Annotated in this window: 44 protein-coding genes; 17 read left to right on the top strand and 27 right to left on the bottom strand. The window is 66.0% G+C overall.

The window, feature by feature from the left end:
* Positions 1-156 precede the first annotated feature (156 nt).
* Together AC1RWL_RS31285 and AC1RWL_RS31280 are read left to right on the top strand one after the other, a co-directional pair.
* Positions 157-3,525 carry a hybrid sensor histidine kinase/response regulator gene (locus AC1RWL_RS31285; RefSeq protein ID WP_493097367.1) on the top strand — a complete coding sequence of 1,123 codons (3,369 nt, stop codon included), beginning with the start codon at positions 157-159 and terminating at the stop codon, positions 3,523-3,525.
* Positions 3,518-4,429, top strand: coding sequence for a response regulator (locus tag AC1RWL_RS31280; protein WP_439617178.1), 912 nt, complete (start codon positions 3,518-3,520; stop codon positions 4,427-4,429). Before AC1RWL_RS31285 ends, AC1RWL_RS31280 begins: the two co-directional genes overlap by 8 nt.
* A gap of 6 nt (positions 4,430-4,435) precedes the next feature.
* Here the strand turns inward: AC1RWL_RS31280 and AC1RWL_RS31275 are convergent, their stop codons facing one another.
* Entirely contained in the window at positions 4,436-5,533 is a 1,098-nt protein-coding gene (locus AC1RWL_RS31275; protein ID WP_256120391.1) for a LacI family DNA-binding transcriptional regulator, read from the bottom strand.
* Positions 5,534-5,708: 175 nt separating this feature from the next.
* On the opposite strand from AC1RWL_RS31275, the gene AC1RWL_RS31270 reads away from it, so the two are divergent.
* From AC1RWL_RS31270 to AC1RWL_RS31255, 4 genes are all read left to right on the top strand, one after another.
* Positions 5,709-6,689: an ABC transporter substrate-binding protein gene (locus AC1RWL_RS31270; protein ID WP_493097368.1), complete on the top strand. Its 981-nt coding sequence runs from the start codon at positions 5,709-5,711 to the stop codon at positions 6,687-6,689.
* Positions 6,690-6,821: 132 nt separating this feature from the next.
* The gene (locus AC1RWL_RS31265) at positions 6,822-8,312 is read left to right on the top strand and encodes a sugar ABC transporter ATP-binding protein (protein WP_493097369.1); all 1,491 of its coding nucleotides are present in this window, start codon (positions 6,822-6,824) and stop codon (positions 8,310-8,312) included.
* 1 nt (position 8,313) lies between these two features.
* Positions 8,314-9,324 carry an ABC transporter permease gene (locus AC1RWL_RS31260; protein ID WP_439617174.1) on the top strand — a complete coding sequence of 337 codons (1,011 nt, stop codon included), beginning with the start codon at positions 8,314-8,316 and terminating at the stop codon, positions 9,322-9,324.
* 11 nt (positions 9,325-9,335) lie between these two features.
* Positions 9,336-10,310 carry an ABC transporter permease gene (locus tag AC1RWL_RS31255; RefSeq protein WP_493097370.1) on the top strand — a complete coding sequence of 325 codons (975 nt, stop codon included), beginning with the start codon at positions 9,336-9,338 and terminating at the stop codon, positions 10,308-10,310.
* A 3-nt stretch (positions 10,311-10,313) separates the two neighbouring features.
* Here the strand turns inward: AC1RWL_RS31255 and AC1RWL_RS31250 are convergent, their stop codons facing one another.
* From AC1RWL_RS31250 to AC1RWL_RS31235, 4 genes are all read right to left on the bottom strand, one after another.
* The gene (locus tag AC1RWL_RS31250) at positions 10,314-10,745 is read right to left on the bottom strand and encodes a DUF1810 domain-containing protein (RefSeq protein ID WP_493097371.1); all 432 of its coding nucleotides are present in this window, start codon (positions 10,743-10,745) and stop codon (positions 10,314-10,316) included.
* 4 nt (positions 10,746-10,749) lie between these two features.
* The gene (locus tag AC1RWL_RS31245; protein ID WP_256120385.1) at positions 10,750-11,007 is read right to left on the bottom strand and encodes a DUF982 domain-containing protein; all 258 of its coding nucleotides are present in this window, start codon (positions 11,005-11,007) and stop codon (positions 10,750-10,752) included.
* A gap of 72 nt (positions 11,008-11,079) precedes the next feature.
* Positions 11,080-11,805: a 3-keto-5-aminohexanoate cleavage protein gene (locus AC1RWL_RS31240; RefSeq protein ID WP_493097372.1), complete on the bottom strand. Its 726-nt coding sequence runs from the start codon at positions 11,803-11,805 to the stop codon at positions 11,080-11,082.
* Between the two features lie 64 nt (positions 11,806-11,869).
* Positions 11,870-13,201 carry an NAD(P)/FAD-dependent oxidoreductase gene (locus AC1RWL_RS31235; RefSeq protein WP_493097373.1) on the bottom strand — a complete coding sequence of 444 codons (1,332 nt, stop codon included), beginning with the start codon at positions 13,199-13,201 and terminating at the stop codon, positions 11,870-11,872.
* A 136-nt stretch (positions 13,202-13,337) separates the two neighbouring features.
* Here AC1RWL_RS31235 and AC1RWL_RS31230 point away from each other — a divergent pair, with 136 nt between their 5' ends.
* Genes AC1RWL_RS31230 through AC1RWL_RS31210 form a run of 5 tightly spaced genes read left to right on the top strand, consistent with a single transcriptional unit; the run spans position 13,338 to position 17,045 of the window.
* Positions 13,338-13,973, top strand: coding sequence for a sigma-70 family RNA polymerase sigma factor (locus tag AC1RWL_RS31230; RefSeq protein WP_256120382.1), 636 nt, complete (start codon positions 13,338-13,340; stop codon positions 13,971-13,973).
* Positions 13,970-14,623, top strand: a complete 654-nt coding sequence (locus AC1RWL_RS31225; RefSeq protein WP_493097374.1) for a ChrR family anti-sigma-E factor — start codon at positions 13,970-13,972, stop codon at positions 14,621-14,623. The genes AC1RWL_RS31230 and AC1RWL_RS31225 overlap by 4 nt, the downstream gene beginning before the upstream one ends.
* Before the next feature lie 3 nt (positions 14,624-14,626).
* Positions 14,627-15,442, top strand: coding sequence for a DUF1295 domain-containing protein (locus tag AC1RWL_RS31220; RefSeq protein ID WP_493097375.1), 816 nt, complete (start codon positions 14,627-14,629; stop codon positions 15,440-15,442).
* On the top strand, positions 15,439-16,467 hold the full coding sequence (locus AC1RWL_RS31215) for an SAM-dependent methyltransferase (RefSeq protein ID WP_493097376.1): 1,029 nt from the start codon (positions 15,439-15,441) through the stop codon (positions 16,465-16,467). Before AC1RWL_RS31220 ends, AC1RWL_RS31215 begins: the two co-directional genes overlap by 4 nt.
* Positions 16,464-17,045: a hypothetical protein gene (locus tag AC1RWL_RS31210; protein ID WP_493097377.1), complete on the top strand. Its 582-nt coding sequence runs from the start codon at positions 16,464-16,466 to the stop codon at positions 17,043-17,045. The genes AC1RWL_RS31215 and AC1RWL_RS31210 overlap by 4 nt, the downstream gene beginning before the upstream one ends.
* Here the strand turns inward: AC1RWL_RS31210 and AC1RWL_RS31205 are convergent.
* Positions 17,010-17,411 carry a DUF2177 family protein gene (locus AC1RWL_RS31205; protein WP_439629160.1) on the bottom strand — a complete coding sequence of 134 codons (402 nt, stop codon included), beginning with the start codon at positions 17,409-17,411 and terminating at the stop codon, positions 17,010-17,012. The genes AC1RWL_RS31210 and AC1RWL_RS31205 overlap by 36 nt on opposite strands.
* 122 nt (positions 17,412-17,533) lie before the next feature.
* On the opposite strand from AC1RWL_RS31205, the gene AC1RWL_RS31200 reads away from it, so the two are divergent.
* Positions 17,534-17,914: a DUF2147 domain-containing protein gene (locus AC1RWL_RS31200; RefSeq protein ID WP_493097378.1), complete on the top strand. Its 381-nt coding sequence runs from the start codon at positions 17,534-17,536 to the stop codon at positions 17,912-17,914.
* The gene (locus AC1RWL_RS31195) at positions 17,911-18,735 is read left to right on the top strand and encodes a DUF1365 domain-containing protein (protein WP_493097379.1); all 825 of its coding nucleotides are present in this window, start codon (positions 17,911-17,913) and stop codon (positions 18,733-18,735) included. Before AC1RWL_RS31200 ends, AC1RWL_RS31195 begins: the two co-directional genes overlap by 4 nt.
* 12 nt (positions 18,736-18,747) lie before the next feature.
* On the opposite strand, the gene AC1RWL_RS31190 is transcribed toward AC1RWL_RS31195, so the two are convergent.
* Genes AC1RWL_RS31190 through AC1RWL_RS31165 form a run of 6 tightly spaced genes read right to left on the bottom strand, consistent with a single transcriptional unit; the run spans position 18,748 to position 24,407 of the window.
* Complete coding sequence (locus AC1RWL_RS31190; protein ID WP_493097380.1) at positions 18,748-19,686, bottom strand: electron transfer flavoprotein subunit alpha/FixB family protein; 939 nt, start codon at positions 19,684-19,686, stop codon at positions 18,748-18,750.
* Positions 19,687-19,709: 23 nt separating this feature from the next.
* The gene (locus AC1RWL_RS31185) at positions 19,710-20,459 is read right to left on the bottom strand and encodes an electron transfer flavoprotein subunit beta/FixA family protein (RefSeq protein WP_493097381.1); all 750 of its coding nucleotides are present in this window, start codon (positions 20,457-20,459) and stop codon (positions 19,710-19,712) included.
* Between the two features lie 18 nt (positions 20,460-20,477).
* Positions 20,478-21,335, bottom strand: a complete 858-nt coding sequence (locus AC1RWL_RS31180) for a sugar phosphate isomerase/epimerase family protein (protein ID WP_493097382.1) — start codon at positions 21,333-21,335, stop codon at positions 20,478-20,480.
* 3 nt (positions 21,336-21,338) lie between these two features.
* A complete protein-coding gene (locus AC1RWL_RS31175) occupies positions 21,339-22,487 on the bottom strand; it encodes a dihydrodipicolinate synthase family protein (RefSeq protein WP_493097383.1) in 1,149 nt (382 codons plus the stop codon).
* 10 nt (positions 22,488-22,497) lie between these two features.
* Entirely contained in the window at positions 22,498-23,268 is a 771-nt protein-coding gene (locus AC1RWL_RS31170; protein ID WP_493097384.1) for a 3-ketoacyl-ACP reductase, read from the bottom strand.
* On the bottom strand, positions 23,265-24,407 hold the full coding sequence (locus tag AC1RWL_RS31165) for an acyl-CoA dehydrogenase family protein (protein ID WP_256120369.1): 1,143 nt from the start codon (positions 24,405-24,407) through the stop codon (positions 23,265-23,267). The genes AC1RWL_RS31170 and AC1RWL_RS31165 overlap by 4 nt, the downstream gene beginning before the upstream one ends.
* A gap of 155 nt (positions 24,408-24,562) precedes the next feature.
* Between AC1RWL_RS31165 and AC1RWL_RS31160 the strand changes: the two genes are divergently transcribed.
* Positions 24,563-25,579: an aldo/keto reductase gene (locus AC1RWL_RS31160; protein ID WP_493097385.1), complete on the top strand. Its 1,017-nt coding sequence runs from the start codon at positions 24,563-24,565 to the stop codon at positions 25,577-25,579.
* A gap of 95 nt (positions 25,580-25,674) precedes the next feature.
* Here the strand turns inward: AC1RWL_RS31160 and AC1RWL_RS31155 are convergent, their stop codons facing one another.
* Complete coding sequence (locus AC1RWL_RS31155; RefSeq protein WP_493097386.1) at positions 25,675-26,448, bottom strand: enoyl-CoA hydratase/isomerase family protein; 774 nt, start codon at positions 26,446-26,448, stop codon at positions 25,675-25,677.
* Positions 26,445-28,016 carry an acyl CoA:acetate/3-ketoacid CoA transferase gene (locus AC1RWL_RS31150; protein ID WP_493097387.1) on the bottom strand — a complete coding sequence of 524 codons (1,572 nt, stop codon included), beginning with the start codon at positions 28,014-28,016 and terminating at the stop codon, positions 26,445-26,447. Before AC1RWL_RS31150 ends, AC1RWL_RS31155 begins: the two co-directional genes overlap by 4 nt.
* Before the next feature lie 128 nt (positions 28,017-28,144).
* Here AC1RWL_RS31150 and AC1RWL_RS31145 point away from each other — a divergent pair, with 128 nt between their 5' ends.
* Positions 28,145-28,963: an aldo/keto reductase gene (locus AC1RWL_RS31145; protein ID WP_493097388.1), complete on the top strand. Its 819-nt coding sequence runs from the start codon at positions 28,145-28,147 to the stop codon at positions 28,961-28,963.
* Positions 28,964-29,385: 422 nt separating this feature from the next.
* Here AC1RWL_RS31145 and AC1RWL_RS31140 read toward each other — a convergent pair whose 3' ends face one another.
* The 7 genes from AC1RWL_RS31140 to AC1RWL_RS31110 form a co-directional block, all read right to left on the bottom strand.
* Positions 29,386-30,981 carry a GMC family oxidoreductase gene (locus AC1RWL_RS31140; RefSeq protein WP_493097389.1) on the bottom strand — a complete coding sequence of 532 codons (1,596 nt, stop codon included), beginning with the start codon at positions 30,979-30,981 and terminating at the stop codon, positions 29,386-29,388.
* Positions 30,981-32,477: an aldehyde dehydrogenase family protein gene (locus AC1RWL_RS31135; RefSeq protein ID WP_493097390.1), complete on the bottom strand. Its 1,497-nt coding sequence runs from the start codon at positions 32,475-32,477 to the stop codon at positions 30,981-30,983. The genes AC1RWL_RS31140 and AC1RWL_RS31135 overlap by 1 nt, the downstream gene beginning before the upstream one ends.
* 21 nt (positions 32,478-32,498) lie before the next feature.
* Complete coding sequence (locus AC1RWL_RS31130; RefSeq protein WP_493097391.1) at positions 32,499-33,533, bottom strand: zinc-dependent alcohol dehydrogenase; 1,035 nt, start codon at positions 33,531-33,533, stop codon at positions 32,499-32,501.
* 10 nt (positions 33,534-33,543) lie between these two features.
* A complete protein-coding gene (locus AC1RWL_RS31125) occupies positions 33,544-34,485 on the bottom strand; it encodes an ABC transporter permease (protein WP_435268077.1) in 942 nt (313 codons plus the stop codon).
* Between the two features lie 7 nt (positions 34,486-34,492).
* A complete protein-coding gene (locus AC1RWL_RS31120; protein WP_493097392.1) occupies positions 34,493-35,998 on the bottom strand; it encodes a sugar ABC transporter ATP-binding protein in 1,506 nt (501 codons plus the stop codon).
* Between the two features lie 10 nt (positions 35,999-36,008).
* Positions 36,009-36,974, bottom strand: coding sequence for an ABC transporter permease (locus AC1RWL_RS31115; RefSeq protein ID WP_435268075.1), 966 nt, complete (start codon positions 36,972-36,974; stop codon positions 36,009-36,011).
* A 75-nt stretch (positions 36,975-37,049) separates the two neighbouring features.
* Positions 37,050-38,165 (bottom strand): sugar ABC transporter substrate-binding protein, encoded by a 1,116-nt coding sequence (locus tag AC1RWL_RS31110; protein WP_439617148.1) that lies wholly within the window; start codon positions 38,163-38,165, stop codon positions 37,050-37,052.
* Positions 38,166-38,439: 274 nt separating this feature from the next.
* Between AC1RWL_RS31110 and AC1RWL_RS31105 the strand changes: the two genes are divergently transcribed.
* The gene (locus tag AC1RWL_RS31105) at positions 38,440-39,093 is read left to right on the top strand and encodes a TetR/AcrR family transcriptional regulator (RefSeq protein WP_492650667.1); all 654 of its coding nucleotides are present in this window, start codon (positions 38,440-38,442) and stop codon (positions 39,091-39,093) included.
* 47 nt (positions 39,094-39,140) lie between these two features.
* On the opposite strand, the gene AC1RWL_RS31100 is transcribed toward AC1RWL_RS31105, so the two are convergent.
* On the bottom strand, positions 39,141-40,298 hold the full coding sequence (locus AC1RWL_RS31100) for a nuclear transport factor 2 family protein (protein WP_493097393.1): 1,158 nt from the start codon (positions 40,296-40,298) through the stop codon (positions 39,141-39,143).
* 30 nt (positions 40,299-40,328) lie between these two features.
* Positions 40,329-41,054 (bottom strand): alpha/beta fold hydrolase, encoded by a 726-nt coding sequence (locus AC1RWL_RS31095; RefSeq protein ID WP_493097394.1) that lies wholly within the window; start codon positions 41,052-41,054, stop codon positions 40,329-40,331.
* Between the two features lie 234 nt (positions 41,055-41,288).
* Here AC1RWL_RS31095 and hisD point away from each other — a divergent pair, with 234 nt between their 5' ends.
* A complete protein-coding gene (gene hisD / locus AC1RWL_RS31090) occupies positions 41,289-42,578 on the top strand; it encodes a histidinol dehydrogenase (RefSeq protein ID WP_435268071.1) in 1,290 nt (429 codons plus the stop codon).
* 287 nt (positions 42,579-42,865) lie between these two features.
* Here the strand turns inward: hisD and AC1RWL_RS31085 are convergent, their stop codons facing one another.
* The 4 genes from AC1RWL_RS31085 to AC1RWL_RS31070 all read right to left on the bottom strand — a co-directional run.
* Positions 42,866-44,221: an amidase gene (locus AC1RWL_RS31085; protein WP_493097395.1), complete on the bottom strand. Its 1,356-nt coding sequence runs from the start codon at positions 44,219-44,221 to the stop codon at positions 42,866-42,868.
* Positions 44,221-44,391, bottom strand: coding sequence for a hypothetical protein (locus AC1RWL_RS31080; RefSeq protein ID WP_493097396.1), 171 nt, complete (start codon positions 44,389-44,391; stop codon positions 44,221-44,223). Before AC1RWL_RS31080 ends, AC1RWL_RS31085 begins: the two co-directional genes overlap by 1 nt.
* 11 nt (positions 44,392-44,402) lie before the next feature.
* Positions 44,403-45,098: an RraA family protein gene (locus tag AC1RWL_RS31075; RefSeq protein ID WP_493097397.1), complete on the bottom strand. Its 696-nt coding sequence runs from the start codon at positions 45,096-45,098 to the stop codon at positions 44,403-44,405.
* 323 nt (positions 45,099-45,421) lie between these two features.
* A partial coding sequence (locus tag AC1RWL_RS31070) for a cupin domain-containing protein (protein ID WP_493097398.1) occupies positions 45,422-46,039 on the bottom strand: 618 nt, incomplete at its 5' end.

Here is a 46,039-nt window from a genome sequence, read left to right as displayed (position 1 = left end):
AGACCTGGGATGACAATGGTACGCTGCCCACCGCTGCATCTTACCAAATCATGCGGCTGCCACAGATAAGGATGACGTGGAGGGTGGGGGTAGGTCATGCTTCAACGCCCGCAAAAAAACGGCCGGGTAAACGGGCCAGGGGAACAGCAGGAAAAGATGGCCGCACGCCAGCGCATCATACCGATCCGCCGCGAGTATAACCGTTGGGTCGCCAACCAGACGCTGGAAGACTATGCGCTGCGTTTTACCGCCAAGAGCGCGCGCCGCTTTTCATCGGACCGCATCTCGCAGACCGCCATCGGCGCCATCTCCTTCCTCGCGCTGGAAGCGATCGGCGGCGCGATCACCATGTCCTACGGCACGACCAACGCCATCGTCGCCATCGTGGTGGCGAGCCTGATGATCCTGCTCGTCGGCTTGCCGATCAGCCGCTACGCCATCCGTCACGGCGTCGATATCGACCTTCTCACGCGCGGCGCGAGTTTCGGCTATATCGGCTCGACGCTGACCTCGCTGATCTATGCGAGCTTCACCTTCATCCTCTTCGCCATCGAGGCCTCCATCATGTCCGGCGCGCTGGAGCTGGCGCTCGGCATTCCGCTGTGGATCGGCTACATCATCTCGTCCGTGGTGGTGATCCCGTTGGTCACGCATGGCGTGCAGCTCATCTCGCGCTTCCAGCTCGTCACCCAGCCGTTCTGGATCGTGCTCAACATCCTCCCCTTCGTTTTCATCGCCTTTGCGGACTGGGAGAAGGTCGGCCTGTGGCTCGCCTATTCGGGCCTGCACCACGCCTCCGGCCCGCCCGGCACCTATGCACCGTTCAACCTGGTGGAGTTCGGCGCGGCCTCGGCCGTCATCTTCGCGCTGATGGCGCAGATCGGCGAGCAGGTCGACTTCCTGCGCTTCCTGCCGCCGGACGGGCAGAAGAAGCTGCACCACCGCATCGCCGTGTTCCTCGCCGGTTCCGGCTGGGTGATCGTCGGGGCGCCGAAGCTGATTGCCGGCTCCTTCCTCGTCGTACTGGCGCTCTCGGCGGGCGTGCCCTCCACGCGGGCGGCCGATCCTTCGCAGATGTACTACACCGCCTTCGGCTACATGCTGCCGTGGGATGCGGCGGCATTGCTGCTGATGGTCGCCTTCGTGGTGGTCTCGCAGCTCAAGATCAACGTGATGAACGCCTATGCGGGCTCGCTCGCCTGGTCGAATTTCTTCTCGCGCCTGACGCACAGCCATCCCGGCCGCGTCGTCTGGCTGGTCTTCAACGTGGCGATCGCGCTGCTGTTGATGGAGCTCGGCATCTACAAGCTCCTGGAGGAAACGCTTGGCGTCTTCTCCATCGTCGCCATGGCCTGGCTCTGCACCATTTCGGCGGACCTTTTCATCAACAAGCCGCTCGGCCTCTCGCCGCCGGGCATCGAGTTCAAGCGCGCCCATCTCTACGATATCAACCCAGTCGGGCTTGGCGCCATGGCGCTGTCGGCGATCGTCGCCCTCATGGCGCATTTCGGCACTTTCGGCGAAATCCCCGCCTCGCTCGCCCCCTATATCGCCGCCGTCGTCGCCTTCATCGCCTCGCCGGCGATCGCCTGGGCGACGGGCGGCAAATATTACCTCGCGCGCAAGCCGAGGAAGAGCTGGGCGCTGCAGCACACCATCACCTGCTCGATCTGCGAGCACCCGTTCGAGCCGGAGGACATGGCCTGGTGCCCCGCCTATGCGGCGCCGATCTGCTCGCTCTGCTGTTCGCTCGACAGCCGCTGCCACGATCTCTGCAAGCCGAAGGCGCGCTTCAATGCGCAGGTGGCGGGTGTGGCGAAAAGCATCCTGCCCGAGGCGGTGACGGCGGCGCTCGGCACGCGGCTTGGCCGCTACGGCATCGCCGCCGCGCTCTCGATCACCAGCATGGGCATCATCCTCGCGATGATCGCCCACCAGGTCGGCACCGGTTCGCCGGAGACGGCGACGGTGGTGGAGCGCACCATCGCCATCGTGTTCTTCGTCTTCGCCGTCGTGGCGGGCGTCGTGTCCTGGTTCTACGTGCTGGCGCATGACAGCCGGGTGGTCGCCGAGGAGGAATCCTCCCGCCAGACCACGTTGCTCCTGAAGGAAATCGCCGCGCACAAGAAGACGGATGCAGCGCTCCAGCAGGCGAAGGAAACGGCGGAGGCGGCCAACCGCGCCAAGAGCCGTTATGTCGTCGGCCTCAGCCATGAATTGCGCACGCCGCTCAATGCCGTGCTCGGTTATGCGCAGGTGCTGGAGCGCGACGAGAGCATTCCGCCGCAGCGCCAAGGCGCCATCCGCGTCATTAAGCGCAGCGCCGATCATCTCTCCGGTCTCATCGACGGCTTGCTCGACATTTCCAAGATCGAGGCGGGCAAGCTGCAGGTCTATTCGAACGAGATCAACATCGACGATTTCCTCGACCAGATCCTGGAAATGTTCCGCCCGCAGGCGCAGGCCAAGGGCGTCGCCTTCACCCATGCGCGCCCGAAAAACCTGCCGTCCTATGTGCGCACCGATGAAAAGCGCCTGCGCCAGATCCTCGTCAATCTGATCTCGAATGCGCTGAAATTCACCGATAGCGGCGAGATCCGCCTCGACGTCGCCTATCGCAACCAGGTCGCGACCTTCACGGTGGCCGATAGCGGCCGCGGCATCCTGGAAAAGGACCTGCCGCGCATCTTCGAGCCGTTCCAGCGCGGCGACACGGAGCACGGCATGCCCGGCCTCGGCCTCGGCCTCACCATCACGCGGCTGTTGACGCAGACGCTGGGCGGCGAAATTTCGGTGAAGAGCGAGCGCGACAAGGGCACGGAATTCAAGGTACGCCTGATGCTGTCCGCCGTCGACCGCCCGACGGCGCCGAAGGTGCTGCATATCAAGGGGTACAATGGCCCGCGGCGCACCATCCTCGTCGTCGACGACAATGCCGACCACCGCAACCTGATGGAAGAGGTGCTGCGGCCGCTCGATTTCACCGTGCTGACGGCGCGAAGCGGCGCGGATGCGCTGGCGCTCCTCGAAAGCCTGAAGCCGGACCTCTTCCTCATCGACATTTCCATGCCCGGCATGAACGGCTGGCAGCTGGTGGAGCGGCTGCGCACGCTCGGCCAGCCCGGCCCGATCATCATGCTGTCGGCCAATATCGGCGACGGCTCGGCCTCCGCCCATACGGGCCATAACGACACGCTGGCAAAGCCCTTCGACCTGCGCCAGCTCACCGACAAGCTCGCCTTGCATATGGGCCTCTCCTGGACCTATCACGGCGAGGTCAAGGCAGTGGAGCCGGCCGAGGCCAGCATCGTCGTTCCCGAACAAGGCCATGTGCAGGAATTGATCCGGCTCGGCGAGATCGGCTATGTCAGGGGCATCGAGGCGAAGCTCGCCGAAATCGCCCGCGTGGCCGAACACCAGCCCTTCACCGAGGCGGTGCGCGCCTATGTGCAGGTGTTCGATCTGGCTGGCTACGATGCCTTCCTGAAGACCATGGACCGACAAGAGGACGCTGCCCGTGACTGAGACGGCCACCCCGCGCGATATCGTCCTCATCGTCGACGATTCCCCCGAAGCGCTCGGCTTCCTGACCGAGGCGCTGGAACAGAGCGGCTTTTCCGTGCTGATCGCCACGTCCGGCGCCTCGGCGCTCAACATCGTCGACCGCATCACGCCCGATATCATCCTGCTCGACGCGGTCATGCCCGGCATGGACGGGTTCGACACCTGCCTGCGCCTGAAGGCGAACCCTGCGGCAAGCCCCGTGCCGGTGGTCTTCATGACCGGGCTTACCGAGACAGAACATGTCGTGCGGGCGCTGGAGGCCGGCGGCGTCGACTACCTGACCAAGCCGATCAACATCGACGAATTGCGCGCCCGCATCCGCGTGCACCTCACCAATGCGCGCTCGGCGCAAAGCGCGCGCGTGGCGCTGGATGCGGCGGGGCGCCACCTTCTGGCCGTCAGCGGTGAGGGAAAGATCCGCTGGTCGACGCCGCAGGCGACCCGCCTGGTGAATGCCGCCACCGGCAGCGACGACGGGCTCGATGCCGTCTCCATGCATATCCGAACCTGGATGAAGACGCGCAGCACCGCGCGCGAAAACACCTTCGCGATCCAGCAGGCGGGCCAGGCGAGCCTGCAGCTCTCCTTCCTCGGCGCGATCGGCGCGGACGAATATCTCTTCCGCCTGACCGCGGAAAACCGACTGTCGGACGAGGAAATCCTGCGCCAGCATTTTTCGCTGACGCAGCGCGAATCCGAAGTGCTGCTGTGGATCGCCAAGGGCAAGTCGAACCGCGATATCGGCGAGATCCTCGGCCTCAGCGCCCGCACCGTCACCAAGCATCTCGAACAGATCTATGTGAAGCTCGGCGTCGAGAACCGCGCCTCTGCCGCCGTGAAGGCCGCGCATATCCTACACGAGTGAGAAGGGTCAGCGCTTTTTCGCGCCGGCGAGCTGCGCCGTCGTTTCGCGCACGACGAGCGGCCCGTCGACCTTGATGGTCATCGGCCGCATGTGCTTGCCGTGGATCGCCATGTCGATGAGCAGTTCGGCCGCCTTCTGGCCCATCTCGTAGTTCGGCAGCACCAGCGTCGAGAGCGGCGGATGGGTGTAGCGCGCCAGTTCCTGGTCGTCATAGCCCATGACGGAGAGATCCTGCGGCACGCGCAGGCCCTTTTCCTGCGCCGCCTCCATCATGCCGATCGCCATCAGGTCGTTGCCGCAGAAGATCGCGGTGGGCGGATTGTCCATGGAGAGCAGGTCGAGGCCGGCCTCGTAGCCGCGTAGCGGCAGCCAGTCGCCGTCGCGCACCAGGCTCTCGTCGAAGGCGATATCGGCGGTGGCGAGCGCCTGCTTGTAGCCTTTCAGCCGGTCCATCGCGGCGTCCATCCAGGGTTCGCCGTTGATGAAGCCGATGCGCTTGTGGCCGAGCGCGGTGAGATGGGCCGTCGCCGCAAAACCGCCCGCCACCTCGCCCGGAACGATCGCCACATGCTGGCGCGGCTCGCAATAGCAGTTGAGCAGCACCGTCGGAATGGTCTTCAGCTCGGGCGGCACGCTGACCTTGCGGGTGAAGATCGTCGCATAGATGACGCCGGCAATCGACGGGTCGCGCAGCACCGAGCGCAGCACCGCGCGCTCCAGGTCCGGGTTCGACCGCGTGGCATGGGCCGAGACCAGCAGCCCCTGCTCGAAGGCATGGTCGCGGATGCCGTCCAGGCTGACGACGGGGTGCGGGCTCGTCGAGATTTCGTCGACGATGAAGGCGATCGTATCCTTCTCGACGGCGGGGGCTGTTGCCACCGGGCTGCGGGTCGCTGGTAATTTATAACCGATTTTATGAGCAGCCTCGCGCACCTTCTGCTGCGTTTCCGGCGAAATGCGCGAGCCGGACATCTCGTTCAGCACCAGGGAAACGCTCGACTGCGACACGCCGGCAATGCGCGCTATGTCCGTCATGGTCGGCCGGCCCCCATCCTGTCGGCCACCGCCCTCCTTGCCCGAATTGCGCCCGTTGCCCCTGGCCATGCGTCGTTCCTCACCCCTCGGCGTGCATTGCGCTGCACACGGATTTTTTGCAAGTGCTCATAATTTTGGCTCTTGACTGCTAATATTATTAGCGCAAGATTTAGACATGTGAAGCACAAAATGCTCACGTCCGGTAGAGGAGCACCGGCCAAGTTACCCGGGAGGAGACCCACTGATGACCATGATTTCCCGTCGCACCTTCATGCTTGCGGCAACGGCCGCCGGCGCGCTTGCCGTGGCAGGCGTCGCCATCGCCGAAGTGCCGAAGCTGGCGCAGAAAGACACCTACAAGGTCGGCTTCGCGCAGACCGAATCCAACAATCCCTGGCGCATCGCGCAGACCAACAGCATGAAGGCGGAGGCTGAAAAGCTCGGCTTCCAGCTCGTCTATACGGATGCTGCGGGCTCGGCCGCCAAGCAGGTGGCCGACGTCAACTCGATGATCGCCCAGGGCGTCGATGTCATCTTCCTCGCACCGCGCGAAGAAAAGCCGCTGATCCCCGCCGTCATGGCCGCCAAGAAAGCCGGCATTCCGGTGATCCTGCTCGACCGCTCGGTCGACCCCTCCCTCGCCAAGGCCGGCGAGGATTACCTGACCTTCATCGGCTCGAACTTCGTCGAGGAAGGCAAGCGCGTCGCCGAATGGCTGGTGAAGAACGCCAACGGCAAGACGAAGATCATCGAACTCGAGGGCACGACCGGCTCTTCGCCGGCCAACGACCGCAAGAAGGGCTTTGACGAGGCCATCCAGGCGGCCGGCGGCTTCGAGATCGTCGCCTCGCAGACCGGCGACTTCGCCCGCGACAAGGGCCGCCAGGTGGCGGAATCCCTGCTCCAGGCGCATCCGGATGCCGATATCATCTACGCCCACAACGACGAGATGGCGATGGGTGCGATCGCCGCACTCGAAGCCGCCGGCAAGGTGCCAGGCAAGGACGTGCTGGTGCTGTCGATCGATGGCGGCAAGGAAGCGGTGCAGGCGGTCGTCGACGGCAAGATCGCCGCGGTCGTCGAGTGCAACCCGCGCTTCGGGCCGAAGGCCTTCGAGACCATGATGCGCTATGCCAAGGGCGAGGCGATAGACCCGATCCTCGTCAACGAAGACAAGTTCTACGACGCCTCCAACGCGGCTGCGGAACTCGCCAACGCCTACTGATACCATCTCCCAAGCACTTTGCGGCCGGGGCGGCAAAACCGTCTCGGCCGTTTTTTGGACGGGCCTGACCTGCGGTCCGTTCGGGTGTAGGTTGTGTGGCCCGTCCCGGAGGGCGGATAGAGGAGGACTTCCATGCTTCTGTCCATGCAGGGCATTTCCAAGGCGTTTGCCGGCGTGGCGGCGCTGAAAGCCGCGTCGCTGGAGGTGGAGCCGGCGGAGGTGATGGCGCTCGTCGGCCAGAACGGCGCCGGAAAATCGACGCTGATCAAGATCCTTACCGGCGTCTACCGCCGCGACGAGGGCACGATCGCCTTCGGCGGCAGGGAGGTCGATTTCACCATGCCGGCCGAAGCGCAGGCCGCGGGCATCGCGACGATCTACCAGGAAATCAACCTCGCGCCGCAGCGCTCCGTGGCGGAAAACATCTATCTGTCGCGCGAGCCAAGGCGTTTCGGCCTGATCGACCACGCCGCCATGCGCCGCGGCGCCGAGGCCGTGCTCAAAACCTTCAACCTGGCGATCGACGTCGACCGGCCCGTCGCGCATTTCGATGCCGCGACCCGGCAAATGGTGGCGATCGCCCGCGCCGTGACGCAGAACGCCCGCCTCGTCATCATGGACGAGCCGACGTCTTCGCTCGACGAACGCGAGGTCGCCGTTCTCTTCGAAACGATCCGCACGCTGAAACGCTCCGGCGTCGCGGTCATCTTCATCGGCCACCGGCTGGATGAACTCTACGAGATCTGCGACCGGGTGACGATCATGCGCGACGGCCATACGGTGGCGAAAAGCCCGATGGCCGACATGCCCAAGATGGCGCTGGTGCGCCACATGCTCGGCAAGGAGCTTGCCGCTTTCCAGGCGATGGCGCCGGGCGAGGAGAAACCCGAGCGGCCCGTGCGCCTCGACGTGGCGAATGCCGGTGCCGGCGTGCGGGTGCGCGATGTCAGCCTCACGGTGCGCGAGGGCGAGATTTCCGGGCTTGCCGGCCTGCTCGGCTCCGGCCGCACGGAGACGGCCCGCCTCATCTTCGGCGCCGACAAGATGGAGCGCGGCACGATGCGCCTGGCGGGCAGCGAGCGCACTTACCGCGAGCCGGCGGACGCGATTGCCGATGGCATCGGGCTCGTCTCCGAGGACCGCAAGATCGACGGCATCGTGCCGGACATGAGCATCCGCGAGAACATGACGCTGGCGCTGCTGCCGCGGCTGAAGAAGACCGGCATCGTCGACCGCGCCCGGCAGGACGAGATCGTCACCCGCTATATCCGCGCGCTCGGCGTCAAATGTGCCTCGCCCGACCAGCCGATCAAGGAGCTTTCCGGCGGCAACCAGCAGAAGGTGCTGCTTGCCCGGTGGCTCGCGACCGACCCGCGCGTGCTGATCGTCGACGAGCCGACGCGCGGCATCGACATCGGCGCGAAATCGGAAATTCTCAAACTGCTGCGCAGCCTCGCCGACGAGGGGCTGAGCGTGCTGATGATCTCCTCCGAACTCGAAGAATTGCTGGCCGCCGCCGACCGCGTGACCGTGCTCAGCGACGGCACGTCGGTGAAGACCCTGCCGCGAAAAGACTTGAGCGAGGCGGCGCTGCTGGCCGCCATGGCCCATCAGGTGGAATGATATGACGACGATCGAAACCCCTGCCCCGCAGCCGACCGGCGCGCTCTCCTCCGGCAGCCGGCTGTTCACGCTGGCGAGCCGCTACGGCACCTTCGTCGCCTTCCTGGCGCTGATCGCCGTCAATATCGCCATCACGCCGAATTTTTTGTCGTGGCAGACGCTGAACGTGAACCTCACCCAGGTCGCGACCATCGTCATCGTCGCGACCGGCATGACGCTGGTCATCGCCACCGGCGGCATTGATCTCTCCGTCGGCTCGCTGATGGCGATTGCGGGTGCGCTCGCGCCGATGATTTTCATGGGCCAGTTCTGGCCGGTCGAGAACATGGCGGTCGCCGTCACGCTCGCCCTGATCATCCCGGTCGTGGTCGCCAGCCTCTTCGGCCTGTTCAACGGGCTGCTCGTCACGCGCTTTTCCATCCAGCCGATCATCGCCACCCTCGTGCTCTTCATCGCGGGTCGCGGCATCGCGCAGGTCATGACCAACGGCAACCTCCAGGTCTTCAAGAACGAGGGCTTCCAGTTCATCGCCATGGGTCGCATTGCCGGCGTGCCGGCGCAGGTCGTGCTGATGGTCCTCATCGCCGCGCTCGCCTTCGCGATGATCCGCTACACCGTCATCGGCCGCCAGATCATCGCGGTGGGCGGCAACGAGAAGGCCGCGCGGCTGACGGGCATCCCCGTCAAGCGCGTCAAGCTCTTCGTCTATATGGTCAGCGGGGCGCTTGCCGGCATTGCCGGCCTCGTTGTGGTGGCGCGCAATTCGGCCAGCGACGCCAACCTCGTCGGCCTCGGCATGGAGCTCGATGCCATCGCCGCCGTCGCCGTCGGCGGCACGCTGCTCACCGGCGGGCGGGCCAATATCGTCGGCACGGTGCTCGGCGCCTTCGTCATCCAGCTCGTGCGCTACACGCTGCTCGCCAATGGCGTGCCGGATGCGGCGGCGCTCATCGTCAAGGCGGGGCTGATCGTGCTCGCCGTCTTCATCCAGCAGCGCGCCGACAGGCATTGAGGGCAACCGCCATGCAGACCATCCTCCGCCCCTTCGCGATCAAATCCTCCGGCGACCTCGCCCGGCTCGGCGTCATGCTGGCGCTTGCCGGCCTCATCCTCTTCGGCGCGCTGCGCTACGACAATTTCCTGTCGTCCTTCAACATCCTCTCTTTCCTGCGCTACAATTCCATGTTCGCCCTGATCGCGCTCGGCATGGCCTTCGTCATCATCACCGGCGGCATCGATCTTTCCGTCGGCGGCACGGCGGCGATGGCGAGCGTGGTGGCGGCACTCTTCTCGCCCTATCACTGGGCGGCCGGGCTTCTCGGCGGCATGGCGGCCGGCCTTGCCGTCGGTGCGTTGAACGGCTTCATCATCACGAAAATGCGCATTCAGCCCTTCATCGCCACGCTCGCGACCATGCTGGCGGCGTACGGCACTGGCCTGCTGCTTGCCGACAACCAGTCGGTCTCTGTCTCCTATGACACCGGCTTCACCGTGATCGGCCAGGACGATTTCCTGGGCTTCCCCATCCCCGCCTGGATCGCGCTTGCCGCCTATGTGCTCGGCTGGCTGGTGCTGGAAAAGCTGCCGGTCGGCCGGCATGTCCTGGCGATCGGCGACGGCGAGGCGACGGCGGGGCTGATGGGCCTGAAGGTCGAGCGCACGCTCGCCGCCGTCTACCTCGCCTCTGGCACGCTCGCCGGCCTTGCCGGCGTCATCCTCGCCTCGCAGTTCGGCGCGGGCCAGCCGACCGAGGGTGTGGGCTGGGAGCTGTTCGCCATCGCCTCCGTGGTGGTGGGCGGCACGCTGCTCACCGGCGGCTCCGGCTCGGTCGGCGCCACGCTTGCCGGCGCGCTGCTGCTCGCCATGGTGTTCAACATCCTGAACTTCGAAAACGGCCTCGGCTGGATCTCCCTGTCGGCCTATTGGCAATCCGTCATCCGCGGCGCCTTCCTGCTGGTCGTGGTGGTGTTGCAGGCCAAGCTGATGGCGCGGCGCTGAGCCTTACGCGTTCAGCAGCGCCAGCGTCTGCGCATCGCGCACGCCATCGCAACAGGTTTGCAAGGCCTGGGCGAAGAGCGGGTCTTCGCTGGATGCGACCGCGAACAGCGTCATCGACGAGCGGAACTTCTGGTCGTCGGGCGAGCCGAAGATGTCCAGCAGCGAGCGGCCCTCGACCGAAAGCACGGCCTCCGTCGCCAGCCGCAGCCGCTCGGACAGCACCGGATCGGCGAGATAGGCCTGCGCTTCACCGAGCGAGGCGATGCCGAAATGCCGAGCGGCCGGCGAGCGGCCGAGGCCGCGCATCTGCGGGAAGACGAACCACATCCAATGGCTGCGCTTGCGGCCGGACCTGAGCTCCCGCAGCACCGTATCGAACACTGGCGCCTGCGCCAGCTTGAAACGGTCGAGGTCGTGGGGAGGGTCCTTGTCCATCGGCCTAGTCGAGGATACTCGCTTCGACACAGGCGCGGATGAAGGCCTCGCGGGCGGTCTCGCAGGGCTTGCCGTTCTCCATCGCGTCGGCGCAGAGCGTGCGGGCATTGTCGAAGGCCCGCCCCCGGTGCGCCGGCCAGCGGAAATGCAGGTAGTTCATCGCGTCATGCGGGCTGCGAACGGCTTCCGCCGCGCCATAGCCGATCCGCACGAACACGGGAGAAAGCCAACGGACGTCGTTGCGAAGTGTCGTCATCGTCATATGAATATGCCCCAATTCCGGCACCGGAATGCGAAGGCATGCCCAAGGGTTCCCGACGGTGAAGGATTTTTTTCAGGCGGCGGGCGGAGGCGCCCGGAAGATGGCGACCGCGGCGCTGACAAGGGCCGCATTGTCCTCGGCAACGGTCCCGTCCGGCAGGTGTTTTCCGTCCTCCAGCCCCACCCGCGTCGACCAGCGGCGCGCGCGGGCTTTCACCACGAAGCGCCACACCGTGGCGTCGCTGCCGTGCAGCAGGATGGGCCGCCGGAGGCCGGCGCCCGCGAGCGTCGTGGCGATGTCATCGGCGACCGCCATGGCGCTCGACAAATCCTGCTCGTCGATCTCAATGAGGATGCGCAGCACGCGGGCGTGATCCGGCAGGGACAGCAGCCGTTCGGCATCGGCGACGCTCGCAAGCCCCGCCTCGATGCCGACGCCCCGTTCCCGCAAAAGCGCCATGACGGCGGGGGCATCCGGCTCGGAGAGGTTCACCGAGGCGTAGTCGGGCAGTTCGCGCCACCCGGCAATTCGCCGGCGCGTCTCGGCCTCTTCGCCCTCGATCCAGGCGCCCGTCGACACGCCGATTAACGTGCCGGGGCAGGCGCGGCGTAGCGCCAGCATGGTCTCGTCGATGGCGGCAAGGGATTCGCGGCCGTCCGCGCGGGGGTGAACGTGGAGTTCAGCGGCACCGGCCGCGATGGCGAGCAGGCTGTCGCGCACCATGGCCTCGACATCGAGCGGCAGCCGCGGGTGGAAGGCGCTCGGCCGCGCGCCATTGATGCAGGCCTGGACGATCATGGGCATGCTCCCGATGGGTTTTCCCGGAGAATGCCCGCACCGCGCACGCGGGGCAACGGTCTTTCTAGACCTGCTGCAAGGTCCGGAAAATGCGGTCGGACTCGCCCGCCACCGTCCAGGGCCGGGTCGTGCCGCCGAGGCTTTCGCCCACCGCAAGCCCGGCCTGGATGGCATCCTCGTGGAAGCCGGAGCCGAAATAGGAGCCGCAGAACCAGGTGTTCGACTGGCCCTGCAAGGACCAGAGTTCCTTTTGCGCGGCCAGCGTGGCGGCGTTGAACAGCGGGTGCTGGTAGACGCCGCGCCACACCACCGTCTCCTCCGCCGGCGCATGCAGCGGGCTCAGCGTCACGAAAAGCGCGCGATCGGCCGTCACGCCCTGCAGGCGGTTCATCCAGTAGGTGACGCAGGGCTTGCGCCGCTTGCTGCCGTCGCGGGCGGATTGCGCCAGATAGTTCCAGCTCGACCAGACCCGGCGGCGGCGGGGCATCAGCGTCTCGTCGCTGTGCAGCACGGTTTCGTTGAGGCCGTAGGAGAAGGCGCCGAGCAGGTCGTTTTCCCGCTCCGAGCGATCGGTCAGGAGCGCCAGCGCCTGGTCCGCATGGGCGGCGATGACCACATGGTCGAACCATTCCGGCTCCGCCCCCGGCGTCGAGATTTCCACCGCGCCGTTGACCCGGCGGATGGCGGTGACGGGCGCGCTGGTGCGGATGCGATGGCGGAAGGGGGCGATGAGCTTGTCCACATAGGCGCGGCTGCCGCCCTCGACGGTGCGCCAGATCGGCCGGCGGAAGAATTTGAGCAGGCCGTGGTTCTCGCAGAAGCGCACGAAGGAGACGGCCGGATAATTGCCGATCTCCAAGGCCGGCGTCGACCAGATCGCGGCCGCCATCGGGTAGAGATGGTCCTCGCGGAAGGCCGTGCCGAAGCCGGCGCTGTTGAGGTAATCGTCGAGGCTTGCGGAGGGATCGAGGTCGCGCACGCTTGCCGGCGCCTCGCGGTAGAAGCGCACGACATCGCGCAGCATCGACCAGAAGCGCGGGCTCGCCAGATTGCTGCCCTGGGCGAACAGGCCGACGAGGTTGGTGCCGGAATATTCCAGCACGCCGTCATCCATGGAGACGGCGAAGGACATGTCGGAGGCTTTTGTCGGCACGTCGAGATGGGAAAACAGCGCCGTCAGGTTGGGATAGGTGCGCTCATTATAGACGATGAAGCCGGTATCCACGGCCGTCTGCCCGGCCTCCACCGTATGGCAATGGCCGCCGATGCGCGCCTCCGCCTCGAAGACCGTGACCTCGTGGCGCTGCGACAACAGCCAGGCCGCCGAAAGGCCGCCGATGCCCGTGCCGACGACGGCGATCCGGAGAGGTCGGTCGGATTGGGAAACATGTCGCATCGCGATCCTTTTGGGGGCTGTCGATTTGGTGGTGGACTTTCTGTAGGTTCTACGAAAACGGTGCCGGGCCGGATCACTCTTCAAGCCGCGTTGCGTTGAGATGATCCGGCCCGAGGCCCGCCGCGTAGAAGGATGCATGTATGACGCTTCGAACCAGATCGACACGCAGGAAAGGCCGGCTCCGCCCGCCGGCATGCGGCGTGCCGTCATGAATGCCGCCGATCCGCGCGCGCCGACGCCGGAGGTGCTCGCCAGCCTGCTTGCGGCGGTGGCCGATGATCGCGACCGGCAGGCCTTCGCCGCGCTGTTCCGGCATTTCGGGCCGCGCCTGAAGACCTTCTTCCTTCGCTCGGCCATATCGTCAGGCGTAGCGGAGGACCTGGTGCAGGAGACGATGCTGAACGTCTGGCGCAAGGCCTCCTATTTCGACCCGGAGCGCGCGGGCGTGGCGACATGGATCTTCACCATCGCCCGCAACCTGCGCATCGACCATCTGCGCCGGCTGCGCAACCCGGCGACGCTGCCGGTCGATGCCGAGGACGCGCCGTTTTCCATCGAGGACGGGGTGATCGGCGCCGAGCGCGACGAGCGGGTGCGCCGCGCGCTCACCACCTTGTCCACGGAGCAGCAGACGATCATCCGCCTGTCCTATTTCAGCGAGAAATCGCAGACCGAAATTGCCGGCGAGCTGGGCATTCCGCTCGGCACGGTGAAATCTAGAACACGCCTGGCGATGAACCGCCTGCGCGCGCTGCTGGAAGACGAAACATGAGCTCGAAACACCACCACGCCACCGACGAGACCCTGATGCGCTACGCCGCCGGCACGCTGGCTGCGGGTCCTGCGATCGTCGTCGAAGCGCATCTTGCCGGCTGCCCCGCCTGCCGCGCCCGCATCGCGACCTACGAAGCCGTCGGCGGCGCGCTGCTTGAGGAGATCGAGCCGACGCAACTCTCCGAAACCGCCTTCAACGACGTGCTGGCGATGATCGACGCGGAGGAAGAGCCGGCACAGAGGCCGCAATCGCGCAAGCCGGTCGAGATCGAGGGCGTGCGCCTGCCGGATGCACTGGGCGGCTGCGACATCGGGCGCTGGCGCTGGATCGGCCCCGGCATGCGCATGAGCCGCGTCGGCGTGCCGCACGATCCCGATGCCAACCTGATCCTGCTGAAGATCGCCCCCGGCCGCGCCCTTCCCGATCATGGCCATGCCGGCACCGAGTTCACCTATGTCGTGGCCGGCGCCTTTACTGATCGGTTCGGCACGTTCCGGCCCGGCGACATGGCGGAAATGGACGAGGACGTCGAGCACCAGCCGGTCGTCGATCGCGACGGCGACTGTATCTGCCTTGCGGCGATGGAAGGCCAGATGCGCTTCAAGGGCTTCATCGGCCGCATGCTGCAACCGATCTTCGGGATCTGAGCCATGGCGCCGGCGGCCCTGTTTCTCCTGCTCGCCGTCGCCCTCTCGCTCGCCATGACGGGCGCCTGGCTTGCCGTGGTGCGCGGCGCCAGTTCCGGTTGGGTCGATGCGACCTGGTCCTTCCTTGTCGGTGCCGCCGGCATCGCGGTGGCGCTCATCCCGGTCGCCGGCTGGGAAGGCGATGTCCAGCGCCGCCTCGTCGTCGCGCTCATTGCCGTGTTGTGGTCCTGCCGGCTCGGCTTTCACATCGTGCTGCGCACGCTCCATGGCGGCGAAGACCCGCGTTATGCGCGGCTGAAGAAGGAATGGGGCGACCGCTGGAAAAGCCGCCTGTGGTTCTTCCTCCAGATCCAGGCCGCCGCCGCACTTCTCCTCGCCGCGACTATCTTCCTCGCCGCCCGCAACCCGGCGCCCGGCCTGCGCTGGAGCGACATTGCCGGCATCGCGATCCTCGTCGCGGCCGTGCTCGGCGAAGGCCTGGCGGATGCGCAGCTCGCGCGCTTTCGCGGCGACCCTGCCAACCGGGGCAAGGTCTGCGATGCCGGGCTCTGGGGCCTGTCGCGCCATCCCAACTACTTTTTCCAATGGCTCGGCTGGACGGGTTACGCCGTCATCGCCATCGGCCCGGCCGGCACATGGCCCTGGGGCTGGGCGGCCCTTGCCGGACCGGCCTTCATGTATTGGCTGCTCGTCCATGTCTCGGGCATCCCGCCGCTCGAAGCGCATATGCTGCACTCGCGCGGGGTCGCCTTCGCCGCCTATGCCAAGCGCGTGAACGCCTTCTGGCCCGGCTTCAACACCAAGGAGAGACCGTCATGAACCTCGCCGTCACCGCGATTGCCGCCGCCGAGCGCCTGCCGCTTCCCGACAGCGCGCTGCGCTTCGGCATCGACCGCCTCGTCGGCCGCACCAGCCGCGTGCTGACGGGCGGCGGCGTGGCGGACCGGGATTTCGCCAAGGCCATGGAGGCCTTCCCGATCGCCGTGCACACCGATGCGGCAAACGAGCAGCATTACGAACTGCCGCAGGACTTTTTCGCACTGGCGCTCGGCCCCCGCCGCAAATATTCCTCCTGCCTTTACCCGACCGCCGAGACGACGCTTGCCGAAGCCGAGATCGCCGCGCTGGAGGAGACCTGCGCCCATGCCGCGCTCGAAGACGGGCAGGACGTGCTGGAGCTCGGCTGCGGCTGGGGTTCGCTCTCGCTGTTCATGGCCGAGCGTTACCCGGCCTCGCGCATCGTCTCCGTCTCGAATTCCGCCTCGCAGCGCCACTTCATCGAAGGGGAAGCGACGCGCCGCCGCCTGACCAATCTCACGGTGGTGACGGCCGACATGAACGCCTTCCAGCCGGGCGAGACATTCGACCGCATCGTCTCGGTGGAGATGTTCGAGCACATGTCCAACTGGCGGACGCTGCTGTCGCGCGCCCGCTTGTGGCTGCAGCCGAAGGGGCGGCTGTTCCTGCATGTCTTCTCGCATCGCGCCAGCGCCTACCGTTTCGACCATGCCGACAAGGCGGACTGGATCGCCCAGCATTTCTTCACCGGCGGCGTCATGCCGAGCCACGGGCTGGTGCGGGAGTTTTCCGACAGTTTTACCGTGGAAAAGGACTGGCGCTGGAACGGCCGGCACTATGAGCGAACCGCGCTCGACTGGCTGAAGAATTTCGACGCCAACCGCGCGGCGATCCGCGCGATCTTTGCCGATACCTACGGCGCCGACGCCATTCTCTGGATGCGCCGCTGGCGGCTGTTCTTCCTGGCGACGGCCGGGCTTTTCGGCCATTCGAACGGCGAGGAATGGGGCGTCAGCCATTACCTGCTGCGCCCCGCCGCCGCATGAGGTGGCTCCGCGCCCTCAGCGCCTATGCCCACCACCCGGACCCACGGGTGGCGGCGGCAAACCTCATCGCGCTCATCGTCGCCTCCAACCAGCCGTTCTACCCGCTTTATCTCCATTGGCTGGTCGGCGGGGATATCACGCCCGGCTGGTTCACCTTCCTCTCGACGCCGTTCTTCCTCGCCGTGCCGGCGGTGGCGCGCAGGAACACGATTGCCGGCCGGGCGCTGCTGCCGCTCGCCGGCATCGGCAATACGGTGCAGTGCGCCTGGCTTTTTGGCACGCAATCGGCCGTCGAGATTTTCCTGCTGCCCTGCGCGATGATCGCCCTGCTTTTGTTTCGCCCGAAGGAGCGCATCTACGGCCTGGCGCTGGCGGGTCTCGCCTTCGTCGCCTTCCTGCTGAACGACGGCTATGGCCCGCCCATGGCCGCCTACAGCGCGGAGCAATATGCCGCGCTGGCGCGGCTCAACGTGGTGAGCGCCGGCATGCTGACGGCCTTCGTCGCCCTCCTCTTTTCCAACAGGCTGGCGGAGGCGGAAGGATCAGTCGAACCGGCTGGCGGCCAAAAATCCGGCTGAGGCGCCGACCGCGGTGACGAAGGCGCCCCAGGGCAAGTCGGCGAGCGTCACGGCGAGCGGCCAGTCCCGCAGCGTCGCCTGGTTGGTGAGGTCGTAGGTGGCATAGGCGACGAGGCCGAGCACCGCGCCGTTGAGCGCCGCCTTGGGCAGCCCGCCGCCTTCCAGCGCCGGGATCACCGCGAAGAAGACGATGCCGGCAATATAGATCACATAGAAGCAGATCGCCGGCACCAGCTTGAACTGCGTTTCCAGCTTGTCGGCGAGCAAGGGGCGATAGAGGACGTCGGCCATTGTGCTCAGCCAGATCGCATCCACGATGAGAAAGACGAGGCCGGCCGCGAAATAGGCGATGATGAGGGTCTTCATGAGGTGCTTTCCGTGGGGTTCGTGATGTCTACGCCGCACCGCACGCGCCGGATCACTCGTCGAGTGAACCGATCGCCCACGCGCTGCGTATGTCCGGGAAAGCAAGCAAGGAGGATGACGCGATGAAGACGCCGATTTTCGCTACCTTTGCCCTGCTGCTGCTCACGGTCAGCGCCGTGGGTGCGCAGCAATCCGCCGATCCGAGTGGCGTGTGGCTGCGCGACGACGGCAATGCGCGCGTGCGCATCGCGCCCTGCGGCAACGATATCTGCGCCACCAACCTGTGGATCGGCGATACCAGCAAGGGCGAAGCGGCCGGCGACGTTCTGGTCATGTCGCTGAAGCCGAAGTCCGCCGATACGCTGTCCGGATCGGCCTATGACAAGAAACGCGACCGCACCTATTCGATCACCGTGCAGGTTTCCGACGGCGCGCTTCTGACGCGCGGCTGCATTCTGGGCGGCGTGCTTTGCCGCAACGTGCGCTGGAAATCGGCGCAATGAAGGCTGAGCGCATCACCAGCGTCGAGGAAAACGGCCCGCCGCCCGTGGCGGCCGGCACGCTCTATCCCGGCAAGGTGATGCACCAGCGGCTGAAACCCTTCGGCCATCGTTTCAGCTATTCGGTCTTCGCGCTGCTGGTCGATGTCGACCGGCTCGGCGAACTCGGCCGCCTCTCCCGCCTGCTCGCCGTCAACCGGCCGGGGCTGCTGTCGTTCCGCGAAAGCGATCATGTCGAGGCGGACGGCGAGACGCTGCGCCACTTCGCCGACCGGCTGCTGGCGCAGGCGGGGGTGGAGGTGCCGGCGGCGCGCATCCTGCTGCTCGCCTATCCGCGCATGTTCGGCTATGTCTTCAACCCGATCTCGACCTATTTCGCCTATGACGCGGCGGGCGAGCTGCTCGCGATCATCTATGCGGTGCGCAACACCTTTGGCGAGCGACACAGCTATGTCGCGCCCGTACTGCCCGGCGAGGCGAGCCCCGCCGGCATCCGCCAGACGCGCACGAAGATCTTCCATGTCTCGCCGTTCATCGAGATGGGCATGCGCTACCATTTCCGCATCCTGCCGCCGGGCAGGACGGTGCGGCTGCGCATCCACGAGACCGCCGGCAGCGAGCCGCTGCTTGCCGCCACCTTCAACGGCGACGCCATGGCGCTGACCGGCCCGAACCTCGCCCGATACCTGCTGCGCTTCCCCTTCATGACGCTGAAGGTGATGGCCGGCATCCACTGGGAAGCGCTGAAACTCTGGCTGAAGGGCGCCCGCTTCCACACCAGCCCCCCACCCCCCGCGACCGCGAGTTTTCGCGACGAGGGGTAGGCGTGGTGCTTATCAACGCGCGCCGATGGCCTTTTCGAATTCCGGCAGCGCTTCAAAAATATCCGCCACAAGCCCATAATCGGCGACCTGGAAGATCGGCGCCTCCTCGTCCTTGTTGATCGCCACGATCACCTTGGAGTCCTTCATGCCGGCCAAATGCTGGATGGCACCCGAGATACCGCAGGCGATGTAGAGCTGCGGCGCAACCACCTTGCCCGTCTGACCAACCTGCCAGTCGTTCGGCGCATAGCCCGCATCGACCGCAGCGCGCGATGCGCCAACGGCCGCACCAAGCTTGTCGGCAACCGGAAGGATGACCTCCTGGAATTTTTCAGACGAGCCAAGCGCACGACCGCCCGAGATGATGATCTTGGCAGACGTCAGCTCCGGACGATCCGACGAGGACAGCGCGTCCTTGACGTGGGTCGAGAGACCGGGGTTCGCAGCCGCCGAGACGCTCTCGATCGATGCGCTGCCGCCTTCACCGGCTGCGGCGAAGGACGCCGTGCGCACGGTGATCACCTTCTTCGCATCGGTGGACTGCACCGTCTGGATCGCATTGCCGGCATAGATCGGACGCTTGAACGTATCGGCAGAAACCACTTCGATGATCTCCGAGACCTGCGCGACATCGAGCAGCGCTGCCACGCGCGGCAGAACGTTCTTGCCGACTGAGGTCGCGGCCGAGACGATTGCCTCGTAGCTGCCGGCCAGCGACACGATGAGGGCTGCCAGCGGTTCTGCCAGGTTGTTGGCGAGGGTTTGATCCTCGGCAACGAGGACCTTCGAAACGCCGGAGAGCTTTGCCGCCTGTTCGGCTGCTGCCTTGGCACCGGCACCGGCGACGAGCACATGCACGTCGGAACCGATCTTCGATGCCGCCGTCAGCGCCTTTGCCGTCTGGTCGGAAAGGTGGGCATTGTCGTGGTCTGCCAGAAGAAGAATGGCCATGGTAATGTTCTCCCTTTCCTGCCTTACAGCACGCCGGCTTCGTTCTTGAGTTTGTCGACGAGTTCGGCGACCGACTTGACCTTGACGCCTGCCTTGCGGCCGGACGGTTCCTCGGTCTTCAGCACCTTGAGGCGCGGGCTCGTGTCGACGCCGAAGTCGGCGGGCGTCTTCTTGTCGAGCGGCTTCTTCTTCGCCTTCATGATGTTGGGCAGCGAGGCATAACGCGGCTCGTTGAGGCGCAGGTCCGTCGTGACGACTGCGGGAAGCTTGACTTCGATCGTCTGGAGACCGCCATCGACTTCGCGGGTGACCTGTGCACTACCATCACCGATCTCGACCTTGGAGGCAAACGTCGCCTGTGCCCAGCCGAGCAGGGCCGAGAGCATCTGGCCGGTCTGGTTGCTGTCGTCGTCGATCGCCTGCTTGCCGACGATGATCAGGCCGGGCTGTTCGGCTTCGGCGACGCCCTTGAGGATCTTTGCCACGGCGAGCGGCTCGACGGCATCCTCCGTCTCGACCAGCACGGCGCGGTCGGCGCCCATGGCAAGCGCGGTGCGCAGCGTCTCTTCGGCCTTGGCCGGGCCGATCGACACGACGACCACTTCCGACGCCTTGCCGGCTTCCTTCAGCCGCAGCGCCTCCTCGACCGAAATCTCGTCGAACGGGTTCATCGACATCTTCACATTCGCAAGCTCGACACCCGAGCCATCCGCCTTCACGCGAATTTTGACGTTGTAATCAACGACCCGCTTGATGGGCACCAGCAGTTTCATACAGAATCTCCTAAATCGTCAGCAGAGCGTGCGAAAACGCTCGACCATCACATCGAGGACCCCGCCGGGGTCCCGTTTCCACCAGGTGTTCGCGGAAAAGATTTCCACCTCGCACGGCCCCGCATACCCTGCGCCCTCGACGCTGGCACGGATCGCCTTGAGGTCGGCGACGCCGTCGCCCATCATGCCGCGGTCGAGCAGCACGTCGCGCGTATCGGCGAGCCAGTCGCAGAGGTGGTAGCCGAAAATCCGGTCTTTTCCCGCGCGGCGCAGTTGCGCATCGAGGTCGGTGTCCCACCAGACATGGTAGACATCGACGGCGATGCCGAGGTTCGGGGCGCCGACCGTTTCGCAAAGATCGACGGCATCGCGCACCGTGGTGAGGCACGAGCGGTTGCCGGCATAGACGGGGTTGAGCGGTTCGAGCGCCAGCTTGACGCCGCTCTCCGCCGCGTATGGCGCGATCTCGGCGACGCGCTCTGCGACGATCTTCAGGCTCTCGACGGTGCCCTTGGTGCCGGGATGCACGCCGCCGACCACGATGGTCAGCACCTCGGCCCCAAGCCCCGCCGCCATGTCGATGGAGGCCTTGGCCTCGTCGATCACCGCGACCCTGTCCACCGCGTCCGTGCCGACGAGGAACGGCGTGCGGCAAAGCCCGGCGACCGAGAGACCCGCCGCCCGTGCCCGTTCGCCGATCTCCACCGCCCGCGACCCGATTTCCCGCCGCCAGAAGACGATGCCGCCAAAACCGCGCTCTGCGCAGGCATCGATCACCCGCTCCGGCGACCAGCCCGCGCCATGGCCTTCGAGATTGTGCCCGAGGCTCGCGGTGTTGAGCGCGAGCGCCGAATGGTCGCTGGAGAAATCCCGCATCGCCTAGACCCCGTAGAGCGCGAGCAGCTTTTTCATGCGCTCCACGGCAAGCTCCGGATCGCGCAGCAGGCCGCATTGGTCGGCATGGCGGAAGAGGTCCACGAAATAGGGCAGCGGCCGCATGGCCTGCGCGCCGTTCAGCATGATGAAATGGTCCTGGAACCCGTTGAGCCAGGCGAGGAAGACGACGCCCGTCTTGTAATATTGCGTCGGCGCGCGAAAGATCAGCCGGGCGAGCGGCACGGTCGGATCGAGCGTCGCACGGAAGCCGGCCTTGTCGCCCGCGCCCAGCCGCTCCACCGCGTAAGCCGCGGCGGGCGCCAGCGGATCGAAGATGCCGAGCAGGGCATGCGAAAAGCCCTCTTCGTCGCCCTCGATCAGTTCGGGATAGTTGAAGTCGTCGCCCGTATACATTTTCACGCCCGCCGGCATGCGGCGGCGCATGCGGATTTCCTTCTCCTTGTCGAGGAGCGAGATTTTGATGCCGTCCACCTTGGCGGTGTTCCCGGCGATGACGGCGAGCGCCGTCTGCATGGCGGGGTCGAAATCCGCGCTGCCCCAGTAGCCGGCAAGCTGCGGATCGAACATGTCGCCGAGCCAATGCAGGATCACCGGCTCGTCGCAGGCCGACAGCACGTCCGAATAGATTTTGATATAATCCTCCGGCCCCTTGGCAACGCGCACCAAAGCGCGCGAGGCCATCAGGATGAGGCGCCCGCCGAGCTTCTGGATGGCTTCCGCCTGCTCCAGATAGGCGCGGCGCACGTCATCGAGGCTGGTCACCGTCGCGGGGTCGAGATGGTCCGTGCCGCAGCCATTGGCGACCAGCGCATCCGGCAGCTCCTCGCGCGTGCGGCGGATGAGCTCCAGCGCGCCCGGCCAGTCGAGGCCCATGCCGCGCTGCGCGGTGTCCATCGCCTCCGCAATGCCCAGGCCAAGGCCGGCGAGGTAGCGGCGGAACTCCATGGTCTTTTCCCAATCGACCGTGGCGCGGCCGGAGGGATCGTTGGCGGTGAAGGGATCAGCCACCACATGGGCGGCGGAATAGACGGTGCGGGCCGGGTTCCTGCCGAGTTTCGCCGCGGCGATCGGCTGGCCCGTCAGGGTGTAATCCGAAAGGCGGCCGGCGGTATCGGGAAGCGCGATAGTCATGAAAAAACCCTCAGAAGCGCGGGACGAGCATGCCGGCATCCGCCGGGATGGTGAGGCCGGTGGTGTAGGGAAGCCGCCCCGACGCAAGCGAGGCGACCAGCGTGCCGATATCGTCGGGCTGGCCGACGCGGGGAAACAGCGTCAGGCCTTGCTCCGCCCGTTCGCGGTAGGCATCGATGACCGGCGCGGTCATCTCGGTGGCGATGAGGCCCGGCTGCACGTCATAGACGGCGATCTCCTCGCGCCCGAGCCGCACGGCAAGCGCCTTGGACACCATGGCGGCCGCGGCCTTGGAGGCGCAATATTCCGAGCGCTGCTCCGCCACCGCGACGGCATTGGACGAGGTGATATTGACGATCGAATGGAAGAGCGGCGGCCGTTCGCGCGCCAGCAGCCGGCGGGCGAAGGCCTGGCTCAGGAAGAACAGCGCCTTGGCATTGACGGAAAAGCAGCGGTCCCAGCTCTCTTCCGACACATCCATCATGTCGCCACGCTGGAGCACGCCGACGCCGGCATTGTTGACCAGCGTGGTGAGCGGGCCGAGTTTTTCCTCGATGGCGTCGAGCGCTGATTCATGGCCGGCGATACTGGTAACATCGAACGGCGCGGCCACGACCGGCACGCCCAGCGCCGCAATGCGCGCGACCGCCGCCGACAGTTCCGCATCCTCGGCCGGGCCATTGACGGCGACGGCAAAACCTTGGCCCGCGAGCGCTTCGGCCACCGCCAGCCCGATGCCGCGCGACGAGCCGGTGACGAGGGCGACCGGCCGGGCGCTCATGCCCGCGCCCCCTTTTTCAGGAGTTCGCGCGCGATGATCATGCGCTGGATCTGGTTGGTGCCCTCGTAAATCTGCGTGATCTTGGCATCGCGGTAGAGCCGCTCCACCTCGAAGCCGCGGATGTAACCCGAGCCGCCGAAGACCTGCACGGCATCGGCGGTGCGCTGCACAGCCATGTCGCCGGCAAAACATTTGGCGATCGAGCAGGCCTTCGTCGCGTCCGCCCCGGAATCGATCTTCGAGGCGGCGGAATGCACCAGCAGGCGCGCGGCCTCGATATCCTTCGCCATGTCGGCGAGCAGCCATTGCACGCCCTGGAAATCGGAAATCGCCTTGCCGAACTGTTTTCGCGTGCCGGCATAGTCGAGCGCGGCCTCAAGCCCCGCCTGGCCGATGCCGACGGCAAGCGAGGCGATGCCGACGCGGCCCTTGTCGAGCACCGACATCATCATGTGGAACCCGCGGCCTTCCGTGCCGAGCAGGGCATCGGCGGAGAGGCGCACATCGGCGAAATTGAGCGCGCCGACCTGGCTCGCGCGCTGGCCCATCTTGTGTTCCTTCGGACCGCGCTCGACGCCCGCCGCATGCAGATCGACGATGAAGATCGACATGCCGCGGTTGCCGGCTTCCTTGTCGGTGCGGGCCAGCACGAAGCCGTAATCGGCGACCGGCGCATTGTGGATCCAGATCTTGCCGCCATCGAGCCGCCAGCCGTCGCCATCGCGAACGGCCGTCGTGCGGATGCCCGAGACATCGGTGCCGGCCTCCGGCTCCGTGATGCAATAGGCGACCTTGGCGCGCATGCCGAGAATGTCGGGCAGCAGCGCCTGCTGGCGCTCCGTGCCGTGGCGCACCAAGAGGGTCGAGATGAGCTCGACAAGGCCACACTGGTCGGCGACGGAGGCGTAGCCGCGGCTGAGCTCCTCCATCACCAGCGCGTAGGTGAGCGTGTCGAAGCCCGGGCCGCCGAGCGCCTCCGGCACGCCGATGCCGAACAGGCCGAGCTTGGCCATCTCGTCATAGAGGGCGGCGGGGAAACTCTCCTCGCGGTCCAGTTCCTCGGCCAGAGGGCGGATCATTTCATCGGCGAAGGCGCGCGCCATGTCGCGCACCTGCTCCTGCGTTTCCGTGAGATACATCGGCTTCGTCTCGCTTCTAGTAACTATCTGGTTACATACATGTGACGGACGCACGACGTCAAGCCGGAAAAATTTCCAAACGTGCACGAACCTGCTTGCACAGGGGGTTGGGCCGTGGTTACTATTCACCATACGGTTACTTATGGAGGATAAGTATGCACGCGAGCGACAAGCGAAAATTCGGCCGCACGGATATCGAGGTCACCAGCTTCGGCTTCGGCACCGCACCCCTCGGCAACATTTTCCTGGAGATCGACGAGGCGACGGCCGCGGCCATGTTCGAGCATGCCTGGGATGCGGGCGTGCGCTTCTTCGACACCGCGCCGATGTATGGCCATGGCCTAGCGGAGCTTCGCACCGGCCATGCGCTGCGCTGGAAGGAGCGCGACGATTTCGTGCTCGCCTCGAAGGTCGGCCGCCTGCTGCGCCCGGCCCGGCGCGAGACGATCGATTTCGCGCCCTGGAAGAACGCCGCGCCCTTCACCATGCATTTCGACTATAGCTACGACGGCACGATGCGCGCCTTCGAGGACAGCCTGCAACGGCTGGGGCTGGAGCGCATGGAGATGTGCTTCATCCACGACATCGACGTTTTCACGCGCGGTGATGCGCAGCCGGAGGTGTTCGAGCAGGCGATGGACGGCGCCTGGCGGGCGCTCGAAAAACTGCGCTCGGAAAAGCTGGTGAAGGCGATCGGCGTCGGCGTCAACGAATGGCAGGTCTGCCATGAGGCGCTGAAGCGCCGCGACTTCGACTGCTTCCTGCTGGCCGGCCGTTATACGCTCTTGGAACAGGAAGCGCTCGATGCCTTCCTGCCGCTCTGCGAGGAACGCGGCGCCGCCGTCGTGGTCGGCGGCGGCTTCAACTCGGGCATCCTGGCTACCGGCGCGAAGGAAGGCGCCAAATACAACTATGCCCCGGCGCCGCGCGAAATCCTGGAAAAGGTCGCCAAGATCGAAGCCGTCTGCGCCGAACACGGCGTGCCGCTGGCCGCCGCCGCCTTGCAGTTTGTCGTCGCCCACCCGGCCGTGCCGTCCTTCATGGCGGGGACGCGCACGGTGGAGCAACTGGACCAGAACCTCGCCTGGTTCTCGCACCCGATTCCCGGTGAGTTCTGGGCGGATCTAAAGCGCAAGGGCCTGCTGCGCGAAGACGCGCCGGTGCCGGCCTGAGCAGATCGCGGCCGCGCTGCCTTTGCGGCGCGGCTGTTTTGGAACGCCCACCCCCACTTACTCGTCATCCTCGGGCTTGACCCGAGGATCCACCCTCAGTCGCCGAAGCGTGGCGACCGCTTTTCCCGGTAGGCCGCAAGGCCCTCCGCGAGGTCCGCCGATGCCGCGGCCGCTGCGCCCGCCAGCGCCTCGACGACGCGGGCATTCTCTTCGCCCTCTGCGGCGTTGATCAGCATTTTCGTGAGCTCGGTGGCGCGGGGCGCGCGTTTCAGCACGCGCTGGGCGGCGGTCTCTGCCGCGGCCGGGCCTTCGCCCGTCGCCACAACCTGATCGACCAGCCCGTGGGCCAGCGCCTCTTCCGCCGAAAAGACCTCGCCGAACAGCGCCATGCGGCGCACCAGCGACGGCCCGAAACGCCGCGCGGCGCGCTGCGTGCCGGACCAGCCGGGAATGATGCCGAGGCCGGGCTCCGGCTGGCCGATTTTCACATGGGCTTCCGCAATGCGCAGGTCGGCGCAGGCGGCCAACTCCAGCCCGCCGCCGAGCGTGTGCCCGTTCAGCACGGCGATCAGCGGCACGGTGATACGCGCCAGCGCATCGAAGGCATCGTGCCCGTCGCGCAGCCAACGCCGCGAAAACGCCTCCGCATCGAGGCTGCTCCAGGCCGCGATATCGCCGCCCGCCGAGAAGGACCGCGTGCCCTCGCCGGTCAGAATGGCGACGCGGGCATCCGACCGCTCGATATCCCGGCAGGCCTGCAAAAGCGCGTCGACCATCCCGGCGTCGATGGCATTCAGCTTCTCCGGGCGGCGCAACGTTAGCCGGGCAATGCGATCCTCGACGGTGAGGTCGATGCGCGGGTCGCTCACAGGGCGAGGCCCATGGTCTCGGCGCGGAACAGCGCGGCGTCCATGGTCTTCAGCGTCTCGGAGACCCTGAGCGGCGTGGCCGCCTGGTCGAGCACGTCGCGCTGGAGATCGAGGCCGGGCGCGATTTCGGTGACGACCAGCCCATCCGCCTCAAGCCGGATGACGCAGCGCTCGGTGACATAGGTAATGTCCTGCCCCTGCGCGCGGGCGCGTTTGCCGGAAAAACTGACCTGGTCGACCTTCGGCACGATCTTGGCGATGCGGCCTTCCTTGTCGATGACCAGCCGGCCGTCCTCGATGTGCATTTTCGCGCCCGCATTGAAATTGCCGGAGAAGACGATCTTCTTCGCCCGCGCGGTGATGTCGACGAAGCCGCCGGCGCCGGCGGTGCGGTGGGGCGTGGCCGCCAGCCGGCTGACATTGACCGAACCTTCAGCGTCGATTTCCAGGAAGGACAGCAGCGAACAATCGAAGGCGCCGGCCTGGAAGTAACAGAACTGGTGCGGCGAGGCGACGAAGGCTTCCGCATTGGAGGCGCAGCCGAACTTGAAATCGAGCAGCGGCACACCGCCGACGGCACCCTGCTCGATCACCCAGGTGATCTTGCCGTGATGGCCTTCCTCGATGAGGATGCGCGGCACATTGGCCGAAATGCCGAAGCCGATATTGACCGCCCAATCCTCCCTGAGTTCCTGCGCCACGCGCCGCGCGATGACCTTGCCGACATCGAGCGCTGGCAGGCGGAAGGTGTCGAGCGGGCGGAAAAGCTCGCCGGAAATCGCCGGGTCATAGGGCGTCGCCGTCGTCTGCAACTGCTCCGGCGCCTCGACGATGACATCGACGAGAATGCCAGGCACGCGCACATCATGCGGCCGCAGCGAGCCGCTCGCCGCCACGCGCTTGACCTGCGCGATGACGAGGCCGCCGGAATTGCGCGCGGCAAGCGCCATCTCCATGGCGCCGAGGGTGGCACCCTCCTGCTCGAAGGTGAGGTTGCCCTTCTCGTCGGCGGTGGTGGCGCGGATGATCGCGACATCCGGCCGGATGGCCGGGAAATGCAGCCAGTCCTCGCCTGCAAATTCGACGCGCTTGACGAGCGGTGCGGCTCGCGCGCTGGCATTCATCGCGCAGCCGTCCTGGTCGGGATCGACGAAGGTTTCCATGCCGACCTTGGTCAGCACGCCCGGCCGCTTGGCCGCACCCTCGCGCAACATGTCGAAGACGATGCCGGAGGGCACGTTCCAGGCGGCAAGTTCTTCCTTGAGGATCATCTGCCAGATGAGCGGCGGCTCGGCATTGCTCGGCCCGGAGGGATAGGAGCCGCCGATGATCTTTTCCAGCATGCCGGGCTTGGCGATGTGGTCGACGCCTTTGGTGCCGAAGAAATCGCCGGCCGCGATGGGGTGGACGGAGGTAAGCCCACGCGGATGGCCCTCGCGATCAAAGCGTTCGCCGAGCGCTTTCAGCACGGCATCCGGGCAGCACAGGCCCGAGGAAGAATTGACGGCGACGACCGCGCCATCCTTGACGAGCCTGGCCGCCTCTTCCGCCGTCTTCACCTTCTTCATGGCCGAATCCTCCGATCTCCATTGCATTAAGTAACTAACTAGTTATACATTAAGCACGGCCGGAGCAATCGGGCAAGCAAGATTTTCGCGCCCGCACCGCCGGCGCATCGACCAGCCAAGGAGGAGGCATGAACATCTATTTCCAGAAGAGCTTTCAGCGCGGTTTCGGCACCTATCCGCTGAAGGGAGACGACCTGCGCGCCGCCGTGGACGCCGCACTCGAAGCCGGCTACCGGGCGTTCGACACGGCGCAGATGTATGGCAACGAGGCCGAGACCGGGGCGGCCCTTGCCGCCGGCGGCGTGGCGCGCAGCGAGCTCTGCATCACCACCAAGGTCCATCCGGACAATTACAGCGCCGAGAAATTCATCCCCTCGGTGGAGGCGAGCCTGGACGCGCTGAAACTCGACCGCGCCGATGTGCTGCTGCTGCACTGGCCGCCGGCCGATGGCGATGTCGCCCCGTCGCTGCGCCTGTTGCGGGAGGCCCATGACAAGGGCCTGGCGGGCGCCATCGGCGTGTCGAACTATACGGCGCGCATGATGCGGGAGGCGAAAGCGGTCGTCGATGTGCCGCTCGTCACCAACCAGGTGGAATTCCATCCGCTGCTCGACCAGAACAAGCTCCTCGCCGCCGCGACGGAGACCGGCATCCCACTCTCCTCCTATGCCTCAGTGGCGCGCGGCGAAGTCTTCAAGCACGGCCTGTTCGCCGAAATCGGCGAGGGTTACGGCAAGTCGGCCGCTCAGGTCGTGCTGCGCTGGATCCTCCAGAAGGGCGTGCCGCTCAACACCATGTCGACCAAGCCGGCAAACATCCGGGCGAATTTCGAGATCATGGATTTCACGCTCTCCTCCATCGACATGTCCCGCATCGACACCCTCAACGCCACCGGCTACCGCATCATCAAGCCGGGGCTGCTGCCCTGGGTGCCGGAATGGGATTGATAAAAAAGGGGCGGCCACCGTGCCGCCCTCACTATGCAGCGAGCCTCGCCCCACCCTGCGTCATGCTCGGGCTTGAGCCGAGGATCCATGCAGCACCCAAGGGGTGGATGCTCGGGTCTAGCCCGAGCATGACGGAGGAGAGGTTTGGCGTCTTTGGCCAACGAACTCAGCGCATGTGGACCAATGATTTCAGGGCGGCCACTGTGCCGCCCTTTGCTGTGCAGCGAGCCTTGCCACACCCTCCACGTCATCCTCGGGCTCGACCCGAGGATCCATTTGGCACCCGGGGCGTGGATGCTCGGGTCAAGCCCGAGCATGACGGAGGAGAGGTTTGCGGCCTTTGGACCAACGAACTCAGCGCGTGGGGGCCAACGAATAAGGGCGCCGTTGGGCCGCCCTCTTCGCTTGGGAGTTAAACTGGATCAGGCATTGCCGCGGATCATGTCCGCCGCCTTTTCCCCGATCATGATCGTCGCCGCATTGGTGTTGGAGCCGACGAGGCTGGGCATGGTGGAGCTGTCGCAGATGCGGATGCCGTCGAGGCCGTGCACGCGCAGTTGCGGATCGACCACCGACAGGGCGTCGAGTCCCATCTTGCAGGTGCAGGTCGGGTGATAGGAGGTGCGGCCGAACTGGCGGGTATAGGCGATGTAATCCGCTTCCGTGCGCACGCTCTTGTCCGGGAAATGCAGCGCCTTGATGTATTTCTGCAGGGAGGGCTGGGCGAAGATTTCCTGGCTGATTTTCACACCTTCGACCGAGATCCTGATGTCGTCGGGATCGCTCAGGAAATTCGGATCGATGATCGGCAGCGCGCGCGGATCGGCCGAGCGCAGCGTCACGGTGCCACGGGATTTCGGCCGCAGCGTATAGGAATTGAGCGTGATGCCGGAGGAGCCCTTCGGCACGCCGGGAACGCCGGCTTCGGCACCCGCGCCTGCGAGGAAATGGAATTGCAGGTCCGGCGTCGGGTTCGCCTTGTCGCCATACCAGAAGGCGCCGCCCTCCACCACGTTGGAGGTAATAGGGCCGGATTTGAACAGCGTATATTGAATGCCCGCCCAGATCGACCAGTGCAGCTTGTTGTACTTGTCCAGGCTGTCGTGGTTCTTCAGTTCCGCGACGATATCGACGCCGAAATGGTCCTGCAGGTTCTGCCCGACGCCGGAGAGGTCCTGCACCACATCGATGCCATGGCTCTTCAGCGTGTCGGCCGGGCCGATGCCCGAGAGCATCATCAGCTTCGGCGTGCCGATGGCGCCCGAGGTGACCAGCACTTCGCTTTCGGCCCGCGCCGTCCGGCGCTTGCCGTCCACCTCGAAATCGACGCCCACGGCGCGGCGGCCTTCGAAGACCACGCGCAGCACGAGCGCGCCGGTCACCACCGTCAGATTCTTGCGCTTCAGCGCCGGGCGCAGATAGCCGACGGCGGCCGAGCAGCGGCGGTTGTCGCGCGTCGTCGTCTGGTAGACGCCGGCGCCCTCCTGAACCGGGCCGTTGAAATCCGGATTGTAGGGAATGCCGAATTCCTGGCAGCTCTGCACGAAGGCGCGCGTCATGCGCTGGGGTTCTGGAATGTTCGAGACGCCGAGCGGGCCGTCCGTGCCGTGCCAGGCGCCGGAGAGGATGGAATTGCCCTCCGAGCGCAGGAAATATTTCTGGATGTCCCTGAAACCCCAGCCTTCCGCGCCCTCCTCGACCCAGCGGTCGTAATCGCCGGGCACGCCGCGGGTGAAAACCTCGGCATTGATGGAGGATCCGCCCCCGAGCACCTTGGCCTGCGCGTAGAGGATCTCGCGGTTGTTGGCGTGTTTCTGCGGCGCGGTCTTCAGGCCCCAGGTGAGCGGCCCCGTCGTCATCTTGGCGAAGCCGACGGGCATGTGGATCAACGGATTGGTATCGCGCCCGCCCGCCTCGATGAGGCAGACGCGCGCCGACGGATTTTCGGACAGCCGCGCCGCCAGCACGCAACCCGACGTGCCGCCCCCGACGATCACATAGTCGTAGCCCTCAGCCATCATGCGATCCAATGCGTGCGCTTGCCGATCTCGATATGAACGGATTTCACCTGCGTGTACTCCTCCACCCCGTAGACGCCCGCCTCGCGGCCCCAGCCGGACTGCTTGAAGCCGCCGAGCGGCATTTCGGGACCGCCCGCCATGATCGTGTTGACCCAGAAGCGCCCGGCGCGAACCCGGCGGCTCACCGTCAGCGCCTTATCGATATCCTTCGTCCAGACGCTCGCCGCAAGCCCATAGACCGTATCATTGGCAAGCTGGATGGCTTCTTCCACCGTGTCGAAGTGCATGGAGCACAGAACGGGGCCGAAAATCTCGTCGCGGGCGATCGCCATGTCGCGCGAAACGCCGGAAAACAGCGTCGGCGCGATGTACTGGCCGCGGCCGAGATCGACCGGCCCGCCGCCGGCCAGCAGCGTCGCACCCGCCGCCTTGCCCTTGGCGATATAGTCGAGGATCGTGGCGTTCTGCGCCTCCGTCGTGATCGCGCCGACCTGCGTCGCCTCGTCGAGCGGATCGCCGACGCGGATTTTTGCCATCTTCTCCACCAGCAGCTTTTCGAATTCGGCGGCGACGGAGCGCTCGACGATCAATCGCGAGGAGGAGACGCAGCACTGCCCGGTGTTGAAGCTGATGCCGAAGGCGGCGCCGTCCGCGGCGTCCTCCAGGTTGGAATCGGCGAAGACGACGATCGGGTTCTTGCCGCCAAGTTCGAGGCCGAGCTTCTTGAAATTGCTGTCGGCGGCGGCGTGCACGCAGGAGCGGCCGACCGCCGTCGAGCCGGTGAAGGACAGCATGTCGACGTCCGGATGTTCGGACAGAGCCTGGCCGATGGTGCGGCCGGAACCGGTGACGACATTGTAGACGCCGGCGGGAAGCCCAGCTTCCGCCAGCACTTCGGCGAGCAGCAGCGTGGTGGCTGCGGTGACTTCCGAGGGCTTCACGACCATGGTGCAGCCGGAAGCGAGGATGAAGGGTACGCGCTCGCAAAGAATGAGGAACGGGAAGTTCCAAGGCGTGATCAGGCCGACGACGCCGATCGGCTCGCGCAGCACCATGCCGAAGAGATCGTCGCCGAGCGAGTTGAAGCTGTCGCCATGCAGCAGGCGGGCGGCCCCGGCGCCGACCTCGAAACAGGCGATGCAATGGTCTATCTCGCCGCGCGCCTGGGAGATCGGCTTGCCGTTTTCCAGTGCCTCCCAATAGGCGATCTCGTCGCGGCGGCGGCGCAGCACTTCGGCGACGCGCAAGAGCACGCTGCCGCGCGCGGCACCCGAAAGGCCGGACCAGCGACGATCCTCGAAGGCGCGGCGGGCGGCGACGACGGCGCCGTTCAGGTCGTCGACCGTGCAGCGCACCGTGCGGGTGACGGGCGTGCCGTGGCCGGGCGAGGCGCGCTCGAAGTGCTCCGCGCCGTCCTTCCACTCGCCATCGACGAAGAAGCCGAAGGTGCGCGCTGCGGTCGGGGGCGAAAGGAACGGGGTCTTCTGGTCCATGGGATCCTCCACTTCGATTGTTTATGCCGCGATGGCGATTTGCGTCTTCAGGTCCTGCGGCCGGTCGGCCAGCGTCTCGAAAGCCTCCTGGATGCGCTCCAGCGGATAGCTCGCCCTCGTGAAATCCTCCGTCCGGAAACGGCCGTGCGACAGCAGCGTCAGCGCGTCGTGCATGTCCTCGCCCATGCCGGCGACGGAGCCCTTCAGGCTGCCCTCCTCCAGCACGGTCTTGAGGATGTCGACGGGCACGGTGTCGCCCGGCGGCGTGATGCCGAAGAAGGCGACATGGCCGCCGCGGCGCGCGAGGTCGAAGGCCTGCTCATAGAGCCGCTTGTTGCCGACGCTTTCGATCACCAGGTCCGCGCCGCGCCCGCCGGTCATCTCCAGCACGGTCTGTTTCAGGCGGCCCGGCTCGGACACGGCCGCATCGGCGCCCGCCTCGATCGCCATCCGGCAGCGCTCGGCCGAGAGGTCGGTCACGATGATCGGGGCGGCGCCGGTGAGGCGCATCATCTGCACATGCAGGTTGCCGACCGGCCCGGCGCCGAAGATGACGACCGACTGGCCGAAGGTGGCCCGCGCCTTGCGCGCCGCGCGAACGACGCAGGCGACGGGCTCGGTGAGCGCCAGCACCTCGTCGGCAATGTTGCCTGTCACCGGGATTGCAAGCCGGGCGGGCACCGCGACGAATTCGGCAAAGGCGCCGTCGCGGCCGATGCCGACCTGGGTGACCTCGGCGCAGTTCAGCACCTCGTTGCGCCGGCAGAAGAAGCAGGTGCCGCAGCCGATATTGATATCGACCACCACCCGCGTGCCGACGGCGAGGTGGCGCACATTGGCGCCGCGCTCGAAAATGGTGCCGCAGAATTCGTGGCCGGGGATGAGCGGCAGCTTGTCGGCGGCGTAGTGGCCGTTGAAGATATGGATGTCCGTGCCGCAGATGCCGGTGCGCGTCACCCGCACCAGCACGTCTTCCGGGCCGATGGCCGGCACGGGGACGTCGCGCAGTTCGAAGCGTTTCGGGGCGGTCAGGACTGCCGCGCGCATGGTGCTCATGGCCGGTCTCTCACTTCACGGTGCGCAGCTTGGCGCGGTCGATGGTGAGCGCGATGGCGACGATCAGCACGATGCCGAACACCATCTGCTGGCGCGTCGCGTCGATCTCGAAATAGAGCATGGAGGCGCGGATGACGGCGACGATGAGCGTGCCGACGACCGTATTGACCACCCCGCCGACGCCGCCGGTGAGCGGCGTGCCGCCAACCAGCACGGCCACGATGGCCGGCAGCAGGAAGCCGTTGGCGATCGTCGGCGCGCCGCCCGAGAGCTTTACCGCAAAGAGCAGGCCGGCAATGGCGGCAAGTGCGCCGGAAATCGCAAAGGCAAGAATCTTGTAGCGTGCGACGTTGAGGCCCGAGGCCGCCGCCGCAAGCTCGCCGGCGCCGACCGCTTTGAGCGCGCGGCCAAGCGTCGTTCGCCGCTCGATGAACAGGCAGATGGCGACCAGCACCGCGGCGATCAGCAGTTCATGCGGCACGCCCCAGGTGCGGCCGATCATCCAGCCGAAGGTTTCGTTGCGCTGGACGGCATCCATGTTGAGCGCGCGCTGGCCGGAGAGCCATTGCGCAATCGAGAAGGCAACGCCGCCGATGGCGAGGGTCGAGATGAAGGAGGGCACGAAGAGCCGGGTCGTGACGTAGCCCGACAGCATGCCGAGCAGGAAGCCGGCGGCGACGCAGAACACCGCGACCCACGCGCCCATGGAGGCGAGGTAGACGGAGGCGATGACCGTCACCATGTTGGCCATGGACTGGGCGGACAGATCGATGCCGCCGATATAGATGGCGAAGGTGAGCCCAAGCGCCATGATGAACAGCGGCACGATATCGCCGGCAAGGCCGAGCAGGTTTGTCGGGCGCAAAAAACCCGGATCGGTGAAGCCGACGATCGCGACGAGCACGACCAGCGTGATCCAGGGCAGGTGCGGTTTGAGGCGCTGAATATCCATTGGTCCCTCAGATCATGTAGTGCAGGAGGTCGTAGGGCGTGGGCTTGGCGCCCGGCTCGCAGGCGAACTGCTTCTGGATGCGACCGTCCTTGACGACGATGATGGTGTGCGACAGGCCGATCGCCTCTTCGAGCGTATCGGCCACGAGCACGATGCCGACGCCGGCCGCACTCATGGCGCGGATCATGTCGTAGACGTCTTCCTTGGCGCCGATGTCGAGGCCGCGCGTCGGGTGGTCGAGCAGCATGATGTCGGAGCCGCCGGAGCGCCATTTCGCCAGCACCACCTTTTGCTGGTTGCCGCCGGAAAGGTTGCCGCAATCGGCGAATTCGGAATGCGCCTTGATCGAGAGTTTCCTGATCCAGTCGCGCGCCAGCGCCCGCTCTTCCGCCACGCGCAGCACGCCGCCGCGCGAATGGTTCTTCATCTGCGACAGCGTCATGTTCTCGTAGACATTCATGCCGGCGACGATGCCCTCGACCTTGCGCTCGCGCGGCACGTAGCCGACGCCATGGGCGACGGCGTGGCGGGGCGAATAGCCGGATGCGTCCTCGCCCTTGATGCGAAGCCGTCCGGTCGTTGCCGACAGCATGCCGTAGATGGTGCGCAGGATCGCCTCGCGGCCGGAACCCTCCGTGCCGACGAGACACAGCACTTCGCCGGCATGCAGCTTCAGCGAAATGTCCTGGATGCGGCCGGGCAGGCCCACGCGGTCCATCTCGACCAGCACTTTCGAGGCGTCATAGGGCGCCTGCAGGTGCTCGCGGTAATATTGTTTGTCGACGTTGCGGCCGACCATCTTGTGCTGGATGGCCTCCGCAGTCGCGCCGCCGCGCGCCACCACGTCGACCACCGCGCCGTCCTTCATGACATAGATGCGGTCCGAAAGGTCCATCACCTCGTCCATGCGGTGCGAGACGAAGATGAAGGAGGCGCGGGTGGTGAGCTCCCGCACCAGCTTGAAGAGAAGCTGCACCTCCTCCTTGGAGAGAACGGAGGTCGGCTCGTCGAGCAGGATGACGAGATCGCCCTTCACCCGCTCTTCCAGCGTCAACACCTTGGCAAGCTCGACGAGCTGGCGCTGCGCGAAGGAGAGTTTCGAGGTCACCATGCCGGGATCGATAGCGAGCTTCACCTTGGCGAGCTGGGCCTTGGCGGCCCTTGCCATCGCCTTCCAGTCGACCACGCCGAAGCGCACGAACTGCTGCTCGTAGCCGAGGAAGATGTTTTCCATGACGGTGAGGTTGGGGATGAGCGACTGTTCCTGGAACACCATCCCGATGCCCTTTTCCATCGCCTGGCGCGGATTGGCAAATCGCACCGGCACGCCCTTGATGAGGACCTGACCGCCATCCGGCTGGTAGGCGCCGTAGATGACCTTCATCAGCGTGGACTTGCCGGCGCCGTTCTCGCCGACGAGGCCGACGATCTCGCCGCGCTCGACATGGAAGTCGATGGCCTTCAGGGCGTGGACGCCGGGGAATTTCTTGTCGACGGCTTTGAGCTGATACATGGCGCGCGCCTCACTTCACGAAGGAAACCATCTTGCGGTCTGTCGACAGCACGACGGCAACGATGACGAGCAGGCCCAGCACCCCGTCCTGGACGAAATCCGGCAGGCCGATAACGACCATGCCATTGTCGATGACGCCGACGATGAGCACGCCGACCAGCGCATTCCACACGCCGCCGATGCCGCCCCACAGCGCCACGCCGCCGACGACGACGGAGGTGATGGAGACGAACATGAAGTTCGAGCCGGTCACCGATTCCGCCTGGCCGATGCGGGCGACGACGAGGATGGCGGCGATGGCATAGAAGACGCCGGCGAGCGCAAAGCCCGTGACGCGCACCCGGGTGACGTTGAGGCCGGAGGCATGCGCCAGGTCCTCCCCGCCGCCGACGGCGTAGAAGTTGCGGCCGAGCGTCGTGTGGGTCTGGATGAACCAGGCGACGAAGAGGAAGAAGGCGGCAATGTAGACCATCAGCGGGAAGCCGAGCCAGCGCACGGTGAGCAGCCCGCGGAAGGCCGCGTCGCTGACCTTCACGATGTCACCGCCGGTGAGCAGGATGGCGGCGCCTGTGCCGACGAAGCCCATGGCGAGGCTCGCCATGAAGGAGGGTATCCTGAGCTTCACATGCACCAGTCCGTTCAAGAGCCCGATCGCGCCGCCGAGCACCAGCACCAGCGGAATGGCGATCCAGCCCATGCCGCCGAGCGACCCGCCGAACTGGGCGAAGATGAAGGCAAAGGCCACCGCGGTCAGCGAGATCGTGCCTTCCATGGAAAGGTCGATCGATCCCATGACGATGATGAAGGTGACGCCGACGGCGACCATCAGCGCAGGCGCCGAGGCAATCGCGATGCGCGCAAAATTCCGCAGCGAGAAGAAGGTTGGATTGAGCGCCGTGAAAAAGATCACGAGTGCGAGCAGCACCAACAGCGGCGCCCACTTGATCAAGGTTTCGCGCGATAGGCGACGTGTCACGTCAGACACCCCTCTTCCCGATGAGATTTAATGTAAGAAAAGTGGCGGCAGCGCTTGGGCTGCCGCCGGGCCTGCTCAGGCCTTGTACTGGATCTGGCCGTTCGACGGCCCCCAGAAGTCCTTCCAGTCATAGACCGGCACGGAATCGAGATATTTCGCCTTGAATTCCGCCGCATCCTTGGCCGTGACAAGGATCGTCGGGCCGTAAAATTCGCGGTGTTCCTTCGGCTCTTCGGAGGGTTTGAAGCTGCCGATGGCGGCATGGTAGGCGAGTGCCGCGCTGATGCCGCCGCCCCAATGGGGATTGGTGAAGACGGTGGCGAGAAGCTGGCCGTCCATGACCATCTGCACGGCTTCCGGATTGCCGTCATAGGCGACGATCGGCATGTCCTCGATGCCTTCTGCCCGCAAGGCTTCGATGACGCCATAGGCGATGTTGTCATTGGCGCAGTGCACGCCCTTGATCTTGTCGCCGTAGCGCGTGAGGAACGAGGCCATCAGGGCGGCACCCTTCTGGGTGTCCCAGTCGGCCGGCTGCGCGTCCAGCAACTCGATGTTCGGGAAATCCTTCAGCGCATTCTTGAGGCCGTTGAGGCGTTCGACCGCCGGGTTGTTGGCCGCGATGCCCCCGAGATGCACGACGCCGCCCTCGCCGCCCATCGCCTCGAAGAGGATGCGGGCGGTCTGCTCGGCCGGCTGTTCGTCCGACCAGGTCATGTGCGAGACGTAGTTGTCGCCGAAATCCCACGGATGCAGGTCGTCGGTCTTGTTCCAGATCGTCGAGATATAGGCGCCGGCCGCCTGCACGGCTTCCACGACGGGGCGTGCATTCGGGCTGTCATTGGCGTCGCAGGCGATGGCGCAATTGCCGTTGTTCTTGGCGAGGAACGCCTTGATGTCGGCGAGCGACTTTTCCGTGGAGCCCTCGTTGATGAGGCTCACCAGCGCGCTCTTCGGCTTGCCGAGCGATTCCACGAAAGCCTCGCCGCCGGCAATGACCGAGTTCCAGTAGGCCGATGCCCGGTCGCGGTAGCTCCAGGCGATCGCCGGGTCCGTCAGGGCGGCATGGGCCGCGCCGCGGCCCAGCAGGCCGGGTGCCGCGACGGCGCCGAGGCCGGCGGCGGTCGCCAGCAAGAAGTTGCGACGGCTGACCGTCTCCCGCTCGATGAAATCCTTGATAAAGGTCGACATAGGTTCCTCCCGATTCCCCAATTGAAACGCTTCCCGCGCCGCGGCCGGCTCGACGGACCCGAAGGGCGCTTCCGGCTTTCGCCCGAAGTGCCCCGGAGCGTCTCTCACGCCACTTAACGCACTAACTAGTTACTTCTTTAATTTCCCCCAAGTCAAGTGGTTTTCAACAGCCGCACGCCGGGCAATCGTCGCGACCCGCTTTGACGGACGGCGATCCATGCGTGTATGAGTTGCAGGCAAGACATCCCGACTGCGCAAAGGACAGGCCCCGAGCATGACGAGCGAACAGACAGAAAAACCGGTCCGCAAGCCGCGCATCCGGGACGCGGAAGCCACCAAGGCGCGCATTCTCGATGCGGCGAAAAAAGAGTTCGCAAAGAATGGCTTGGGTGGGGCGCGGGTGGACGACATCGCTGAAAAGGCGAAGGCCAACAAGCGCATGATCTACCATTATTTCGAGAGCAAGGAGGGCCTGTTCCAGACCGTGCTGGAAGAGGTCTATCTCGACATCCGCAGCGCCGAGCAGAAGCTGCACCTGGAGGATCTCGACCCCAAGGCGGCGCTCGAAAAACTGGTGCGCTTCACCTGGGAATATTACCTGAAGAACCCGGAATTTCTGACGCTGGTCAACAGCGAGAACCTGCACCGCGGCAAGCACCTGAAAAAATCGGAGATCGTCAAGGCATCGAGCCGCAAGCTCGTCAGCATGGTCGATATGCTGCTGGAGCGGGGCATAAGGGAGGGCGTTTTCCGCGAGGGCGTCGACCCCGTGCAGCTCAACATCACCATCGCCGCGGTCAACTACTACTACCTGACCAACCGCTTCACCGGCTCGATCATCTACGACCGCGACCTGATGGCCAGGGACGCGCTCGAAGGCCGCATCCACTTCAACATCGAGACGATCATGCGACTGGTGTGTCGCTAGTTTTCTGAGGTGGCGGGCCGCATCGGCCCGCCCCTCTCATCGGCGGATCAGTCGGCGCTGCCCGACTGGCGGGCAAGCTCGGCGAGCTTGACCTGCACCAGCAGCGACAGCTCGTCGTAGACGGTCCACTCGTCGACGATCTTGCCGTCCTTGTAGTGGAAATGCGTCATGCCCATCACCTGCAGGCGGGCGCCGGTCGGCTCGCCGAGTTCCTGCAATATGCCGTAGCCGAGGTGGTGGCCTTCCATCAGCCAGCGCACCGCGACCTTGGTGCCGCCCTCCTCGCAGGGGTTGGAGCAGATATGCTGCGCTGTAAACGCGGCATCCGGGATCGAGCCGATCAAACCGAGATGCTGGTGCGTCACGGCGGCAATACCGTAAAGCTCCTTCATCAGCGGCCCGTGATACTGGCAGGTCGGCGCATAGACATCCTTGATGCGGCCGAACATGCGCCCGTTGAACATGTCGTGCAGCCAGCGCAGCGTATGCGCCTCCAGATCGTTATGCGCGATCGAGACGTCCGCTTCCGCTTCCGGCGGATATTGCCCGAGCAGCCGGCGGTTCTCCCCGATATCGAGCGACAGCAGCCCCTTGTCGAAGGAGGACTTTGCAAGCTTTTCGGCAAAACCGTGCGGATCGAGGCCGAGCTGCTTGATGATCGCCATCGTGTCGGCCACCACCCACTCGCGGTAGATCTTGTTGCGGTGGATCATGCAGTCGGCGATGGTGCGCGACACGAAGGTGCGCCCCGTCGGCTGGCCGTAATGGCCAAATTGCGTGTGCCGGCCCGAGCCCGTGACGAGATGCGAGGTGTAGAACCCCTCGACATCGTTGCCGCGCCAAAGAACCTGGGTTGCCATGCCGCGCCGCTCCGGCAGCGAGACGAGCCGCTGGATCGTGTCGCGCACCACGTCCTCGCGATTGTAGATCGTGCCGAGCGTGCCGTAGAGCACGCAATTGTGCGTGTAGTGCGAATAGATCAGGCCGATGTCGCGCTCGTCCCAAATCCGGTGCGTACAGCGCACGATGTAATCGACGATGTCGGTATAGATCTCGTCGAAACCCTCCAGCGACTGGCCGCGCGGGCGGCCGACGGGCGCAAGCTCGGTATAGTCGCGGCGCTCGACCTGCAACACCTGTTCCACCGGTTCCTTGCGTTGGCTCTGCGCCACGGTTTTTGCGCCCTTGGCGTCGTCCTCGCTCATGACATGTCCTTCCATTCGATCCTGTCGGGGTTACGATAGAGTGTTCAGCCAGCGCCTCAGATGGAGCGCCATGGCTTCAGGGTTTTCCAGCGGTGCGAAATGTCCCGCATCCGCGATGAGATGAAGTTGCGCGCTCGCAATGCCGGCCGCAATCTCGTGCTGCGCCTCCAGCGGGCAGACCTGCTCCTCGGCACCGGCCAGCACCAGCACCGGCTGCGTGATGTCGGCAAGCCGCGGCCGGCTATCCGCGCGATGGATGGCGACCTCCGCCTGCTCCGCCAGCCGGTCCGGTCCGCAGTCACGCGCCATGGCGACGATCGTGCCGCGCAGGCCGGCATTGTCGACATTGCCCGCCGCCACCAGCCGTGGCCAGGCATCGAGGATGAAGCCGTCCATGCCCTTATCCCGCGCATCCGAAACGGCCTTGCGCCGCACCACCGCGTTCGCCGGCGGATCGGGCCGCGCCGTCGCATCGATCAGGGCGAGCCCGCCGATGCGCTGCGGCTGTCGCGCGACCATTTCCAGCGCGCAGATGCCGCCGAGTGAAAAGCCGGCAAGCAGGAAAAACGGCGGCGCGGCGGCAAGGATCGCCTCGGCGAGATCAGCCATGGTTGTCGCCCCGCCCATGTCGCCGATCAGCACCGGATAATCGCCGAGCCTGTCGATCAGCGGCGCGAACACCCTGGCATCACAGGCGGTGCCCGGCAGGAACAGGAGCGGTGGGCGCGGGTCGTTGGTGGTCGGAACGGCGGTCATTGTCAGGGTATCCGGAGCATCGCCATCACCCTCCTTTTCCGCTCCGAATGGGTGCGAAACGAGTTTGTGACGGCCTGTTGGAAAAAAGACTGGCAGATTTTGAATACGTATGCAATAGAATTTGTGCTCGATCATTTCGAACGCCCGGGACACAGTTTCCCGGCGGAGCCGCAAGGGTTTCGCCGATGGGAAAGCCGTGCCCGCGCACCATCAGGCTCAGTGGAGAGACAGGCCATGACCAGCAAGGATACGCCGATGAAGGGCGTGCAATACGTGAAGGCACCCGAACGCGACTCGATCGGCGACAACGCCTCGGTCGAAACTTTGGTGGCGCAGATCATCGCCGATGTGCGCGAGCGGGGCGACGCCGCCGTGCGCGACTATTCCGTGAAATTCGACAAGGCCGAGCTTGCCGCCTTCGAAGTGACGCCGGAGGAGCGCGAGGCGGCACTCGCCGAACTCGACCCGCAGACCCGCGCCGACACGGAATTCGCCATCGGCAATGTGCGCAAGTTCGCCGAGGCGCAGCTCGCCACCATCCTGCCGCTGGAAATCGAGCTTCGCCCCGGCCTGCATCTCGGCCACCGCGTCATCCCCATCGAGCGCGTCGGCTGCTACGTGCCGGGCGGGCGTTATCCGCTGCTCTCCGCACCGATCATGACCATCGTGCCGGCAAAGGTCGCCGGCTGCGACGAGGTGATCGCCTGCCTGCCGCCGAATGCGCATCGCGCGATGATCGCCGGCTGCCACCTGTCGGGTGCCGACCGCATCTTCCGCATCGGCGGCGCGCAGGCGATCGCCGCCATGGCCTATGGTACCGAGACCGTGCCGGCCGTGCACAAGATCGTCGGCCCCGGCAATGCCTTCGTCAACGAGGCAAAACGCCAAGTCTTCGGCCCCGTCGGTATCGACCAGCTCGCCGGCCCCTCGGAAATCTTCATCGTCGCCGACAAGACCGGTGACGCCGTGATGATCGCCACCGACCTGCTCGCTCAGGCCGAACACGACATACGCACCCGCGTCGGCCTCATCACGACCGACCGCGCGCTGGCCGAAGCGACGCTCAAGGAAGTCGAGCGCCAGTTGTTGGATCTCTCGACCGCCCCCGTCGCCGGCCAGGCCTGGCGCGATTATGGCGAGATCGTCGTCTGCGACGACGAGGCGGCCATGATCGCCTATTCCGACCACATCGCCGCCGAACATCTCCAGGTCCACACGCTCGACCCGCAGGCAACGGCGAAGAAGCTGCGCAACTACGGTTCCCTCTTCATCGGTGAGCTCGCCAGCGTCGTCTATTCCGACAAATGCTGCGGCACCAACCACACGCTGCCGACCATGGGCGCCGGCCGCTACACCGGCGGCCTCTGGGTCGGCGCCTACGTCAAGATCGCCACCCACCAATGGCTCGACGAACGCGGCGTCGCCGCCGTCGCCCCACCCGCCGCAAGACAAAGCGCCAGCGAAAGCCTCGAAGGCCACCGGCGGGCAGCACAGCTCAGGCTCGATCGGTTGCAGAAGGCCTGAATGTTCTCTGCCCCACCGTCCCAGACGGCACGGTAGTCGCACCCCTCCCTCATCCGACCCTTCGGGCCACCTTCTCCCCGTGGGGGAGAAGGGAAAACCAGAGGCCGGCGATCCTCCCCTTCTCCCCCAACGGGGAGAAGGTGCCGGCAGGCGGATGAGGGGGTTTTTCTCCGCGGTTCAAACTGCTTGAACGCGTGACCGTGATAGCCGCCAGACTACCACAACGCCACCCCACCCTCCGTCATCCTCGGGCTCGACCCGAGGATCCACGCGGGTGCAACCAGTCGTTAGGGCCGCGGGGGCCTCAAGGCGGCGAAATCGCTGGCCATCTCGTAGGCATGGCCGATCTGGCAGAGTGTCGCCTCGTCTCCCGCCTTGCCGACGAGCTGAAGGCCGAGCGGCAGGCCGTTGGCAAAACCGCAGGGCACCGACAGCGCCGGGTGGCCGGTGACGTTGAAGGCGATGGTGCGCATCGGCGTCCACCGCGCCGCCTCCCCGGCGAAGTCGGCAAAGGGGATCGCCGGCGTCAATGTCGTCGCCGTCAGGATGGCGTCGACGCGGGAGAAGACGGTGCGGTCGAGCCGGGTGCGCAGGCGCGCGGCGGCCTGGCGTGCGTGGGCGAGATCGTCCGGCGTCAGGCAGAGGCCGGAGGCGATGTTCTGGAAGACCTTGCGGCTGTAGCGCGCGCCGGAGGCGGCGAGTTGCCGGCGGTGGATCTCGAAGGCTTCGGCATGGATGATGACCGCGCCGACCGCCTCGAAATCCGCCGCATCCGGCAGCGTCACCTCCTCGATCCGCGCGCCAAGCAGCGACAGCAGCGAGGCCGCCCCGTCGATGGCGTCGAGCAGCGCCGGCAGGGTTTCCGCATCGCCGGCAAACCAGTCGCGGGCGTAGCCGATGGTAAGGCCCGCGAGCGGCATGCCGAGGCGCGCGGTGGCGGATGCGCCGTCGGCGATGGCATCGAAGGTGATGGCCGCTTCCGCGACGGAGGCGCTGACGAGGCCGACGTGGTCGAGGCTTGGCGACAGCGGAAAGACGCCGCGGGTGGGAATGCGGCCATAAGTCGGCTTGAGGCCGACGGCGCCGCAATAGGCGGCGGGGCTGCGCACCGAGCCACCTGTATCCGAACCGATTGTGGTGCGCAGCAGCCCGCCGGCGACCGCCGCAGCCGAGCCGGAGGACGAGCCGCCGGTGGCGCGGCTGGTATCCCAGGGATTGGCGGCCGGCGGAAACGTGCGGTCGAAGACCGGGCCGACCATGGCGAATTCGTAGGTTTCGAGCTTGCCGAGCAGCACCGCCCCGGCGCTCCTTAGCCGGCGAACCACCTCGGCGTCGCCGGTCGGCACGCGTCCGGCATGCAGGTCCGAGCCATAGGTCGTCGGCATGTCCGCCGTGTCGAAGAGATCCTTGATCGCGACCGGTATGCCCTGCAACGGCCCGAGATCCTCGCAGCGGGAAAACGCGGCGTCTGCCTCGGCGGCCGCGGTCAGCGCACTTTCGGCGGCGACATGCAGGAAGGCATGGTAGGCGCCGTCGCGTTCCGCAATGCGGGTCAGATGCGCCTCGGTCAGCGCCACGGAGGTCAGGCGTCCGTCGCGAAGCCGCGCGGCGGCTTCGGGGATGCTCAGGTCGGCGGCCGGCATCACGGCTTTTCGTCCGCGGCGATCTCGTCCAGCCGCCGCGCCGCCTCGTGCAGATGCTGCGCGCCGGCGAGTACGAATTTCTCGCCCTCGGGGACGGTGGTTATGCCGCTGGCGCGCGCCTGTTTGCGGAGGATGGCCAGCGTCGGGCGGGTGGGTTCGGGTTGGGCCATGGCGTGCTCCGTCAGGTCCTAGCGGCCTCGAATGTGGTCCATGCGGCTTCGAACTTTGCGAGATTGAAGCCGGGCTGTCGAGCGGGTTCGAGGATCAGCCGTTCGGTGGCCTGCAATTTCTCGATCGAGGCGGCGAGCACCGGGATGACGTCCGGCGGCACGACGACGGCGCCGTGGCGGTCGGCATGCACGAGGTCGCCGAGATTGACGGTGAGGCCGAAGACGGTGACGGGCACGCCGATCGCCTCGACATGCACGAAGGCATGGCTCGGGCCGAGCGAGCCGGCGAGCATGGGAAAATCGTCCGGCACATCGCCGAGGTCGCGCATCACGCCATTGGTCAGCACGCCGGAAAGGCCGAGGCCGCGATGCACCGTCGCATTGATCTCGCCCCAGAAGGCGCCGACGCAATCGGGGAAATCCGTGTCCTCGATGACGACGAGCGAGGGCGCCGGGCCGCTCGCCATGTGGCGGTAATAATCCATGCGCCGCGTGCGGATGACGGCCGGGTCTTCGGTCGAGGGGGACGCGGCGGCGATCTTTGCGGTGCGGGCGTAGCCGACGATGGCCGGGGCCGAGGGCGCGGAGCTGATCAGCGTGCCGCGGGTGAAGGCGTCGAAGCCGCGCTTGCCCTGCGCCACCTCGATCGCGTTGCAGACGGTGGGCGTGTCGACCGTGCGCAGCAGGGCGAGAAGTGCGTCGTCCAAGGGATGTCCTCCAAAACGTGTTGCGGGAAGAGGCGGGATGTCCGCCGCTTTGTCGGGTGGCCCCCTCATCCGCTTGCCAGCACCTTCTCCCCGTCGGGGAGAAGGAAAAAACGAAGCGTTGCATCCTTCCCTTCTCCCCCCACGGGGAGAAGGTGGCCCGAAGGGTTAAGGCGCAACGTGTTGCGCCGGGATGAGGGGGTGGGCGATACGCTCGCCCCGCCCTTTTCCAGAGCATGTCCAGCCGAAGCGGCATCGCTTCGGCGTCGGCGGCAAGAACATGAAAGCAATTCCGGTGAGCCGGAGTTCACCGGAATTGCCCCAGATCAACCGCGCCAGGTAAGCCCGGCCTTGTCCCCCGTCGAGACGACGCGGTAGAGGCTGGCTTCGCCGGTCATCGACGGCACCAGGCTGTGCTTGAGGCCGGGGGGAACCGCGCAGGTATCGCCGGGTGCCAGCACCGCCTCGCCGCCCTCCCAGCCGAGTTTCCAATGGCCGCGCATCACCATCAGCACCTCGTGGCGCTCGTTGGCATACGCGTCTTCCGGAATGGAGCCGCGGGTGAGCAGCTCGACGTCGAAGCCGGGCTTGTCGCGCAGCAGGGCGTTTTCGCCGATCACCCGCGCCGGTGCCTTCTGCGCCAGCGCCATCAGGTCCCAGTAGCGGGCGACATAGTCGCGCACCACGTCCGTCACCGGCGTTTCCGGGAAGGCCTTCAGCTCTTCTTCGGTGAGGAGCGGCATCGGCTTGATGCCGTCGGGCAGCGCCTGGCCCTTCTTGCTGTCATAGAGCTTGCCGTTCTCGCCGAGCACCAGACCATGTTCCCGAGCGTCCTCGATGACCTGCGGCGCCCAGATGACGCCGCCGCCGGCATCGTCGCCGCCGAGGATCGCCATGATCATCCCGTAATCCGTGCCGATATTCTCGAAGCCGCGGAAGATGCC

The organism is Shinella sp. GW821-FHT10F02 (assembly GCF_058809275.1).
Note: the sequence above shows the minus strand (reverse complement) of the source record. Positions and strands in the feature narration are given on the sequence as shown.

Coding starts and splice junctions, on each gene's coding strand:
- AC1RWL_RS31235 (WP_493097373.1), bottom strand. CDS start 13,201: ATGCGACATGTTTCCCAATCCGACCGACCTCTCCGGATCGCCGTCGTC.
- AC1RWL_RS31160 (WP_493097385.1), top strand. CDS start 24,563: ATGCACGCGAGCGACAAGCGAAAATTCGGCCGCACGGATATCGAGGTC.
- AC1RWL_RS31145 (WP_493097388.1), top strand. CDS start 28,145: ATGAACATCTATTTCCAGAAGAGCTTTCAGCGCGGTTTCGGCACCTAT.
- AC1RWL_RS31250 (WP_493097371.1), bottom strand. CDS start 10,745: ATGGACAAGGACCCTCCCCACGACCTCGACCGTTTCAAGCTGGCGCAG.
- AC1RWL_RS31255 (WP_493097370.1), top strand. CDS start 9,336: ATGCAGACCATCCTCCGCCCCTTCGCGATCAAATCCTCCGGCGACCTC.
- AC1RWL_RS31230 (WP_256120382.1), top strand. CDS start 13,338: ATGTATGACGCTTCGAACCAGATCGACACGCAGGAAAGGCCGGCTCCG.
- AC1RWL_RS31200 (WP_493097378.1), top strand. CDS start 17,534: ATGAAGACGCCGATTTTCGCTACCTTTGCCCTGCTGCTGCTCACGGTC.
- AC1RWL_RS31180 (WP_493097382.1), bottom strand. CDS start 21,335: ATGCGGGATTTCTCCAGCGACCATTCGGCGCTCGCGCTCAACACCGCG.
- AC1RWL_RS31195 (WP_493097379.1), top strand. CDS start 17,911: ATGAAGGCTGAGCGCATCACCAGCGTCGAGGAAAACGGCCCGCCGCCC.
- AC1RWL_RS31105 (WP_492650667.1), top strand. CDS start 38,440: ATGACGAGCGAACAGACAGAAAAACCGGTCCGCAAGCCGCGCATCCGG.
- AC1RWL_RS31260 (WP_439617174.1), top strand. CDS start 8,314: ATGACGACGATCGAAACCCCTGCCCCGCAGCCGACCGGCGCGCTCTCC.
- AC1RWL_RS31185 (WP_493097381.1), bottom strand. CDS start 20,459: ATGAAACTGCTGGTGCCCATCAAGCGGGTCGTTGATTACAACGTCAAA.
- AC1RWL_RS31165 (WP_256120369.1), bottom strand. CDS start 24,407: ATGTATCTCACGGAAACGCAGGAGCAGGTGCGCGACATGGCGCGCGCC.
- AC1RWL_RS31175 (WP_493097383.1), bottom strand. CDS start 22,487: ATGACTATCGCGCTTCCCGATACCGCCGGCCGCCTTTCGGATTACACC.
- AC1RWL_RS31210 (WP_493097377.1), top strand. CDS start 16,464: ATGAGGTGGCTCCGCGCCCTCAGCGCCTATGCCCACCACCCGGACCCA.
- AC1RWL_RS31140 (WP_493097389.1), bottom strand. CDS start 30,981: ATGGCTGAGGGCTACGACTATGTGATCGTCGGGGGCGGCACGTCGGGT.
- AC1RWL_RS31245 (WP_256120385.1), bottom strand. CDS start 11,007: ATGACGATGACGACACTTCGCAACGACGTCCGTTGGCTTTCTCCCGTG.
- AC1RWL_RS31270 (WP_493097368.1), top strand. CDS start 5,709: ATGACCATGATTTCCCGTCGCACCTTCATGCTTGCGGCAACGGCCGCC.
- AC1RWL_RS31135 (WP_493097390.1), bottom strand. CDS start 32,477: ATGGACCAGAAGACCCCGTTCCTTTCGCCCCCGACCGCAGCGCGCACC.
- AC1RWL_RS31125 (WP_435268077.1), bottom strand. CDS start 34,485: ATGGATATTCAGCGCCTCAAACCGCACCTGCCCTGGATCACGCTGGTC.
- AC1RWL_RS31130 (WP_493097391.1), bottom strand. CDS start 33,533: ATGAGCACCATGCGCGCGGCAGTCCTGACCGCCCCGAAACGCTTCGAA.
- AC1RWL_RS31170 (WP_493097384.1), bottom strand. CDS start 23,268: ATGAGCGCCCGGCCGGTCGCCCTCGTCACCGGCTCGTCGCGCGGCATC.
- hisD (WP_435268071.1), top strand. CDS start 41,289: ATGACCAGCAAGGATACGCCGATGAAGGGCGTGCAATACGTGAAGGCA.
- AC1RWL_RS31265 (WP_493097369.1), top strand. CDS start 6,822: ATGCTTCTGTCCATGCAGGGCATTTCCAAGGCGTTTGCCGGCGTGGCG.
- AC1RWL_RS31150 (WP_493097387.1), bottom strand. CDS start 28,016: ATGAAGAAGGTGAAGACGGCGGAAGAGGCGGCCAGGCTCGTCAAGGAT.
- AC1RWL_RS31080 (WP_493097396.1), bottom strand. CDS start 44,391: ATGGCCCAACCCGAACCCACCCGCCCGACGCTGGCCATCCTCCGCAAA.
- AC1RWL_RS31275 (WP_256120391.1), bottom strand. CDS start 5,533: ATGGCCAGGGGCAACGGGCGCAATTCGGGCAAGGAGGGCGGTGGCCGA.
- AC1RWL_RS31225 (WP_493097374.1), top strand. CDS start 13,970: ATGAGCTCGAAACACCACCACGCCACCGACGAGACCCTGATGCGCTAC.
- AC1RWL_RS31110 (WP_439617148.1), bottom strand. CDS start 38,165: ATGTCGACCTTTATCAAGGATTTCATCGAGCGGGAGACGGTCAGCCGT.
- AC1RWL_RS31085 (WP_493097395.1), bottom strand. CDS start 44,221: ATGCCGGCCGCCGACCTGAGCATCCCCGAAGCCGCCGCGCGGCTTCGC.
- AC1RWL_RS31120 (WP_493097392.1), bottom strand. CDS start 35,998: ATGTATCAGCTCAAAGCCGTCGACAAGAAATTCCCCGGCGTCCACGCC.
- AC1RWL_RS31095 (WP_493097394.1), bottom strand. CDS start 41,054: ATGACCGCCGTTCCGACCACCAACGACCCGCGCCCACCGCTCCTGTTC.
- AC1RWL_RS31215 (WP_493097376.1), top strand. CDS start 15,439: ATGAACCTCGCCGTCACCGCGATTGCCGCCGCCGAGCGCCTGCCGCTT.
- AC1RWL_RS31285 (WP_493097367.1), top strand. CDS start 157: ATGGCCGCACGCCAGCGCATCATACCGATCCGCCGCGAGTATAACCGT.
- AC1RWL_RS31100 (WP_493097393.1), bottom strand. CDS start 40,298: ATGAGCGAGGACGACGCCAAGGGCGCAAAAACCGTGGCGCAGAGCCAA.
- AC1RWL_RS31190 (WP_493097380.1), bottom strand. CDS start 19,686: ATGGCCATTCTTCTTCTGGCAGACCACGACAATGCCCACCTTTCCGAC.
- AC1RWL_RS31220 (WP_493097375.1), top strand. CDS start 14,627: ATGGCGCCGGCGGCCCTGTTTCTCCTGCTCGCCGTCGCCCTCTCGCTC.
- AC1RWL_RS31240 (WP_493097372.1), bottom strand. CDS start 11,805: ATGATCGTCCAGGCCTGCATCAATGGCGCGCGGCCGAGCGCCTTCCAC.
- AC1RWL_RS31205 (WP_439629160.1), bottom strand. CDS start 17,411: ATGAAGACCCTCATCATCGCCTATTTCGCGGCCGGCCTCGTCTTTCTC.